This window comes from Streptomyces sp. 8N616, assembly GCF_052246385.1.
GTDB lineage: Bacteria > Actinomycetota > Actinomycetes > Streptomycetales > Streptomycetaceae > Streptomyces.
In genome coordinates this window covers 1-57,671 of the sequence record NZ_JBQQBY010000005.1, presented here as the reverse complement: position 1 = coordinate 57,671, position 57,671 = coordinate 1, and the positions used below count along the sequence as shown (strand labels likewise).

Sequence of the window (57,671 nt, the reverse complement as noted above, 5' to 3'; positions counted from 1 at the left end):
CCGAAATGATGTGCCAGTCGGGCGGGGGGCCGCCAGACCGTTCAACGCCCACTATCCGCTCATTACCGGCTCACTGCGTGTCCGCGCTCACTCAGCGGCGGACGCCAATGCCGCCGCCGTTAGTCCTTTCGCGATGCCCCCGGGGCAATGGCTGCCTCGGGAGTACTGGGTGTACGGCACCCAGGAACGCCGCGCATCACCAGAGACGGGAACGGAACCCATGGATTACCTGGCTCTGGCGGGCGGCCCGTCATGGGGCTCCGTCGAGCCCCGGGGGCGAGCGTCGTCAGTCCCCTGCCCGATGACCCGTGACCTTCTCCCATTCCTCACGGGAGGGCCCGTTGGAGTAAGGGGCGAAATCCGGGTGTCTACGTAGCCAGTGTTCGACGCGGGCTTGTACCTCGGGCGTACCGAACACTTCGGCGGGCGTACGCAGCAAGTGGCGCGCCTGAGCCCAGGCCCGCATGACCACCGGGTCTTCAAGGCCGCAGGGGAAGCGGGCCGCCGCCAGAGCCGCTGAGGAAGAGGGGGCGTCCGGCGCGAGGGCGAGGCGCTCCGCACCCGCCCGGTCGGCCTCGACCTGCTGGTCGAACCAGGGCTTGAGGGTTCGTACAGCCCACTCATGATGGCCCTGGGCGAAGGCGACGCGGTCACCGGCCTGATGCGCTGTCTGCGCGATGCGCTGAGCCGTGAGCAGTCCCAGGGCGATGCCCTGAGTGAGTGTCGGATTGGTGACGACGGCCGCGTCTCCGACCGCGACGATGCCCGTGGCCACGGGGCCGAGGCTGTCGACGAGCGCGGTCCATCGGTTGTCGAGGCCTGCCATGATCACGACGTCGGTGAGCGGATCCGGGTCGAGGGCGAGCCAGGGACCGGTGGAGGGGAAGCAGCGGGCGAGTTCGTCGAAGACCAGGGGATCGCGCAGGGCCGGCAGAGTCGGATCTGAGACTGACGCCGCTATGGCCACGGCGAGCGTGGCATTGTCCGAGGGAAAGGCGATGCTGAGGGCATAGGGACTGCTCGCCGTGTAGGGCACGCGGCCCGGGTCGGTGGCGCCGGCGGTCTTCATCCGGTACCAGCGGCAGAAGTAGGAGAGGCCCACGCGGTGCCTTTCGACCACCGGCGCACGGCATCCAGCAGCCACAAGGCGGCCTGCCAGACGGGAACGCCGTCCGCCGGCGTCGATGACGAGGTCCGCGTGATAAGCGCCCATCGCGGTACGGACGCCCAGCACGTGCGGGACACGGGCGCCATGGTCGATGATGACGTCCTGCACGCGCTCGCCGGTCCGCAAGGCGATCCCTCTCTCGCACCGCACCGCCTGCGCCAGGGCGTGTTCCATGACGATGCGGCGCGTCCGGATGAGCACCAGTTCCTCGTCGCCGTCCCTGTACGGGGGATGCTCAGTGAACCAGTCGAACTCGTGCTGCTCCCACGCCCCCAGATCGAGCATGGACCGGTACACGTCACCAGCTTCGGCGTTGAGCACCTTCCGGACCGGGCTGAGGAGCCCGTGAGGCTGGATGGCTTGAGGGATATGGGGGCGGTGCCAGTCGAGGAAGTCCTTCTCAAGGTCACCGCTCGCCCCCTGAGAGTCTTGCTCCAGCACTGTGACCCGGTGGCCACGACGGCTCAGAAACAAAGCCGTGGACAGCCCGGCGATGCCGGCTCCGCTCACCAGGATGTGAGCCATGCTCCACCACCCCTTGGCTTCACGTCCTCTGCGCGTACACGGAAGCGGCACGGCCCGCCACGGTCCTGGTCGGGGCGGCTCGCCAGGAGCGTCCGCCCTGGACATCTCGTCTCCGACGCCGCGCGGCGTTCGGGGCGGGCGCCGTGGCGGCGGCCTGGGCCGGGAGAGACCAGGCGGCAAGGGGGCCAGGAGAGTGCCGGTGAGCACGGTGCTCGCCGCAACTGTCGCATGGGGGTCTCGCTCTTCCGACGGTAGGGGTTCGGAGCGCTTCGCCTGGACGACTCTTCCTGCCGGAGCGGAACGTCCGCATCGGCAAGTCCTGCCTAGGCGCAGAGCTCTCACGGACCGGCGTCGCCCAGGGCGCTGGAGCCGGGTCACCAGGGCACGCAAAGCGTCGAGGAGGGAGCCGCAGTGATCACCGCCGCGGCCACCGCCGGCCCGGACGCGCCCACCGGCGCCTTCCTCGGAGCCTCGGGACCCGTGCCGCGGTGATGACGGGGACGGGCCGTTCAGGAGCCGTAGCGGCACGAGCGGCCGGTGATGGTCAAGCTCCCTTGGGGGCGGGCTGGTCGCCTTCCCGGTAGAGCACCAGGTGCTCGTGGAAGAGAACGCCGTCCCGGACGTCGCCGGTGGCGGTGAAACCGGTGTCGTCGCGGTAGTCGATGTGATTGCCGGTGACCGTGTAGCTGCCGGTGTAGGCGCTCTTGCGGTTGCCGCGGGCCTCGTCGTAGCGGCCGTTGGCAAGCAGTTCCTGGCGGATGAATCCGTCCGCCGTCACCCACATCCCGACATACGGATGCGGGTCGCAGGGCATGTCATTGCTCGTCATGGCCCCAGGGTCGGCCCCGTGGCGAGGAGCAACCAGGCCGCCTTCTCCCCAGGTGTGAGCTTCCTGGGTGCCGCACACCCAGCCTCCTGGGGCCCGTCGGCCTCATGCGGGCCGTCTTCCCCGCGCGGGCCGTCCGCGCTGTGCGACCCGGCCGCCCCGGGCGGGCCGTCCGCCGGGCGCGGGTGGCGCGCAGGGCGCGGCGGTGCCTGTGCCGCGCAACAGGGCCAGGACCGGGTCGTCCGCGCGGTGCGCGTCCTCCAGCCGGGCCAGGACGATCGCCGCGCCGCCCTCTCCGGGAACGAAGCCGTCGGCCGCGGCGCTGAACGCCCGGCAGCGCCCGGTGGGCGACAGCACCCCCGCCTCCTCCAGCAGCCGGTGACCGGTCGGGACGAGCGCGAGGTTGACCCCGCCGACGACCGCGAGGTCGCATTCGCCGGTCTGGAGGCTGCGGCGCGCCAGGTGCTGTGCGACCAGCGCCGAGGAGCACGCGGTGTCGACGGCGAGGGCCGGGCCGGTCAGGTCCAGACTCTGTGCCACCCGGGCGGCGACGAGGTTGGGCAGGTTGCCGACCAGCGCGGCGGCGGGCAGTCCGCCCCCCGGGCCGGCGGCTCGGGCCAGCAGTGATGAGCCCCGCGGCCAGCGCCCCCAGAACAGCGACTGTCGGCGACGCCCAGCGCTTCGTCCCGCAGCTGCGCGAAGGTTCCAGTCCTGGCCGGCAACGCGCAGCCCACGTTGGACAGTGATATCGCCGTGTGGTCAGCGGCCGATCGTCAGCGCGGACCACAGAAAGTGCGCTTTCTGCCCCTGCGGGCTTGCCGCCGACGTGTCGGTTCTTGTCGCCCAGGCGCTTTGAAGCGCGGTGACATGGCAGCTGCCTGGCTGAAGCCGAGCGTGAGGGGACGGGGCAGGGGCCGGGTGGCAGCGTGGCGCAGGACTGACCAGCCTGTCAGTCGAAAGTGATCGCCGAGTCACGCGCGATCGGGGCTGCGCTCAGGGAGCCGAGCAGTGTCAGCGCGTCGGCGGACGGGCTGCCGGGTTCGGCTTGGTAGACGACGAGTTGCTGGCCGGGGGCGCTGTTGAGGGTGAACGCTTCGTAGTGCAGGTCCAGGTCGCCGACCGCGGGGTGGTGGAAGAGTTTCGCCTCACGGGTCTTGCCGCGTACATCGTGGCGCGCCCACAGGGTGCGGAAGTCGTCGCTCTTCATGGACAGTTCCCCGACGAGCTCGATGAGCCGCGGATCGTCCGGATCGATACCGGCAGCCTGCCGCAGGCTGGCGACACACGATGCGGCGGCGTGGTCCCAGTCGCGGTAGAAGTCGTGCGCGGCAGGGTCCAGGAACGTCATGCGCAGCAGATTGTCGGGGTACGCGAATCCCGCGTGCAAGGTGGTGGCGAGCTGATTGCGGGCCAGCACGTCCAGGGCATGGCCCAGGACGAAGGCAGGTGTGTCGCTCCAGTTGTCGATCAGTCGGTGCAGTTGCGGGCTGACGCGTTCCTCCCGGGGCGAGCGGCGCATGCGGCGTGCTGTCGGCGTGGCGATCCGGTGCAGGTGCGCCATCGCGTCTTCGTCCAGGCGCAGGGCCTTCGCCACGGCTTCGAGCACCTGCTGCGAGGGGTTCCGTTCCCGGCCCTGTTCCAGGCGCATGTAGTAGTCCGTGCTCACCCCGGCGAGGGTGGCGACCTCCTCACGGCGTAGACCTGGCACCCTGCGCCGGCCGGACGTGGCGAGACCGGCGTCCTCGGGGCGTAGCTGAGCGCGCCGGGCTCGGAGGAAACCTCCCAGCACGTTCTCGACGGCGGGGTGCTTGTCGTTGTCCATGGCTTCGAGGCTAAGGCGGGATGCGGCCCCACGGGTGAGGCGAGCGTGGGTGCGCTGCACCCAGGAATCACACCCCCTGAAACCCGCGGCCCGGTACCCGGCGGGCCACTGACCACACCGAGATCCGCAGCCTGGGTGTGGTTCTCCCAGGAAACTCTTGGCCTTCCTGTTACTCGGCGCCGTGGACAGACTCGAATTCACCGGCGGACGGACCGCCGGCAATGCGAAAGAGCAATCTCAGGAAAGAGGCCATTCATGGCTACGTGGTTGGTAACCGGTGTGATCGCCGACCCCGATCACCTCGGTGGCCAAGCCGCAGGGGGCCCGGCCGGCCCCGATCCGCCGTGGACGGCGGGCCGGGGCCGGTGCCGGTACGCGGCGTCAGGCCGCGCTGGCGGTGGGCCGGACGATGATCTCGCTGACGTCGACGTCGGCGGGCTGGTCGATGGAGAACGCGATGGCCGCGGAGACCGACGAGGCCGGGAGGGCCACGCGACGGTAGGTGCGCATCTCTTCACGGCCCACGGGGTCCGAGATGGACTCGGCGAGTTCGGACTCGGTGACTCCGGGAGAGATGGTCGTGACCCGGATGTCGCCGCCGACCTCCTGGCGCAGTCCTTCGGAGATGGCCCAGGCGGCGAACTTGGTGGCGCAGTAGACCGCGGCCGTGGGGGACACGGCGTGGGCGCCGATCGAAGCGACATTGATGATCTGGCCGTGGTGCTGAGTCTGCATGATCGGCAGGGCCGCGGCGATGCCGTGCAGGACACCGCGGATGTTCACGTCGATCATGCGGTTCCACTCATCGAGCTTGAGAGCCTCCAGCTTCGACAGCGGCATCACGCCCGCGTTGTTGATCAGCACATCGATACGGCCATGCTTGCTGTAGGCGGCGTCGGCGAAGGCCCGTACCTGTTCGGCGTCGGTCACATCCAGAGGGTGGTACTCGGCACTGTGGCCGTCTGTATGGAGGTCCTCGGTGAGCTCCTTGAGCCGCTCGGTGCGGCGGGCGCCCAACACGACATGGTGACCTCGCGCGGCGAGCAGCCGGGCGGTTGCCTCCCCGATACCGCTGCTGGCGCCGCTGATGAGAACGATTTTCCGAGCGGTTGATATGGCCATGAATGAGACTCCTTGAAGCGGAAGCGGAAGCGGAAGCGGCGACGCGCCGGGACGGCTCGTCCTGCGTCTACGGTCGCCTCACTGGCGCGAGGTAACCAGGCCGCCGTTCGTCCAGGTGCCGCGGTCCTGGGTGCCCCGCACCTCTCCTCATGGCAGGAGGGGACCCGGCCGCCACGCGGCACGTCCGCCGCCACCCCGGCAAAGGCGGCGGCCTCCCGATGGCACCTATCGGGCCCGATCGTGGGGTGCGGGAGTGATCGTGGGTGCGCTCCGCCAGGCCGAGGACCGCGCGATGGACGAGGTCGCCGCCCGCCTTCAGCGCAAGGCGGGTGTGCGCGGCGGCTGGACGCCCTGGTCTTCACCGACCCGGCCGGAGCCGACACCGAGCCGGACGCCGCCGGCCTCAAGAAGATTCGCGGACCTGTGCGCCGTCCGGTCCGCTTCACTCCGCGCGGAGCGGATCAGCGTCGTGACCTGGTGGGATGTCGGCGGTTCGATCCGCTCGACGCGCATGTGCCCCAGGAGTTCGGCGCGGATCGGCTCCCCGCGCCGTTCGTCGTGCCAGATCTCATCGACGAGCCACGAGCTCAGCTTCACCAGGCCGGTGCCGGTTCACTCGCGCCGACCGGTCAGATCACGGATCTCGCTGCGGTGCCGCTTGGCCGTCCGGGATCGGCCCAACGAGCCGCGTATGCCGCGGCAATGGCTGAGCCGGGGTGGCTGCGGCGGGCCGCGCGGCGGGCTCGGCACACCATGAGGGCATGGACGAGACGCGCGAACTGCTCACCGAGACGAAGTGAGGCAGGGTTCCGCTGTCCGAAACTCAAGGCTCCGGGCAGCGGCCGGGATCAGCGTGCCTGGGCGGTTGCTTCGGCTTCCGAGTTCTCGATGCCGAGGTTGGCATACGCGACGGGGTTGGCGTACTCCCACACCTTGACGATCTTGTCGTCCTCGATGTCGACCCGGAAGATGTACACGTTGCGGTAGACCAGCTGCTCCGCCGTGGAGAGGATATCTCCGTTGGCCTGCAGGAATACCGACTTGGCGTCCTCGCTCACCGTGTAGACCTTGTCGAGGAAGGCGATGCGGTCGAACTTCGCCACGACCGAGTCGATGTACCCCATGACGTGCTCCCGGCCGTCGAAGACGTACCAGGGCTCGGGCGTGCCCTCGATGGACAGCGGGATGGTGATGTTGGCATGGGGCGCGAGCACGTCGAGTACGCCGTCGCGGTCGCGTCCCTCGAAGGCGGTGAAAAATCGCTTGGCGACGTCGAGAGCGGTGTCGTGGGCCGTGGTCATGCTGTCTCTCCCTGCGCGAGGCGGCCCGGAGGGCCGAATGGGGCTGATGAGGTGGTGCCGGGTGGCCGGCGGTGCAGCGGCTGCCGGGAAGCTCACCAGGGCACGGGTCCCGAGGCTCCGAGGAAGGTGCCGGTAGGCGCGTCCGGACCGGCGGTGGCCGCAGCGGTGATCACCGCGGCTCCCTCCTCGACGCTTTGCGTGCCCTGGTGACCGTTGAGGTCTGTTGCGGTGAACCCGGGATCGACGGCAGTAAGCCGGATTTGAGTGTATTTCTGCGCATACAGCACGGTCAACATGTTCAGGGCCGCTTTGGAGGAGTTGTAGGCGAGAAGCGGGGCCCAGGCCGGAAGGATGGCGGTGTAGGCGGCCGGATCGGCGTTGATGGCGAGCGATCCGAGGCCACTGCTGACATTGACGATGGCCGGGCTGTTCGCGACCTCGAGCAGGGGCAGGAAGGCGCGAACGGTACGCACTGCTCCGAAGACGTTGGTGTCGTACACCTGCTGAAGATCTGCGGCCGTCAGTTCGCCGGTCGGCGAGGCCGGACCGGCGATGCCGGCGTTGTTGATCAGAACGTCGACGTGTCCGGCCTCGGCCCGCACGGCTTCGGCCGCCGCGGTGACGGACTGGTCATCGGTGATGTCAATCAGCAGCGGGCGGGCCCCCAGGGCCCTCGCGGCCTCCTCCCCCCGGCGGGCGTCACGCGCGCCCACGTATACGGTGTGTCCCTGCTCGATGAGCCGACGGGCGGTCTCAAAACCGAGCCCTTTGTTCGCTCCGGTGATTACGGTGACTGTCATGTCCTTCAGCGTGCGCGCCGTACACGTGGACAGACAGAGCCCCGACCAGCGGGGGGTCCGGCAGTACCAGGCTATGGCGGGACGCCGGGCGGATAATGGCATGGTGAGCGAAGACCACGCGGCCCTGGGCATAGCACTGCGCCAATGGCGCGACCGGACCAGTCCCCAGGACATCGGACTCCCGACGGGCGGTGTCCGGCGAGCGCCCGGACTGCGGCGAGAAGAGCTGGCCCAGCTGGCCGGCCTCTCCGTCGACTACGTCGTCCGTCTGGAGCGAGGCCGCGCCACCTCGCCCTCCGCCCAGGTCCTCGCCTCCCTCTCCCGCGCCCTGCGCCTCTCGGAGCCCGAGCGCGACCACCTCTTCCGGCTCGCCGGTCAGGCCCCGCCTGCCGCCGGAGACATCTCCCCGTACATCCCGCCCAGCGTCCAGCGGCTGCTCGACCAACTGCGGCACACCCCGCTCAGCGTCCACGACGCCTCCTGGAACCTCATCTCCTGGAACCCCCTGTGGGCCGCCCTCGTCGGCGACCCGTCCGCCTGGCGAGGAAGGGAACGGAACATCGCCTGGCGGCACTTCACCGGCCTGCCCAGCCGCGCCACACACACCCACGAGCAGCAGGTCCGGTTCGAAATAGCTCTCGTCTCCGATCTCCGCTCCTCCACCGCCCGCTACCCGCAGGACAAGCCACTGCGATCACTGATCGCCGACCTGCGACGCGAAAGCGACCGCTTCAGCGAGCTGTGGGCCTCCCACACCGTGGGCTTCCACACCACTGACAGCAAGATCGTCCACCACCCGGATCTCGGAGCCGTCACCGTGGACTGCGACACCCTCACTGTGCCCGGCAGCGACCTGCGCATCGCCGCCTACTCGGCACCGCCAGGCACCGCGACGTCGGAGCAGTTCGCGCTCCTGACGACCATCGGCATCCAGGCCATGCCACAACCCGCCGACGATTCCAGCCGGGGACGGTAACGGAGAACGACGGCCGGCCGCGCCTCCAAGTCAACGCACGCTGTCCCCGGGAGCGAGCAGGCTGGTGCGCTCGGCGCGGCCTCGGCGACGCCGTGCCGGACTGGGTCGCGTACTTCGACGCCGCTGAGGACGCCGGCGCCCGTGCCGTCTCCGCCATCCCGTCATTCGCTGATCGCGGCGCCCGGCCGCGGTCCCGATCGCCTAGCCTGAAGCCATGAGCGACGCATCGCCATTGGGCCAGTTCCTCAGAGCGCGGCGCGAAGCCCTCAGCCCGGAGGATGTGGGGCTGCCCGCGGGCGGTCGCCGCCGTGTGCGAGGGCTGCGACGGGAGGAGGTGGCCCTGCGGGCCGGCGTGAGTTCGGACTACTACATGCGGCTCGAGCAGGGCCGGGAGGCCAGCCCCTCGTCACAGGTCCTCGACGCCCTTGCCCAGGCGCTGCAACTGGACGAGGAAGCCGCCGACCACCTGCGCAGGCTCACCCTCGGCGGTTCATGGCGGCGCCGCCACGGCCAGGCGGACGTCAGTCCCCAGCTTCTGCGGCTCATGGACGGCTGGTCCCAGACCCCGGCCTTCGCCCTTGGCCCCGCCCTGGATGTTCTGGCGTGCAATGCCCTCGCCATCGCGCTGCACAGCGGCTTCGAGCGATTCGACAATCTCGCCCGTATGGTGTTCGTCGACCCGGCGGGCCGCGATTTCTACCCGGACTGGGACCGGGCCGCACACTCCTGCGTCGCGGAACTCCGCGCGGCGTACGGATATGATCCCGAGTCCCCCCGGATCGTTGAGGTCGTGGAGACCCTGTCAGAGCAGAGCGGCGAGTTCGCTGAGCTGTGGGCCAGGCACGAGGTGAAGAGCAAGGCCCAGGAGGGCAAGAACCTCAGGCACCCTCAGGTGGGGGACCTGGAGATCCAGTTCTCCGCCTTCACCGTCAACGGCGCCCCCCACCAGCAACTCGTCGTCTACCAGGCGGAACCGGCCAGCCCGACCGCCGAGGCGTTCACACTGCTGCGCTCGTCGGCGGGAGAGCTCACGCCGTCGGACGAGGACGTGGCCCGACAGAACCTCGCACCGACGGAGAAGTTGGCTGCGTCCTTACAAGGGCCGGGATGAGGCGCGCCTCCGGTGGGCGTCCTGGCGTCAGTTTCCGGCGCATCGGCAGTGGCAGCCAGGCCGCCGTTCACCCGGGTGTGCCGCACCCCCCGGGAGCCGGAGGCCCGCCGTGCGGCGGTCCTGTGCCGCCCCAGCGCCGGCCGAGCGGCAGGAGCGGTGTTGTAGACCATCGGGACTGGCCGGACGGCCGTCATGTGGCAGGCTGCCCTCGCTTTCCCATGAGCTCCCAAAACTGCCTCAGGTCCGTTACATCCGTCTTTCTCTGCCACATCGCCCTGCGAGCGAACAGAGATCGTGACAGCTGTGTTGCCTGCGCCCGGCAGAAGGCCGCGTTCAATTCCACCCGGTGGCCCTCGAGGCCGGCGGGGGGATAGGGACATAGCTCGAAGGAGCAGTCGTCCCTGCAGTTCGACCCCGGTTGCGAGGTAGCTGTGCTGACCACCGTCCGGCTTGGGGCCAGAGGGCTGCGATCATGAGTGAGGCACGGTGGCAGATCCGGGCGGTCCGTGTGGTGCAGGCGCCGGAGCCGGTCTTTGGGCCAATCACCTCTCTCAGCGAGGTTGAGTAGCAGGAGCACGTCAGCCAGGAGCTGCCGGGCGCTCGGATGCAACGCGCTCCACCCCGTGGACGGCGGGATCCACAAGTGGTGTTTCCGTGATTCGCCCTGTGGGGCCGTCTCAGAGCCGACGTGAGCGACGACGCCACTCTCATCGATCCACATGAACCGTTCGGGCCGTCGGGTTTCAAGGGTCCAGACCGAGAGCTCGGCGGCCGCCTCGACAAAGGGGTGCTGTCGCTCCCCGTCCGGGAGTGCGAGCCATTGCCGTACCTGTTCCGCCGGATCCGAACCGTGCCCACGCTCGGGTGGTGGCACGTGAGGACCGTCCGGCAGCGCCCAAAGGGTCAGGGCATGCAGGAGCGTGAGCCGGGAGAACCAGAACCGCGTGCGCTTGAGCATTTCCCATGCCTGCTCGGCGAGGTACTCCCGTGCCGCCGGACGGGCGTGCGGGTGGCGATGCCGTCGGTTGGCCGCGAACTTGAAACCCTGTGCGAGGGCCACTTCCACGGTCAGGTCCAGGCTCCCCCCATGGTTCTCTCCGCCTGCGCCCACTCGTTGCACCCAGCTTTCGAGGAACGCGAATGGCGTGTCGTGGTGACGTTTGGTGGTGACCGAGCCCACGAGCAGGGGGATGAGCCAGGCACAGAGGATATTGTTGCGGAATGTCCGCTCCTCGGCGTCGCGCTCTTCACACTCACGTTTGAGGTCTTCGTCCCGCTTCTTCTCCTGTTCCTTCAGCTCCCTCTTCTGGCGCACGATCCTTCCCTCCGCCCGGGAAGGCTCTTCGCTGCGCATCTCTGCCTCGATGTCCTGCTGCTGCTCTTCCCAGAGCGTCCCTTGCCAGTCCTTCTCGCGCTTCACCGGCTGATCGTCGGCTTCCTCAGGCCCGCGGAGGCAGGGATGCAGCGCGGCGAAGGCGACGTCACCGCCGGCTCCGATCTCCTGTGCGATGGCCACCCGGATCGCGTACGACGGTTCAAGGCTGGCGATCGTGAAGAGCTCCTTATAGGCGGGATTGCTGTTTCCCCTTCGGGCGAGACCGCGCAGCGCGTCCCCGAAACGTCTCACCAACAGCGCTTTGGCCGTCTGCAAGGTGTGTGTATCCCGAGCTCGCAGGTCCGGCCAGCACTCGAGTAGCTCCCATGCGATCGCCTTTTGCTTCGACTGCACGTCCACGCTGTCGATCTCGAGCGCAGCCGTGTACAGCTCAAGAGCCTTGGTGTGGTGACCCTGGCTTAGGCGGAGTGGGTTGTCGGAGCCGTGCGGTTCTTGCCCATCCGTCTGCCGTTTCCCCGCCTTCCGCGCCTGGCCGGCGGCGTTGACGAGAATGTCCCGTGCACCGGAGACCGGGCACCACGCTTCCCCACCGCCGAGTGTCCCTTCGCCCGTGGGTGTCTGCTCGTGGGTGCACGACCCATTGAGGGTTCGGGAGTAGAGAACCATGGCGATCAACAGTTCACGCCCCGGGTCCTCGAGCGCTCCCGGGAAGTACGTGCCGCGCTCTGCCCTTTCCGGCACATTCTGGTGGATCACGGCATTCATGAACCGCGCTCCGAGGTGTGCCTGCATGATGCTGTGCTGGAAGCGGACACGGTCACCGCGGATCTCCACCAGCCCCATCTGGGCGCCCCAGGTCGCGGCGAGGCGAATGTCGAGCTTGCTTCCTTTGAGCCTGCTTTTGAGTTCTCGGCAGATCTCCGCGTAGGGCGGCTTCTTAGGCTCGTCGGATTCCGTCGGCTGCGTTGGCTTCTTCGACGGCCTGTATCCATCCACGAGGTCGGCGAACTTGACCTCCGACGCGTCGTTTGCGAGTCCGACACACGCCAATGCCGAGAGGTATTCGATCGTCACCCGCCGTTCCTCCTGGCTCAGCGTGAGCTCCGGGTGGAAGCGGCCGATGATGAGTGCTTTGATCCAGGTGTCGAGCAGGTTGAATCTCAGCGCTGCCTGATCGCCACCACGTGTCTCCACCGCCTCGTCCGCAGACCCGGGCAAGGCGTGTTCCAGTAGCCTTTCTCGATGGAGGTCGCTGGCGATCTGTAGATACATGGGTGCCTCGGCGATGCCGGCCGTCTCGACGATCCAGTCAAGTCGCTGCCGGTCCTCCCAGCCGACGCCGTATGCGATGTAGCTGAGCGCCGCCTCTTCGCTCAGCGGTTCGAGATCGGTGACAGACGCTTCCATCCCCCTGAGGGAATCGTGCGGCCGTGATGCAATGATCAGCGGGAGCTCTTCATCGTTGGCCCGGCGGATGGCAAGCCGGATGACGGTGGCGCGTTCCTCAGCCAGGTCTCCGTCGGTCATTGCCTCCTCGAGACCATCGGCCAGCACGACAATCCGCCCTTGCTGGCATAGTCGCCGCCACACCTTCTCTCCTTCGCTACTCGAGCGCAGGTCGGCCTGCACCTCTCTGCAGAAGCGGTCGAAGGCCAGTTGATGGAAGTCAAGATCTGTTCCGGCATCGCGCAAGCGGAGTGGAATGGGAACGGCGTGTTGCGCGGCGAGCTTCTCCGTGAGTAGGACCATCAATGCCGTCTTGCCAGTGCCGACTCCGCCGACGACCACGTGTGTCCGCCGGAACTGGCGATCCCGCAGATCCTCCATGAGGACAGAACACAGTTGGTCGCGACCGACCACGTTCCCGAAGATGCTGCCCGCTGTCTCTACGAGTTCGTGCGGCTTCCGATGCGCCTTGCGCAGATAGGACTTTCGCACCCGAGTGAAGCGAAAGACCAGATACGTGACGGTGGCCAGTGCGAGGGTGAGCAGCGGCATAAAGATCGTTGAGAGAATTCCACAGGACAGGCCGTGGTTTTGACATCGATCCTCCGCATCGGAAAGGATCGACCAGAGTCCCGTCTCGGGTTCGTCAATGACCGTGACCAGGGCCAGGCCTGCCAGGGCAAGTAGAATGACGGCACCGCAGATCGTCAGGACGACGGCGGGGACGCGCAAGCCTCTCTTGGGTACCCGCCACTTTCGCGACTGGTCGAAGCCTTTCCCCATCACCCGACGGGTGTGGAGGTCCCTGCGGATACGGGTCAGCCACCGCAGGAGACGTGGCTTACCAGCGGCACCAGAATATTCGGAAGCGGCCATGCCGACGATCACCTGGGGTCTTCGATGAATTTTAGCGGCGCTCTGGAGACCTCCTGTCACTGCTTCCTCAACGTCGCATCCCTTACTTCAAACCTCTTGCCATTCACTCCGAAGATTGACCCCGAATGGCCCACCTTGGGCACAAGGAGTCGGCACGGTTGCCGGATCCGCAGGCCCGAATGAGCCCGAGGGCACCGGTGGAGGAGAGATGAGGGATGTCTCATGGGGGCCATACGGCCATGCGGCGGCCTCGGTGTGGCCAGCGGCCTGTAGTGGAACTGCACGTCCAGATGCACCAGCGCGACGACCACCACAAGATCATGGCGAACATGCGCGCGCTCGCCGAGGCGCCGGGGAACTGCACGTCGGAACGGGCTACTTCATCAACCCGCCCCGCAAGGGCCTCGCCCAGCGGGCGGAAGCCGGGGCCGCCGATCGCGTCGAAGATCACCTCGGCACCGCGGCCGCCGGTGAGCCGCCTGGCCTCCCTCGCCACGTCTTCCCCCTCCGAGACGATGACGTGGGCAGCCCCGAGGTCCAGCAGTTCCCGCTTCTTCGCCCCCGTGCGCGTCGTGGCCAGAGGAACCGCGCCGATACGCCGGGCCACTTGGATCGCCGCCGTACCCACCCGCTGGACGCGCCCGTGATCAGTACGTGGTCACCGGGCCGGAGGCCGGCCGTCTCCAGCAGAGCCCCGTACGCCGTCGTGTACGTGAGCCAGGCCGCGGCACCCGCGACCGCGTCCACCGACTCGGGGCGCGATACGACGGCGGTCTCGGGCAGCACGACCCGCTCCGCCTACACGCCCTGTGCGCTCATCTCGATGCCGGGCCCGGTCATCACCGGATTGCCCGCGGCGAACTCCGTCACCTCCTCGCCGACCGACCCGACGACGCCCGCGGCCTCGTAGCCGAGTCGCAGTGCTGCAGGGGTCCGCGTGGCTGATCCCTTCTGGGGGCGCCGAGCCGGTCGCGCTCGGCCCCGGCGACGTGGTGTTCCTCGCGCACGGGCGCGGGCACGCGCTGGCCAGCGAACCGGGCGTAGCGCTGGAGGAGTTCGCTCTGGAGCCGGACGGTTCCTGGCCCCCGCTGCCGACTCCGCCGCAACCGGACGGCGACCGGCCGACGGCGGTGTTGCTGTGCGGTGCCTACCAGCTCGACCGGGCCCGCGCACACCCGCTGCTGCTGAAGCTGCCCGAGGTGGTGCACGTGCCCGCGCGGGTCGGCTCGCACCGCTCGCTGCGCGCGGCCGTCGAGCTGCTCGGCATGGAGCTGGAGGAGCCGCAGCCCGGCTCCGACACGATCGTGACGTCGCTGATCGACACGCTGCTGCTGTACATCCTGCGCGCCTGGTGGCTGCGCGAGCGGCTCGGCGGCGGCCCTCCTACGGGCTGGTCGGCGGCACTGTCGGACCCGGCGGTCGGCGCGCGCTGCGCGCGATCCACGGCGATCCGGAGCACCCGTGGACGGTTCAGTCGCTGGGGGCGCGCGGCGGCCTGTCGCGGGCGCCGTTCGCCCGGCGGTTCACCGCACTGGTGGGCCGCTCCCCGCTCGCGTACCTGACGTGGTGGCGCATGACGATCGCGGGCCGCCTGCTGCGCGAGGAGGACCTGCCGATGCGCGCGGTCGCCCAACGTGCCGGCTACACTTCCGAGTTCGCTTTCGCCAAGGCGTTCAAAAGGGAATACGGAGTGGCCCCGGGGCAGTACCGGCGCCGGGCCAGGTAGGGCTTCTCGTCAAGGGTGAGGTCGTTCGCCCGAAGGGCGGGCCGCGCGGGGTCTGGTGCGTGCGACCGCGACGCGGGCGCCGGAATGTCCTCGTACGTGGCTACGAGGACATTCAGCAAGCGGCATGGGGGTGCGTACCAGGCATCGCCCGCAGGCCGCACGTTTGACGACAGGCCCTAACCCTGCCCTAACCCTTGAGCTGCCGCACCAGTTCGGCGATCCGCTCCGGGCCCACGCGGCAGCAGCCGCCGATGAGGCGGGCGCCCGCGGCTCGCCAGTCCCGTGCCCGGGACGGGTCGTAGGTGGGCCCGCCCCGCCAGCAACGGGCCCGCTCGTCCCACGTCTCCCCGCTGTTGGGGTAGACGACGACCGGCTTGCCGGTGATCTCCGCGGCGATCTCCACCGCGCGGTCCGCGTCGCGCGGGTCGCAGCAGTTGACGCCCGCCGCGATCACCTGGTCGTGGTCCGCGGCGTGTGCGAGGGCCTGGTCCAGCGGCTGTCCCGCGCGGGTGGCCTCGCCCGCGATGGTGTACGACAGCCAGACCGGCACCCCGGTTCCCTCGACCGCGCGCAGCAGCGCCTCCGCCTCGTCCGCGTCCGGCACGGTCTCCAGGGCGAGCACATCCGGCTCCGCGCCGCAGAGCGCCTCGATCCGCGGGCGGTGGAAGCGCTCCAGCTCGCGCACGCTCAGCCCGTAACGGCCGCGGTACTCGCTGCCGTCGGCGAGCATCGCGCCGTAGGGGCCGACTGAGGCCGCCACCCATACGTCGTCCGGTACGGCCTCCGCGGCCTGCCGGGCCAGCTCGACGCTGCGCCGCAGCAGCGCGGAGGTCTGCTCCCGCCCCAGTCCCCGCCGGGCGAAGCCCTCGTACGTCGCCTGGTAACCGGCCGTGATGAGCACCCGCGCGCCCGCCCGCACATACGCCGTGTGCGCCGCCTCGATCTGCTCGGGGGCGTCGGCCAGCAGCCGTGCCGACCAGAGCGCGTCGGACAGGTCGCACCCCTGGTCGGCAAGCTGGTTGGACAGCCCGCCGTCCAGCACGACCGGCCCTTCGGCGAGGGCGGAGGCCAGCGGTACGGCGGGGGTGTGGACGGGCATCTCAGTGCTCCTCAGCCACGTTCCAGGTGCTCCTCGGGTTCCTCTCCGCAGACGAACCGGTGCGTCGGGCGAGTTCTCCGCGGTGCGTCAGCCGAGCTGGGTCTGCACCTGGGAGGAGATCAGCTCCAGGTGATCCAGGTCGTCGAGGTCCAGGACCTGGAGGTAGATCCGGGAGGAGCCGGTCCCGGCGTAGCGGCCGATCTTGTCGACGACCTCCGCCGGTGAGCCCGCGAGCCCGTGCTCCTTCAGCTCGTCCACGTCGCGGCCGATGGCTGCGGCCCTGCGTGCGACTTCGGCGTCGTCCTTGCCGACGCAGACGACCAGCGCGTTGGAGTACACGAGGTCATCCCCGCTGCGGCCGATCGCCTCGGCGGCGGCCCGCACCCGCCCGAACTGCTGCTCACTGTCCTCCACGGACGCAAACGGCATGTTGAACTCGTCCGCGTACCGCGCGGTCAGCCGCGGCGTACGGGTCGCGCCCTGCCCGCCTATCAGCACCGGCACCTTGGACTGCGCGGGCTTCGGCAGCGCCGGGGAGTTCTCGAGCTGGTAGTACTCGCCGTCGAAGGTGAAGGTCTTGCCCACCTCCGTCTCCCACAGACCGGTGACGATCGCCAGCTGCTCCTCCAGCCGCGCGAACTTCTCCTTGGGGAAGGGAATGCCGTACGCACGGTGCTCCTCCTGGAACCAACCCGCGCCCAGGCCCAGTTCGACCCGGCCTCCCGACATCTGGTCGACCTGGGCGACCTGGATGGCCAGGACGCCGGGCAGCCGGAAGGTCGCCGCGGTCATCAGCGTGCCGAGCCGGATCCGGCGCGTCTCCCGGGCGAGCCCGGCCAGCGTGATCCAGGCGTCGGTGGGCCCCGGGAGACCCTCGGCCGATCCCATGTGCAGGTAGTGATCGGAGCGGAAGAAGGCGTCGAACCCGAGGTCCTCGGTGGCCTTGGCGACCGCGAGCAGGGTGTCGTAGCCCGCCCCTTGCTGGGGCTCGGTGAAGATTCGAAGATCCATGGCTCCATCCTGCACCTCCTCACGACGACTCCGCCGCGGAGTCCGGCTGCAGGCGCTCGCGGGCCGCCAGCTGCCGCAGCAGCCCGCGCACCCGGTCGCTGGACTCGTCGGCGGCGTCGATGGCCTCGATGCACTGCCAGTAGAGCGTCTCCTCGTCCGCCGCGCAGGCCACCCCGACCAGCGCTATGCCCACTTCTCCGAGCAGCCCGCCGAGCACGATCAGCACGCTCCGCGGATCCTGCACCGCGGACAGCTGCGCCGCCCGCGCGCGGTCGGACCCGTGCCGGTGCAGCGCCCCGCACGCCCGGCCACCCGCCTCGCTCAGCCCGCGCGCCTCCGACCGCAGCTCGAGTGGGCCGTTGGCCGCGAGGTGGCTGCCCACGGCCTGGGCAAGCGCCTGTGCCTGCCACGCCTCGGCCACGATCTCCTCGGCCGCCAGCGACTGGGCCAGGGCATGCCGAGTGGCCCCGATCAACCGAACCGCATCCATCCGCGCGTCCCCCTTACGCTCTGTGCGGCTACCGGCCGGGAGCTGTCACCCGACCACTACCCAGCGTGATGGACAACGGCCAGAAAAGCTAGGGGGATTCCGAATTTTGTGGACAACTGTGCCCCGGTCCACGCCTCGCTCACTCCAAAGAGTGACGACCAGGGCGCTTACTCTCCGGAATCGGAAAGCGCCGCTCGTTCCGGTCGATCTTCTCCGCCAGGGCCGCGAGCGCGTCGACCCCCAACACCTCGCAGAACTGCAGCAGATACGCCAGTACGTCCGCGACCTCGTCGGTCACCCGGTGCGCCGTCCCCGGATCCTCCATCACCCGCGCCGACTCCTCGGGCGTCAGCCACTGGAAGATCTCCACCAGTTCCGACGCCTCGACGCTCAGCGCCGCGGCCAGGTTCTTCGGGGTGTGGTACGGCTGCCAGTCGCGCGCCGCCGCGAACGCGGACAGCCTGCGCTGCAGCGACGGCACGTCATCGGGTCCTGTCTCATGGACCGGCTCACAGGCCGTCTCATGGGCGGTCTCGCGGACGGCCTCACGGGAGGAGTCGGCGGAGCCGGCGGAGCCGGACGAATCAGCGGAGTCAGCGGAATCAGGGGAGTCAGCGGCCTCGTTCACACCCAAGGTCTACCACCGACACCCCCTCCACCCCCGCGGCGCTGCCCCCGTCCTGCACCGCCCCGACCAGCCGCACATGCCCCCGCTCCCCCATCTGTACGGCCAGCGTGAGCAGTTCCCGCACCTGCCGCCGGTCCAGGCAGCGGTCCAGGCCGTCCGCGAGGACCGTGAGCGCCTGCCGGGCGGGCAGCACCTCGGCGGCCGGGTCCATCTCCAGTACACCGGGCCCGGTCAGCAGCACCAGCGCCAGGGCCAGATACCGCAACTCCCCGTCCCCCAGCCGCCCGACGGGCGTGACACCGAGCGCTCCCCGGTCCAGCACAGCTCGTACGGTCCCGTCGCCCAGTTCCTCGGCCGCCAGGTCCTCCACCGCTCCCGCGCACCCCGTATGGCACGCCGCGACCAGGGCGGCGTGCCGGGTCGTGCACTCCGCGCGGGTCCGCCGCAGCACCTCCGCCAGATTGCCGCAGCCGGCCTGCAGCCTCCCCTCCCCCACCGGGACAGGCGCTCGCATCCGGTCCGGCCGCGGGTCGCAGACGAAGGCCGAGCGGAGCGCCACGACGGCCTGTTCCGCGGCGTCCAGCACCATGCGCTGGCCGGCGGTCTTGCCCGCGACCCGCAGCGGCAGCAGCGCCGTACCCAGCCGGTCGTCCGGCAGCGGCGCCCGCGTCACCGGAACGGAGCCCGCGGTGTGCCAGGCGGCCTGCACGGTACGCCGCCCGGGGTCGCGCAGCGCGGTGGACAGCAGCACCTGCCCGTTGCCCGTCAACCGCTCGCCCACCACACGGAGTTCGGGCTCGACCTGCACGGCGACATCGAGACGTACCTCGCCCGCAGGCCCTTCCACCGTGCAGCCGATCCGGATCCCGCGCCGTCCCTGGGCGTCCGGCCGCGCCCGCTCGGGCACGCAGGCCGCGGCGTCCGGGAACACCTCGCCGAGGGACGCGCCGCCGCCGAGCCGCGAGAGTGCCGCGTACGCCTCCAGCGCGCTGGACTTGCCACTGCCGCTGGGCCCGGCGAGGACGGTCAGCGGGGTGAGCGGGAAGGCGGCGCCACGGTGCGACTTGTAGGAGGAGAGCCGCAGTTCGGTCACCGCAGGGCGGTCGGCCGCGACCGCGGCGGTTCCGGGAACGGCGACCGCGGGAGTTCCCCGAACGGCGACCGCGGGGGTTCCGGGAACAGCAACCGCGGCGGTTCCGGGAACGGCGGGCGTGGCGAAGGTGGTGGTAGTGGTGCAGGCGGCGGGGGCGGTGGCCGTCCCTGCGCCCAGGCGGGTTGCGTCCATGAGCGGACCGTACGCAGCCGCCGGTCAGCCGAACCGTTCCACCGCCCCGGTCTTCCTACGATCGGGCTACCCGATCAGTCGACAGCCCCCGCCGCCGCCCCCAGCCGGGGCTGCTCGACCTCGGTACCGGCCGGGGTCAGCAGGAAGACGTTCCTGTCGACACGGTGCATCCGCGCGCTCAGGCCGAAGGTGACACCGCTGGAGAAGTCCAGGACGCGCTTGGCGACGTCCGCCTCCGCGCCCGTGAGGTCCAGCAGCACCGGCACCTGCCCCATCAGATACTCGGCGACCTGCCGGGCGTCGGAAAAGCACTGAACTCGGAGAACGACGAAGCGCCGTGCATCCCGCTCGTTCCCCTCGTCCGGCCGCCCCCGGCCGGGGAGCGTGGGCTCGCCCGGCCAGGACGGCCAGGCGTCGCCGCCGCGCAGCGGTACGACATCGGCAAGCCCCTCCCACTGCTCATCGGTGACGTCATGCCTGCTCACCAGACCTCCCCGCGGATGAGCTCGCTAAGTATCCCCATCCACCCAACCCTAGTGACAACCACCCGGAGATCGGGCGGAGCGACACAAGTCGCGCACCCTGGTGTGACATTGGCCATCCAGCGGCGGTGGGGGCGGGCGGCGTGGCCGTCCCGCCCCCACATACGAGGTCCTTCTCCGGTGCCTACTCCTCGCAGTTGGTGAGGGACTTGGCCTTGACCTGTACCTTGCCCGACTCGGCCTTCTTGAGTTCGAGCTCGACGTCCTCGATGTCGACGTCCTCGATGTCGATGGCGTTGTTCACCGCTATCTGGCCGAAGGCCGCCTGAAGGTTCTCCAGGCCCCCCGAGCCGCCGAGGAGCGCGGCCAGGCCCTCGCCTGCCGAGGCCAGCTGCGAGTTGAACGGCTGGAGGTCGACGTTCGGGTTGGCCTTCGCCCATGCCTCGGGCGTCTTCCCGTCGAGCGACTTGAGCGTGACCTTCGGCGCCTCGTCACCGCCCAACTCGATGTCCTCGATCCCCACCGCGGCCTTGTCGGACGGGAGCGCGCGCAGGGCGTCGTCGAGGTTCTGCAGACTGTCCGGCTCAGCCCCGACCAGTGCCATCAGCCCGGCCAACTGCCCGTCCAGCTGTGCGGGGTCGACGACGCCGCCCTGCTGCGCCTTCGCGGCCACCTCGGACGACTTCGGGTCCAGGGACGAGCATGCGCCGGCTTCGCCGTCCTCCCCCGCCATGGCCGCACCCGTCGCCACGGCCCCCGTGATGAGGGCCGCACCCGCCAGTCCGACTCCCAGAAAACGACGCTTGTTGGTCCGCCTTGCTCGAGACATGCGTACACCTCGCAGATGAAGGAAAACAGGACGCGGGAGCCGTCCTTCGGCCAGCGGGCCACGGCCGTTGCGCGCCGAGGCATCCCGCTGTCCCCCACAAGATGACCTCACCCGTCCGTCGGTCTCTCCCGGTTGCGATACCGAGCGGCCTCGGGACCCTGGAGGATGCTCGCCGCGGTGTCGCGCCGGTAAGTACGGACCTGACGCGGTTTTGACTCAGCGCCGTCGCACTCGTCCGCAAAGATGTCGCTTTTCCGTCAGGTCGTCGGTGGCGGCAGGTCCACGCCGTAGTCCCGGTAGCTCTACCGCAGGCTGAGTTCCCGGCTGTCGAGGAAGCGGAGGAAGCCTGCGCGGAACTCCTCGAGGTCCTCGCCGGACAGGGTGCGCTCGGGGTGGGCCAGCCAGTAGCGGAACGTGTAGCTGCCGATCCCCGGTTCCAGCCCCTTGCCCTTGTAGCTCAGCAGGAACTCGCGCCGCTGCACGAGCGGGTGGCTGAACTCGTCCAGGGTCCGCTCCAGACCGGCGTACGTCCCGGCCACCGGCCAGAGCACGGAGAAGTCCTGGCGGGAATCCGGGTACACCGAGAACGGCCGGTACTGCTCCGTGGCGTAGAGCGGCCCGGTCAGCCGGTCGATGTCGAGCTCGAACCAGACGGCCTGCCGCTGCGGGGTCACCGTGTCCAGGATCGGGCCGTACAGCACACCGGCCGTACCGACCGGCCCGGAGTCGTCGCTGAGCACCGCGGTGAGGTCCGGCACCCGCCAGGGGGCCTCGCCCTCGCCCACCTTGTCCGGCTCGGCGCGCAGCGTGCCCCGGCCGATGGTGCGCACCACCGCCTCCAGCGCTCCCTTGACCTCGCGGTAGTGGTCCTCCAGCGCCACGCCCCGGCTCGGCCGCACGCTGACCCCGGCGAGCCGGCTGACCTCCTCGTGCCGCCCGTCCCCGACCAGGATCACCCGGCCGATCTCGAACACGGCGTACTCGTCGCTGTTGCCGAGGTTGTCCTGGGCGACCTTGAACAGATTGGGCAGCAGGGTGGTGCGCAGCCGGGCCTTCTCGGGTGCGATCGGGTTGCGCAGCCGCAGCACCTCGCCCGGATCGAAGCCGATCCGGCTCAGCCAGTCGTCATCGGTCCACAGATACGTCTGCATCTCGGCGAAGCCGTGGGCGCCGGCGAGGATACGCCGTGCCTTGTGTTCCCGCCGGATGGCCGGGTTGGGGTCGACCGGCTCCAGCCGTGCCTCCGGCAGCCGTGGCTCGATCTCGCCGTAGCCGTACACCCGGAGCACCTCCTCGACGACATCGGCCGGGATCGCGATGTCCTGCTCGCCGCGGAACGCCGGTACGCCGACGACCAGCCGGCCGTCCTTCCTGCTCGTGGTGAAGTCGAGCGCGGTGAGGATCGCGTCGACCTGGGCGTCGGAGATGTCCGCCCCTGCGCAGCGCTGTACGTGCCCGGCGTCCATCTCGACGGTGCGGACGCGGTCCCGCAGGTCCCCGCGGACCGTGAACCGGCTCGTCGCTTCCGGGCGGGCGCCCGCCTCGTCGAGCAGTCGCACGATCCGGCCGGTCGCCAGGCGGGTCACGGACGGCGGCTGGTTCTTCTCGAAGCGCTGGCCGGCGTCGGTGCGCAGGCCGAGACGCATCGACGTACGCCGCACCCGGGCAGCCCGGAAGTTGGCGCTTTCGAGAAGGACCCGCCGGGTGCCGGGGCTGACGCCGGAGTCCAGGCCGCCCATGATCCCGGCGAGGCCCACCGGACCCGCATCACCCCAGATGAGCAGGTCATCCGCGACCAGGCTGCGCTCCTGGTCGTCCAGGGTCCGGAAGGCGGCGGCCCCGTGGGCCGGTGCGACACGCAGCGAGCCGACCCGGTCCCGGTCGTACGCGTGGGTGGGCTGGCCCAGTTCCAGCATCACGTAGTTGGTGAGGTCGACCAGCACGTTGAAGGTGCGCTGCCCGAGCACGTGCAGCCGGGCCTGGATTTCCAGCGGGGACGCGGCGTTGTCGGCCACGTCCACCGCGAACGCCGTGACGACGGGGCAGTCCTCGCCGCCCTCGTTGGTGACCGGGAACTCCGGGAGCGCGTCGTAGGCGGCCAGGTCCGTGACGTCGAGCCGGCGCAGCGGCTGGTGCAGGATCGCGGCCAGTTCCCGGGCGAAGCCGTAGTGGCCCCACAGGTCGGGCCGGTGGGTGAGGCTCTTGTTGTCGATCTCCACGAGCACGTCGCGCAGCGGGATCCACTTCGACAGCGGCGTGCCGGGCTCGCTGCCCGGCGGGCACCGGAGCACGGTGTCTGACGCGGTGCCCAGGCCGATGTCGGAGGGCGAGCAGAGCATCCCCTCGCTCGTACGGCCGCCGACCCGGGCGGCTTCGAGGCGTCCGGCGGGCAGTTCTGCGCCCACCGGCGCGTAGGCGGCGAGCATGCCCTCGGCGACGTCGACGGCCGAAGTGACCGTGGTGTGCCGGCCGGTGCCGGTGCCGGTGTCGACGGTGACGGCACGCAGACCCGGCGAGTCGTCAGTGGCGGGTGCGATCTGCTCCACGGCGGTGATGCGGGCGACCACGGCGCTGTCGGCCCGGTTCGTCACCACGTCGAAACCCTCGACCTCCGCCGTGGCGAGGGTGAGCCGGTCGGCGACGGCCTCGGGCGTCAGCCCGCCCAGGTCGACGTAGTCGGAGAGCCAGTTCAGGGAGATCTTCATGCGTCCGGTTCACTCGTCTCGGTTCGGCGCGGTGGAGCAGGCGGCTGGTCAGACGGTCGCGGGGAACTGCTCGTAGAAGCGGATGTCGCCCGCCCCGAACAGCCGGATGTCCGGGATGCCGAACTTCATCATCGCCAGTCGGGTGAGCCCGAGGCCGAACGCGAAACCGCTGTGCACCTCGGGATCGATCCCGCCGGCCTTCAGCACGTTGGGGTGCACCATGCCGCAGGGCATCAGCTCCACCCAGCCGGTGCGCTTGCAGACGCGGCAGCCGGAGCCTTCACAGATCAGGCAGCCGAGGTCCAGCTCGAAGCCGGGCTCCACGAACGGGAAGTAACCGGGCCTCAGCCGCACGGTCACGTCCCGCTCGAACACCTTGGCCAGCAGCGCCTTCATGACGCCGAGCACCGTCGCCACCGTCACATCGGTGTCCACCATGAGTCCTTCGCACTGGTGGAACGTGGTCTCGTGGGAGGCGTCGGTGGACTCGTACCGGAAACAGCGTCCGGGGAAGATCGCCCGGAGCGGCGCGCCGTAGCGGCGCATCGAACGCACCTGGGTCGCCGAGGTGTGGGTGCGCAGCAGCGACCCGTTGTCCAGCCAGAACGTGTCGTGCATGTCCCGGGCCGGGTGGTCGGCGGGGGTGTTCAGCGCGTCGAAGTTGTAGAACTCCTCCTCGACTTCGTAGCCCGCCTCGACCATGAATCCCATGCCGCGGAAGATGTCCTCGAGGAACATCTGGATGAACGCCACCGGGTGGACGCTGCCGGTGCGGTCGGTGGTGCCCGGCATGGTGAGGTCGACCAGACCACGGCGGCGCTCGCGGGCGGCCTGCGTCTCGGCGCGTTTGCGCGCGGCGCTGATCTCCGCTTCCGCGAACGACTTCAGACTGCCGATGGTCTGCCCCACCGAGCGCCGCTCCTCGGCGGACAGGGCGCTGAAGTCGGTTCCCCGCATGACGCCGGTGATCAGGCCCTTCTGCCCGAGGTACTTGACCCGGACGTCCTCGACCTGCGGCGGGGAGCCTGCGGATGCCAGGTCATCGACTAATTCACGCCGCAGCGCGTCCGCATCTACAGTCATCGGCCCTTCCCGATCGAGCAGCGCTGTTCATGTGTGAGGACTTCATGCTCTCGCAACGAGGCGAAGCCGACGCATACTTTACCGGCGGCCCCGGAGCGCCACCGAGCGACCCCGGTCCGTGTCGGTCCGGGTCGCTGGTCGCCGATGCGGCGTCAGTCCGCCTCGGCATACGTCCGGTTGGTCTCCGCCGCACCTTCCGCCGCGGCGTCGTCCTGCTGCGGGGTCTTCCGCAGAACGGCGAGGGTGACCGGGATCGCGAGGACGACGAGGGCCGCGGCGACCAGGTGGGCGAGGTGATAGCCCGAGTTGAGTGCCGCGTCGGCCGATTCGCCCGCGGCGGTACGGCCGGAGGTGCGCCCGGTGGCGATGCTGGTCAGCACCGCGAGGCCGACCGCTCCGCCCACCTGGTAGCTCGTGGCGAGCAGCCCCGAGGTCAGGCCCGCGTCGCTCTCGGTCGCATCGGACATGGCCATGGCCATCAGACTGGGGAAGCCCAGGCCGCCGCCGAGCCCGAACAGGATCATGGCGGGCAGGACGTCGACCGCGTAGCTGCCGTCCGCCGGGGTCCGGGCGTAGAGCAGCAGGCAGAGGGTGATCAGGCCGAGGCTCGTCACGAGCGTGGTGCGCAGGCCGAAGCGCAGGGAGAACGGGCCGGACAGCCGCAGCGCGGTCACCCCCATGGTGAGGGCCGCGGGCAGGAAGCCGAGGCCGACCTGGAACGGGTCGAATTCCAGGACCTGTTGCAGGTAGAGGGCGCCGAAGAAGAACACCCCGAACATCCCGGCCACCAGCAGCAGCTCGATGATGTTCGCCCCGCTGACGTGCCGGGAGCGGAAAAGCCGCAGCGGCATCAGCGGGTTGGCGATGAGCCGCTGGCGGACCAGGAATCCGGTCACCAGGGCGATGGCCGCTGCGCCCAGACCCAGCGTCCGCGCCGACAGCCAGCCCCACGTGCCGACCTCGAGGATGGTGTAGACGCCGAGCATCAGGCCGGCGGTGAGCAGCGCGGCACCGAGGACGTCGGCGCGCTGCCCCCGGCCGATGCCCTCGGGGTCGGCGACATGGCGCACGGCCAGCGCCGCGGTCGCCACGCCGACCGGCAGGTTGATCAGGAAGACCCAGTGCCAGTTCATTGCGGAGGTCAGGGAACCACCGGCGAGCAGGCCGATGGAACCGCCCGAGGCGGTGATGAACCCGTAGACGCCGATCGCCTTGGCCTGTTCCCGGGGCTCGGGGAACAGCGTCACGATCATGCCGAGGATCACCGCGGAGGTCAGCGCACCGCCCACGCCCTGGGCGAACCGGGAGACGATCAGCATGAGCTGGTTCTGCGCGACGGCGCACAGCAGCGACGCGACCGTGAAGACGGTCAGCCCGGTGAGGAAGATGCGCCGTTTGCCGATCAGGTCACCGAGCCGGCCCGCCAGCAGCAGCAGGCCGCCGAAGGCGATCAGGTACGCGTTGACGATCCAGGCGAGGTCGCTCTGGGAGAAGTCCAGGTCCTGCCGGATCGAGGGCAGCGCGACGTTCACGATCGTCGCGTCGAGCAGGATCATGAGCTCGCCCACGCAGAGCACGTACAGCGCGGTCCAGCGTGAACGGTCGGTTCCAGCCTGGTCGGTCATGCAGATGTCTCCTAGGTGTACGCGGAGCGTGTCGCATGCGGCGGGCTGCTCCCGTGACCCGCGAGGGGCGGGCCGGGGGAGAGCCGCCGCACACGCGCTAGCCCTCGGTGCCGAAGCCGACTTCCTCGAGGGCCAGCAGCAGTTCGTCCTGGTCGATGTCGGCCACGTCGGCGTCCGCGTCACCGGTCAGCAGTTGGCGCAGGGTGGTCTCACAGCGGTCGAGCCAGCGTTCGACGTCCGCCGTCGCGTGCACCTCGGACGAGTATTTGACGGCGAATTCCAGCTGCCCGCCGCTCACCTGTGCCGCGATGTCGATCAGGTAGTGACGCTCCGCGTCCGGGCTCTGTTCCGCCCCGAGCGAGCCGGGCACGGTCGTCAGCAGCGCATTCGTCTCCTCGGAACTGTCGAAAACCCCGAGGTAGTTGAAGCTCACCTGCCTCTCCGGCAGCGACCGCAACGGGTGGCCGGGCGGGCAGGCGTCCAGGTAGCGCAGCATGCCCCATTCCAGGTCGCGCCCGCGCAGCTCGTTCGTCGCCCGGCGTACGCGCTGCAGCGCCTCGGCGGGAGCGGCGCAGCCGGCCATGTCCAGGCACAGCGGGGCGATCGAGGTGAACCAGCCGACCGTACGGGAGAGGTCGACCGGCATGTCCCGCTGCAGCCGTCCGTGCCCTTCCACGTCGAGCGTCACCGCGTCGGCGCCCATCCACTCGGCGAGACTCCAGCCGACCGCCGTCAGCAGCACCTCGTTCACGCTGGCGTCGGCCAGTCGGGCGAGGGTGTCGGACGGCACCGTGCGGTTCAGAATCACCGTATCCGCCTCGCGCAGCGGCTCGGCCGGTGCCGGTGTGCCGGGCAGCGTGCCCGAGGAGCGGTCCAGCCGGGCGAGCCAGGCGTCGGCCAGGGCACGGCCGTCGACCTGCTGGGCCCGCCGGGCCACCCTGCGGGCCCAGTCCATGAACCCAAGGGTCCTGGCCGGCAGTGTCGTTCCGGCGTCATCGGACGCACCTCGCTGTGCGTCGAGCAGGAGGCGCAGGTCCTCCTCGATGATCCGCCAGGACACCCCGTCGACGGCCGCGTGGTGGATCACCACCACCAGGTGTGCGTACGGCCGGTCGGTCAAGCGCAGGAGGGCCGCGCGCACCACAGGCCCATCGCCGGGGTTCACCCCGCGGTGCAGCCCGCTCTCGATCTCGTCGGCCCGCAGGCCTTCCTTGTCGCTGTCGGCGCTCAGGTCGTGGACTTCGAACCGCAGGCTGTCCGCGGCCGCCTCACCGGTGGTCAGCCGCAGGCCCTCCGGCTCCTCGACCAGGCGCAGCCGCAGCGCGTCGTGGTGCTCGACCAGCGCGGCCAACGCGGCTTCCACCTGGGCCGGTTCGAGGCCGCCGTCCAGCCGGTAGCGCATGCTCATGGTGAGGTGGTCGCGTACCGCGGGCTGCTCGGCCTTCTCCAGCCACCAGGCGAAGATCGGCGGCAGCGGGACCGGCGTCGTCGTGTCCCCGGCCTCGTCGTCCAGCGGGACCTCGTCCAGCCGGTCGTGGTCGGCGAGGTGCGTGAGCAGGGCGCCGACCGTCTTGTGCTCGAACAGGTCGAGGGGGCTGAACGTGAAGCCGCGCTCGGCGGCGCGGGCGACCACCTGGATGGCCCGGATGGAATCGCCGCCGCTGGCGAAGAAGTTGTCCTCCTCGCTCAGTTCCGGGCGCACCAGCACATCGCGGAAGACCGCCAGCAGCGACGCGGTGTGCGATGCGGGGACGGCGGAGGTACGGCGGGCGGCGGTGCGTACGCAGCGCACGCTCGCCGGGGCCAGGTCGAGCAGCTCCGCGACCTCCGCGGGGTCGTCCACGCCGTCGGCCTCCACCGCGTACCGGACGGTGCCGAAGGGCAGCAGCCCGGCCACCGCGTCGCCCGCGGCCGACAGACCGATCAGCGTGCGCTGTTCCTCGGAGTCGAGGGCCAGGTGCAGCGAGGCCAGGCCCTGTGCGGGCGTCAGGGCGGCGAAGCCCCGCCGCTCGGCGAGCTCGACCAGGGTGGACGGGGCGCCGGCCGCCATGCCCACCTGCTTCCACATGCTCCAGTCGAGGCAGATGTTCTCGCGGCCGCCGCGCCGGCCGCTCCACGCCGAATGTGCCGCCTGATACGCGCAGGCACCGGCGTAGTCGGTGAATCCGGCACCGCCGAAGAAGCCGTTGACCGAACTGAACATCACCAGCGAGGTGCTGCGGTCCCGCAGGACCGCGTCCAGCGTGTGGCACAGCCGGATCCGGTCGGCCGCACGGCGGCGCAGCCCGTCCGAATCCGCCTGTCCCGGCGAGGTCAGCGCATCGAGCTGCTCCGCCACCGAGCCCTCACCGACCAGGTTGAACACCGCGTCGAGCGGGCCGCCCCACTCCTTCTCCGCGGCCTCCACCGCGGCACGCAGCGCATCCGGATCCGTGGCGTCGAGTGCCTCGTAACGGATCTCGCTCCCCCCGCCGGACCCGGCCTGATCGGACAGGTAGGCCAGGGTCTGCGTCCGCGGGTCGCCGTCCTCGGCCGGGCTGCGCCCGACCACCAGCAGCCTGGCGCCGAACTGCCGCAGCAGGTGCCGGCACAGGTGGGCACCGACGCCACCGAGACCGCCGACCACCAAGTACGACCCGCCCTCGCGCAGCACGCGGCGCGGCGTGGCCGGGATCGACGGTGCGGGCAGCGGCCGAAGGGCGCGGACGAGGCGAACGCCGTCGCGGTAGGCGACCTGGGTGTGGCCCCGTACGGCGCTCTCGGTGAGCAGCGCGTCGTCCGGCGCACCGTCCACCAGCGCGATCCGCAGCTGCGGATGGGACTGGCCCAGGCTTTCCGCCACGCCCGGCAGCGCGGCGTACGCGATGCTCGGCTCGGTGCCGGTGACCACGGCCGCGGCGCGGGTGGCGAGGGTGATGGCGGGTGGTGCGGGCAGTTGGGCCGCGGCCCGGCAGAGCGCGTCCCATGCGGTGTGGGCCTCGGACAGCGCGCGGACGGCGGTGTCCGCGTCCTCGCCGGTCGCCGCCGTACGCCAACTCGCCTCGATCACCGCGTCAAGACCGCCCACCCGCTCCGTTGCGGCGGCCAGCAGGGCGGCCGTATCGCCGTCGTGACCGGCCCGGTAGCGGGCGCGGCCGCCGGCGTCGAAGCCGTCGAACGGGGCACCGCTGGTGGCGGCCAGGGCCGCCCCGGCGGGAGCCTGTTCGCCCAGCCACAGCACGCGCGCGGCGCCGGCCGGTGCCGCCGCGGCGGGCTCCCAGTGCGGTACGAAGTGCCAGGCGGGCACCGTCACCCGCTCGCCCAGGCCGCTGTCACGGCGCAGGGCGATCCGCTCGGCGAACTCCCCCGCCAGGAAGCCCTGGGCCAGCGGCTGACGGCGGATCTTGCCGATCGCGGTCCGCGGCCACTGCTCCGGGTCCAGCTCGACCAGCGCCACCGGACGGAGGTTGTGCTCGGAGATCAGCGCCGCTTCGACTGCGGCGGCGTCGGTGCTCGCACCCGCGGCCGAGCTGTAGAAGACGACCAGGTCGTCGGTGACCGCGTCGGTCGGTCGGACCGCGACCGCCGCGCAGCACCCCTGGCGGATGCCGGGAACGGCCTCGATGGTGTTCTCCAGCGCCCGCGCCGCGTAGTTCAGGCCGTTGACGATGATGACGTCCTTCTCGCGGCCCGTCACCACGAGGCTGCCGTCCACCATGAAGCCGCAGTCGCCCATGCGCAGCCAGCCGTCGTCGGTGAACGTCTCGGCGTCGGCCTTCGGGTTGCGGTAGTAGCCGTCCATGATCTGCGGTCCGCGGACCTCGATCCGGCCGCTCACACCCTCCGGGCAGACCCGGCCGCCGGCGTCCACGACGCGCATCGAGATCCCGGCCATGGGCCCGCCGACCTCCGCGAACGGGCTGCCCTCGCCCGGCAGGGCACGCTCCACCGGGGAGTCCAGCGCGGTGTCGCTCAGCCAGTGCACGTAGTCCTGCCGTCCGGCGACCAGGTTGTGGGCGCCGATGATGGCCGAACTGGTCTCCGTCATGCCGAACACCGGCTTGATGACGTCCGGGCGCAGGCCGTGCGGCGCCAGCAGCGCCAGGAAGCGCTGGTTGCCCTCGTGGGTGACCGCCTCGCCGCCGTTCTCCCACACCTTGATCGTGCTCAGGTCCCAGCTCCCCTGCGCGATCTTCTCGGCCTGCTCGTTGATGAGGTTGAAGCCGAAGTTGGCCATCCAGGTGATGGTGACCCGGTGCTTGTCGCACAGGTCGAGCAGACGGGTCGGCTCGGCCAGCGCGTAGCCGGTGTCCACGTGAATCTGGTCGTGGGCGAGGCAGAGGTCCCGCATGTGGTGCTGCACCAGGCCGCCGACGTGGTCGACCGCCAGCCAGTTCAGTGAGGTCTCGCCGTCGAGGCCGAACTCGCCCCGGATCGCCTCGGCCAGGGATACGAGATTGCGGTGCGAGAGCGCGACGCCCTTGGGGGCTCCGGTGCTTCCGGAGGTCAGCAGCATGAGCGCGGGCGGGCGCGGGGTCCAGTCCGCCGCGGGCAGCGGATCGTACGCCTGCGCGGCCTCCAGCGTCAGCATTCCGGCGCTCAGCCCGCGCTTGTCCAATACCGGTGCGGTGGCGTCCCGTTGGGCCTCGGTCGTGAGGATGGCCCGGCCGGTCAGCATCGTCTCAGGTCCGAGCAGGTGCCACAGGGGGTTGCTCGCGGCGTCGTACGGGGTCGCCGGAGTGAGCGGCACCGGCAGCACGCCCAGCAGGATGCAGGCCCAGATACCGGTGAACAGGTCCGCGGGGCGCGGGCAGTGGACGATCAGCTCGCTGCCCGGTGCGACGCCCTGCTCGCGCAGGTACGCGGCGACCCGGGCCGCCCCGGTCAGCAGTGCGCGGTACGACAGCGGCTGCTCGTCGCCCTCGGCGTCGATCAGCAGCAGGCCGCGGCCGGTCCCGGCCGCCCGCTGCAGCCGGGCGATGAGGTCGCCGGGCGGGGGCGCGAGTTCGGGACCCGTCGCTTCGGCGAGCCGGGTGCCCGGGTAATGGCCGCCGCCTGCGGCGAACCCGTCCGGCAGCGGCAGGCCGTCGGTCTCGGCCCGGACCGGTACGGCGCGCAGGCGTACGGGGGTGTCGCGGTCACCGGTCAGGGCGCGCTCGGTGTGCGCGAGCAGCCAGTCGTCCGGCGGCGCCACGGCGGAAAGGCGGGCCAGATCCACCTCGCCGTCGGCGTCGCGCGGCAGTGCGGGCAGGGTGGTCACGCCGAGCGGCGCGGCCCAGGCGGGCAGCGCGGCGGTGAGCCGTTCGACCGTGTCGGGGCCGGTGGCGCTGCCAGGGGCGCTGCCCGCGGCGCACAGCACCAGGCGGGCACGGTCGCTGTCCGGATCGCGGGCCAGGAGTGCGGCGTTGGTGAGGCCCGCCGTGGCCAGCAGGCGTGCGACCGGCGCCGGTGCCAGGCGGCGGCCGGCGAAGCGGAGCGGGTCCAGCTCGCGCAGGTCGAACTCGATGCTGCCGTCACTGCGCTTACGGGCACGGTAGTCGGTCACCCAGGTCCGCTCACCCGGTTCGGTCCGCACCGCCTCGGCAACGGAGTCCACCGTGTCGCCGATGACCGGCAGCCGGCCGGCCAGGGCCAGCCGGCCCCAGGCGTTGGCCGGCAGCGGCCGCCCGGCCGGGTTGCAGACGCGGTGCCGTCCGTACACCCTTCCGCGCACGCTGCGTTCGCCGCCGGACGGCTGCGGGCGGGTGGTGGCGAGCACGAGGTGGTCGCCGAAGCCGTGGTGGTGCTGCTCGGCCGGTGGCAGCCGGTCCGGGCAGCCGCTGCCCCAGCTCAGCCAGGCGGCGTAGGCGCCGGGCTCGGTCAGCGCCGGGGCACCGGTGAACCGTACGGCCGGGCAGGCCAGCAGGGCGCTGGGATCGGCGGCGGCTGTGGTGTCCGCCGCGCGCAGCGAGAGGCGGTCCACCCCTGCCAGCCAGGCGCCCACGACCAGCGGCAGCCAGGTGTCCACCCGCCAGTCGGCGAGGACCTGCACCGCGGCCGGTGCCTCGGCCGGCAGTTCCAGCCGGCCGAGGCCGCCGAGCGGATGGGCCACGCAGCCCACCAGCGTCTCCGAGACCACGAGCGCGGTGTCCACGCAGGTCGCCTCGTACGGATGCACCCGCACACTGCCGTGCGCCGCGAGCAGTTCACAACGTGCGGGCGCATCAGCAGGACCCACCCACGGCGTCGCCCCGGCCAGCCAGGCGGCCAGGCAGCCGATCACGGTGTGGACGGGCTCCGCGGCAGCCACCGTGACCAGTTCGCCCGGCCGGACCTCGCGGTCCCCCAAGTCCTCGGCGAGACCGGCGATCCGGTCGGCCAGCGCGTCACCGCTGTGCTCGTCGACGACCGGGGCGTCACCACGGGTACGCAACCGGGCCAGGACTCGTCCGGCCAGTTCAGCGGCGTCGGTGACCTCTTCGAACGGGTTGGGCTGCACGGCAGTGCACACTCCTCGGATCAGACCTGCGACGGTGCGGCGGTGGCTGACGCGGCGTGGCCGCGGCCCGCGCGCTTGCGCTCGGCGGCGAGCTGCAGCCACGCGGCGAAGAACGCCCGGTTGTTGGCGCGCCAGCGGTTCACCGGGCGGTCGGGGTCGTAGTTGACCGGCACGGGCGGTGAATCGCCCCGCTTCAGGGCGCTGTGGTACTCCTGCGCCAGCCGTTCGGTCGGGTAGTCCTGATGTCCTTGCAGCATCAGGTGCGCGCCGTCCGCGGACACGACGGTGGTGTGGCCGCTCTCCCGGCACCAGTCGAGCGGAATCAGCCGGCCCTCTTTCACCGCCTCGGCGAAGGGCTCCGGCTCCAGCTGGGCGTACCGGCTCTGCGGCAGCCAGTAGCGGTCGTCGAGACCGCGCATGAGCGGGTGCTCGGGGGCCAGGTTCGTCATCTCGAAGACCCCGGACACCTTGGCCGGGAAGTGGAGCTTCTCGATGCCGTAGAACACCTTCCCCACCACCTGCGCGCCCCAGCAGACACCGGCCAGCGAGCCGACCCGGCCGTCGGCGTCGCGCAGGGTCTCCACGACCTCGTCCCAGTAGGTGGCCGCGGTGAAGTCCGGGTTGAGGTCCATCGCCGCGCCGGTGAGCAGGAGCGCGTCGCAGTCGTCGAGGTCGGTCTCGTCGTAGAAGCGGTGAGTGGCCTCCAGGATCTCCTGGTTGCTGCTGCGGTACGGGTGGTTGCGGACGCGGATCCACCGCACGTCCGTGCCGGGCGGCAGCACACCGGCCATGTAGTCGAGGTAGATCTCGGCCTGCGGCATCAGGTTGATCACCGCGAGGCGGGGGCTGGAGGTCGTGCTCATGCGGTCACCTCGGGCTGCGACGGGACAGTCGGATCGGTCGGATCGGTCGGGTCGGTCGGGTCAGTTGGGTCGGTCGGGGCGATGGGGTTGGTGGGGTCGAGCGCGGCGAGCAGGCGGTCGGCCACGTCCCGCGGATGTTCACGGACGAAGTAGTGGTCGCCGGTGAGCACCACGAGTTCGTGCCGCGGGGCGAGCAGGCCCCAGTTCCGCCAGCCGTCCGCGTAGTCCTCGGTGAGCGGGTCGCTGTCGCCGATCAGGCAGGTCAGCGGGGTGCGCAGCCGGTCGTCCGGCCGGGCGAGCGCCTGCCGGAAGTAGCGCCGCGCCTCGCCGCCGTCGTGCCGCAGCAGCCGGCCGATGACGCGCGCCTCGCCCTCGCTCAGGTCGCTGAAGCCGCCCAGCCGGGCGAAGCTCTCGGCCAGTTCCACATCGCTCTGCGCGGCGAACGGGTCCTCGTCGAGCTCCGCGACGCCTCCCGGCGGGTAGGAGGCGGCCACGACGAGACCGCGCAGGTCCAGGCCCTCCCCCTCCAGCCGGCGGGCGATCTCGGTGGCCAGCGCGACGCCACCGCAGTGCCCGTACACCAGCAGCGGACGGTCCTTCAGCTCGCGCGCCGAGCCGACCACCGCCTCCGCGACCGCCTCGATCGGCTGCGGCTCCTCCTCGGTCCCGTCGTGCTCATGGCCGGGCAGCCGCACGGCGTACACCGCGAGCCGGTCCTCCAGGACGTCGGCCAGCGGCTGGTACACGCCCGCGTGCCCGCCGCCGTACGGCACACAGATGACCGCGGGCGCCGGATCGGTCGTGCTGAGCCGGACCAGCGCCTCCCGGTCGCGCTGCCCCTGGCCGAGGTGCTCGGCCAGGGCCCGCACGCTGCGGTACTGGTAGAGCGCGGTGATGGGAACGGCGTGGCCGGGCACGCGGCAGGCGCGCAGCGCCTTGAGCGAGTTGCCGCCCATCTCGAAGAAGCTGGTCTCCACGTCGAGTTCGGCGGCGTCGATGCCCAGCACTCCGGCCCAGTGCCCGGCCAGCGCGGTCTCCAGCTCGGTGGCCGGCGCGGCGCGGTCCTTCGTCGTGGCCGCGAACTGCGGGGCGGGAAGTTCGCGGCGGTTCACCTTGCCGTTCGAGCTGAGCGGCAGCCGTTCCAGCCGGACGAACGCCTCGGGGACGAGGTGCTCGGGCACCCGCCCGCGCAGCCAGGTGCGCAGCTCCGCCTGCAGCGCGTCGTCCGCGCCCTGCCCGTCGGCCACCACGTAGGCGGCCAGCCTGCGGTCGCCCGACGGGTCGGTCGGCGCGGCCACCAGGCAGGTGTCCACCCGCGGGTGCTCGCGCAGCACCGCCTCGATCTCGCCCAGCTCGATACGGATACCGCGGATCTTCACCTGGAAGTCGATCCGGCCCAGCAGTTCGATCGTGCCGTCCGGACCGAACCGGGCCAGGTCACCGGTGCGGTAGAGCCGTTCGCCCGGCCGCGTGGGCCACGGGTGCGGCACGAACTTCTCGGCCGTCAGCTCCGGCCTGCGCAGGTACCCGGCGGCCATGCCGACGCCGCCGAGGTGGAGCTCGCCGGGCACGCCGACCGGTGCCGGCTCCATCCGGCTGTCCAGGATGTACGCCGTCTGGTTCGCCATCGGCGTGCCGTACGGGATGCTGCGCCAGGCCGGGTCGACCGCGCCGACCGGATACGTCACCGAGTCCACCGACAGCTCGGTGGCCCCGCCCGCGCTGACGAACTGCACCGAGGGGAAGGCGGCGCGGACCCGGTCGGGCTGGGTCAGCGGAATCCAGTCGCCGTCCAGCACCGCCAGCCGCAAGGTGTCCCGCTGGTAAGGGAGTTCCGCGGTGACGTCGAGCAGCGCGTCCATCAGCGCGGGGGCCGAGTGCCACAGGGTGATGGACTCCCGGCCGATCAGCTCCAGCCAGTGCTCGGGGTCCTTGTCCCGGCCGGCGTCGGGGAACACCAGGCAGCCGCCCGCGTTGAGGCTGCAGAACAGGTCGCACACCGAGATGTCGAAGCTGAGGGAGGACACGCACAGCGTGCGGTCCTCAGGCCCCATGCCGAAGCGCCTGCAGTAGTCCTCGACGTTGTTGATCCGCCCGCGGTGGTCGAGCATCACTCCCTTCGGCTGCCCTGAGGAGCCGGAGGTGTAGATGACGTACGCGAACGCGTCCGGGGACACGGTCAGGTCGAGCGGTGTGGTGGACTGCGCGGCGATGGCGGGCCAGTCGGTGTCCAGCGCGAGCAGCGGCAGTGCGAGCTCGCTCGCCACTCCGCTCGCCACCTCGGCGCCGCGCCCCCAGGTCAGCAGGGCGCGCAGCTGCGAGTCCTCGACCATGTAGCCGATGCGGCCCGCCGGATAGGACGGGTCCAGCGGTACGTACGCGGCCCCGGCCTTCATCACGCCGAGCATGCCGACCACGGTGGCGGTGGACTTCTCGGTGCACAGGCCGACCCGGTCGCCCGGCCGCACCCCCAGCTCGACGAGCTGCCGGGCCAGCTGGTTGGCGCGCGCGTCCAGTTCGGCGTACGTGAGGCGGCCGTCCCCTGCGATCACCGCAGGCTGGTCGGGCCGGATCGCGGCCTGCCGCTCGGCGAGCCCGTGCAGCGTGCGGTCGAGGTCGAACGGCTGGGCGGTCGCGTTCCACTCCTGCAGAATCCGTTCGGCGTGCGGACCGGCGACCGTCTCGATCTCCCACAGGAACCGGTCGGGTTCGCTGCCGAGGCGCTCCAGCAGCAGCCGGAGCTGGTCAAGCATCGCGCGGGCGATCTCGTCGTCCAGCCGGTGCTGGTAGTAGGTGAGCACCAGCATCACCTGGTCGCCGGGGAAGGCCCGTACCGCGACGGGGTAGTTGGTCGGGCCGCTCCAGTCGTAGTCGGTCAGCCGGATGCCGCCCCAGCTCTCGGTGTGGCCGTCGTCGAGCGGGTAGTTCTGGAAGCTCAGCAGGGTCTCGAACAGCGGCTTGCCGCGCTCGATCCCGGACAGCTCCTGCACTCGGGCCAGTCCGGTGAACTGGTGCGACTGCAGGCGGAACAGGTCGCGCTGGATCTCGGTCAGCCAGTCCGACACCCGGCGCCGCGGGTCGATGCGCACCCGCAGCGGCACCGCGTTGATGAACAGGCCGACCATCTGCTCCACGCCGGTCAGCTCCGGCGGGCGGCCGGCGGTGGTGGAGCCGAACAGCACCTCCTCCTCACCGCTGTACGCACCGAGCAGCCGGGCCCAGGCGGCGTGCGCCAGCGCGCTGAGCGAGACGCCCAGGCGCGAGCACTGTTCCTGTACGGTCGCGCTGGTCTCCCGGTCGAGCGTGACCGACAGGGTGACCTCGTTGCCGCTGCCGCCCTCGTGGACGCCCTGACCGCGGTCCACCGTGAGCCGGGTCGGTGCGGAGAAGCCGCGCAGATAGTCCTGCCAGAACCGCTCGTCGGCTTCTTTGTCGCGCTCGCCCAGGTAGCGGATGAAGTCGCCGAAGGGGCGCGCCGGTTCGAGCGTGAGCGGCCTGCCGTCGCGCACCAGCGAGGCGTAGCACTCCAGCGCCTCGTGCAGCACCAGGCCGAAACTCCACCCGTCGAGCAGGATGTGGTGGTGGCTCCAGACGAATTGGTGGGTCTCGTCGTCGACCTGGCGCGCGATCAGCCGCATCAGCGGCGCCCGCGCCATGTCGAAGCCGCGCTGCTGGTCGTCGAGGAGGAGCTGCCGCCAGTCGCTCTCGGGGTCCGGCCGGCCGCGCCAGTCCGCCCAGTCCAGCGGTACGTGGACCGACCGGCCGACGACCTGGACCGGTTCCTTCAGCTGCTTCCAGGCAAAGGCGGTGCGCAGTACGGGGTGGCGTGCCACGACCCAGTTCCAGGCCTGCTCGAAGGCAGCCCGGTCGAGCGGACCCTTGATACGGCACCGGATCTGCTCGAAGTAGGTCGGCTCGCCGGGCCGGCTCAGCGTGTGGAACAGCAGGCCCTGCTGCAAGGGGGAAAGCGGATAGGCCGCTTCGACGTTCTTCGCCATGCCCAGCTCCTTCAGCGGTCCTCGGTCTGCGGTGCCGTGGCGTACGGCAGCGGGAAGCCGCGGCAGAGTTCCCGTACGGCGGTCGTCACCTTCTCGCGTACGCCGTCGGGCAGTTCGAAGCCGCCGTCGGGCAGGGCACGGGTGTTGGTGAGCACTGTGTCGATCAGTTCGGCGCACCGCGCCATTTCGGCCGGGCCCATCCGGCGCAGCGCGACGGTGTTGCTGCCCAGGCGCACGCCGCTGGCGGTCGTGGCCCCGCGGGTGTCGCCGGGGATCTTGTTCTTGTTGACGAGGATGTCGCAGGCCTCCAGCGCCCGTTCCGCGACGACGCCGTTGAGCCCGGACGGCACCCGGAACAGCACGATGTGGTTGTCGGTGCCGCCGCCTATCACCTCGTAGCCGCGCTGTATCAGCCCGTCGGCGAGCGCGTCGGCATTGGTGCGGATGCGCTGGGCCAGCTCGCGGAAGCCCGGTTCCAGCAGCCGGCCGAGGGCACGCGCCTTGGCGGCGATGGTGTGGACCTCGGGGGATCCCTGCATCATCGGGAACACCGCGCTCTGAATGCGCTGCGACAGCGTGCGGGTGCCGTCGTCGCTCAGCGCGTCGGCGTCGCGGCCCATCATGATCAGCCCGCCGCGCGGACCGTAGAGCTGCTTGAAGGTGCAGGTGGTGGTGGTGTGCGCGTGGTCGATCGAGCTCGGGTGCAGACCGGCGGCGATCAGTCCCGCGATATGGGTGACGTCGGCCAGCACGTACGCGTCCACCTCATCGGCGATGGCGCGGATGCGCTCGAAGTCGATCACCCGGGTGTAGGAGGTGGTGCCGCAGACGATCAGCCGCGGGCGGTGCGCGTGCGCGAGCTCGCTCAGCTGGCGGTAGTCGATCAGGCCCTGGTCGTCGAGCCCGTAGCTGTGCACCTTGAACAGCTTGCCGCTCAGGTTGACCGGGGAGCCGTGGGTCAGATGGCCGCCCTGGTCCAGCGCCATGCCCAGGATGGTTTCGCCGGGCTGGAGCAGGGACTGCATCACCGTGTGGTTGGCGAAACTGGCGCAGTGCGGCTGCACGTTGACGTAGCGGGCCCCGAAGACCCGCTTGGCCCGGTCGATCGCCAGCTGCTCGGCCTGGTCGACGTAGTGGCAGCCGGCGTGGTAGCGCTTGCCCGGATAGCCCTCGGCCGTGACGTTGACGATGCTCGATCCGGCCACCGCCATCACCGAGGAGTCGGTGCCGCCACTGGACGCGACGAGCGACAACGACTCGGTCTGCCGCTGGTGTTCGCGCTCGAGCAGCTCGAACATCTCCGGGTCATCGCGGCGCAGCGTATCGATGCCCTGGCTCAGATAGTGCCCGATCGTGCTGGATTGCATGGCTGTCTCCTTGCGGTCCCGGCTCACCATGCGTCGTCGTCATGGAGGAGGGTGTGGATGGATTCGTGGGGGTTGGTGAGACCGGCCTCGACCAGGGCCGTCCAGTCCTGACAGAAGCTGCGGATCGTGGCTTCCTCGAACAGCGCGGTGCGGTAGGCGAAGATCCCGGAAAGGCCGCCGTCGCCGGTTTCCCAGAGGACGGCCGACAGGTCGAACCAGGACACCGAGCCCTCGGTCTGGAACGGCCGCAGGGGTGTCCCGGCCAGCCGGCGTTCGGCGTTCTGCCCCGGACCGCCGCCCTGCAGGGACAGCAGGGTCTGCACCAGCGGGGGCCGGGAGGCGTCTCCCGCGGCGCCGAGCTGTTCCACCATCAGGTCGAACGGGTAGCGCTGGTGGGCGAAGGCACCGGACAGCGCCGCCCGCACCCGCTCGAACAGGGTGCTGAAACCGGGGTCGCCGCTCGCGTCGATGTGCACCGGCAGGGTGTTGATGAAGCACCCCGGCAGTTGCTCGGCCTCGGCGTGGTGGCGGCCGGCCACCGGCACGCCGATCAGGAAGTCCTCGGCCTGGCTCACCCGTGCCAGCCAGGCGGCGTAGCCGGTCAGCAGCCAGGTGAAGAGCGTGCCGCCCGCGCCACGGGCGGCCTCGCGCACCCGCGTCACCAGCTCGGCCGGCATGCTCAGCGTGAGCCAGGCGCCGCGGTAGTCCTGCTGCGCCCCGTGCGGGAAGTCGGTGGGCAGCGGCAGTTCCGTCGCCACTCCGGCGAGCCTTTCCTGCCAGTAGCGGGCGTCCTCCGCATGAGCGGGGCTCTCGTCGAGCCGGCGCTCCCAGGCGGCCCAGTCGGTGAACTGCAGGGCCGGCGCGGGGACCGGTGACGCCTCGCCTCGGCTCAGCGCTTCGTAGTCCCGGGTCAGTTCGGTCAGCAGCAGGTTCATCGACCACTCGTCACAGATGGCGTGGTGCAGGACGAGCTGGAACCAGCCGCGAGCGGGGTCGGTGCGGTCGGTCAGCAGGAGTGCGCGCGCGGCCCCGGCCTCGGCCAGGTCGAACGGCTCGGCCGCGTGCTCCCGCAGGTGCGCTGCGACGTCCTCCTGTGCGCTGTCCACGGCTGTCGCGGTGAAGTCGAAGGTGCCGGCCGGTTCGACGCGCTGGGTCAGCTCGCCGTCCTCCAGCACCAGCCGGGTGCGCAGGATGCCGTGCCGCGCCACCAGCCCGTCCAGTGCCTGCCGCAGCGCCCCGGCGTCGACGGGCCCGTCCAGGACGAAGGTGTTGCCGACGTTGTAGGCACCGGCCTTCGGGTCGAGTTGCTGCAGCAGCCACATGCGGCGCTGGGAGTGGGTGGCCGGGGCGCGGGTGCGCGACGGATCGGCCTCCGGCCCCACGTCGGGCTTCGGCCCCGCGTCCGCCTCCCGCGCCGGCGCCAGCGATTCCAGGTGCGCGGCCAGCTGGTGCAGGCGCGGATAGTCGTAGACCGCCTCGAACTGCAGCGTGACACCGAAGTCCCGCTCGACGGCGTTGTCCATCTGGGTCTGCATCAGCGAGTCGCCGCCGAGGTCGAAGAAGTCGTCCTCCCGGCTGACGGTCTCGGTGTCGAGCAGGGCGCACCAGATCGCCGCGAGCTTGCGTTCGGCCTCGGTGCCACCGCCCTCCGTCAGCCGGTTGACCTGCTCCGGCTCCGCTTCGGGCGACTCCACAGGTGTGCTCGGCGGCCGGCCTCCCGCGTACGGCTGCTCGACCCAGCAGCGGGTCGGTTCGAACAGCGCGGTCGGCACCCAGGTGCGGCGGCCGTACCCGCCGAGGAACCGGACGCAGCGCGCCCAGTCGACCGTCACACCGGCACGGTGCAGCGCGGCCAGAAGGTCCAGCAGCTGTTCACGCGGGTCCCCCTGCGCGGTCGTACCGGGTTCGATGAGTACGCCCCGGTAGCGCGGCGCCAGTTCACCGGCCAGCTTCGACAGCTGTCCCGGCCAGGGCGTGACGAACACCGGGTCGCCCTGCGCGCTGATGGTGGCGAAGGCGGCCTCGGTACGCGCGGCGTCCGGTGGCGCCACGGTGCCGAGCCCGGCCCGCGCGCCCGCGGCCGTGCGCAGGTCCGACTCCCCGCGCAGGACGTCCACCAGCAGGTTGCCGCTGCCGTGGCCGATCAGGATGCGGTCGGAGAGGCCCGCTTCGAGCAGCGCCTGGACCAACGTGAGCTTGGCGAGGAGGAGTTCGACGCCTGCCTTCTCGGCCGGTGTGGCGTCCGCGAGGGACGTACGGTGCCGCTCCTGCCAGGTCTTCAGCGCCGGGAAGGCGTCCAGCCAGGCCCGCACCGCCTCCGCGCCGGGCTCGCCCTCGTGCGGCAGCAGCAGGATCGGTGCGGTGGAGTCCGGTGCGTGGGTGACCCCTTCACCGCCCCCGGCCAGCTGCTCCAGCGCCTCGATCGCCTCTTGGGCGTTCCCTGCCGGTACGGCGGCGCGCCACCGCTCGTGGTCGCGCCCGGCCGCCTGCACCCAGGCCAGGTCGGCCAGCGCCGAAGGATCTGCACGCCTCCGAAGGTGCGCGGCCAGCCGTCCCGCGTGCCGGCGCAGCGCGCTCTCGCTGCGTGCGGACACCGGCACCAGCACCGTACGGCCCGGCTCCGGAGCGCTGTCCCGGCGGCCCTGCGGTGCCTGCTCCACGACCAGGTGCACGTTGGTGCCGGTGAGGCCGAACGCGCTGACCCCCGCGCGGCGCTGCGCGGGCGCGTCCCACGGCTCGGTGCGCGAGGACAGGCGCAGCGCGGACTTCTCCGTCTCCAGCAGCGGGTTGGGCTCGGTGAAGTGGGCCGAGGCGTACCGCCGCCCGGTCTTGACCGCCACCACCGCCTTGAGCAGGCCTGCAGCGCCGGCCGCCGAGTCGAGATGGCCGAGGTTGGACTTGACCGAACTCAGCACGCAGAACTGCGTGCGGTCGGTCCGCCGGGCGAAGGCGGACGACAGCGCCTGGAACTCGATGGGGTCACCCAGCCGGGTTCCGGTGCCGTGCGCCTCGATCAGGCCCAGGGAGTTCGGGTGCACGCCCGCGGTGCGCCAGGCCTCGAGCAGCAGCTCCTCCTGCGCCTGGGCGCTGGGCGCGGCGAAGCCGTTGCTGCGGCCGCCGTCGTGGTTGCTCGCCCCGCCCAGGATCACCGCGTGGATCGGGTCGTCGTCCTCCTGCGCCCTGGCCAGGGGCTTGAGCAGGAACACGGCGCCGCCCTCGCCGAGCCCCGTGCCGTCGGCCGCGGCGTCGAAGCTGCGGGCCCGCCCGCCCGGGGACACGATGGACTCGTTGCCGGGCACCACGGCGGTCGGCGGACTGGACATCAGCCGTACGCCACCGGCCACGGCCCAGTCGGCGTCCCCCGCGGCGAGCCTGCGGCAGGCCTCGAGGACGGCGGCCAGCGAGGACGAGCACGCGGTGTCGACGGTCAGCGCCGGTCCGCGCAGGTCCAGCGTGTGCGCGACGCGGCCGGCCTGCGCGGCCGGCAGCAGTCCGGTGACCAGGGGTGCGGCGGCCGGATCGAGCAGCGCCGAATAGCTTTCGCTCGCGGCGCCGAAGACCACCGCGGTACGGCTGCCCTTCAGCTGCTCGAGCGCGTAACCGGAGTCCCAGATCGCCTGGCAGCTCAGCTGGAGCAGCAGGCGCTGCTGCGGGTCCATCTGCCGCGCCTCGCGCAGGGACAGGCCGAAGAAGGCGTGGTCGAAGGTGTCGATGCGGTCCAGCAGCGCGCATTCCGACAGCGGGACCTCGGCGTCGAGCCCGGCGTCGCGCCTGCGTGCGTCCGGCACCGGGCCGACCAGGTCGCGACCGGTGTCGAGCAGCTCGGCGAAGCCGGCCAGGTCGTCGCCGCTGCCCGGCAGCGCGGCCGCGATGCCGACGATGGCGATGGGTTGGGCTGGGGAACTGTGCATGGGGCGGCCTCTACAGTCGGAAGCTGAGGTCGGTGGCGGGTGCCTGCGTGACGGCTCCGGTGTCCTCCAGGGCGGTGGCGATGGCGGCCACGGTGTTCAGGCGGAACAGGTCGACCAGCTTGAGCGCGCCGGAGTAGCGGGCGTCGAGCCGCTCGTACAGCCGGGTCAGGGTCAGCGAGGTGCCGCCGATGGCGAAGAAGCTGTCCTTGCGCCCGACGTCGGCGTGGGGCAGCAACTCCCGCCAGATCGCGGCGACCTCCTGCTCCAGCGGTCCGCGCGGCGGCTCGGTCACCCGGTCCGGTGGCCGGCGGTCCGCCGCCCGCCGGGCGAACGCCTTGCGGTCGAGCTTTCCGTTGCCGTTGAGCGGAAAGCTGTCGAGGCGCTCCAGCCAGGCGGGCACCATGTAGCCCGGCAGCCGGGCGGCGAGCGCGTCGCGCAGCGCCGCCGGGTCGATGCCCGCGGGCCCTGCGACGAAGCCGATCAGGTGCTGGTCCCCGCCGCTGCCGGACACCACGACGGCGGCGTCGGCGATCCGCGGGTCGAGTCCGGCCAGCACCCGCTCGATCTCGCCCAGTTCGATGCGGATACCGCGCAGCTTGATCTGGTCGTCGATGCGGCCGAGGAACTCGATCTCCCCTGCGGCGGTCAGCCGGGCCAGATCGCCGGTGCGGTACAGCCGTTCGCCCGGTGTCGTGGCGTACGGGTGCGGTACGAACGTCGAGGCGGTCAGCTCGGGACGGTCCAGGTAGCCGCGGGCCAGGCCCTGTCCGCCCAGGTACAGCTCGCCGGGGACGCCCGGCGGCAGCACGTTCATCCCGGCGTCCAGGACGTAGGCCTGCGCCCCGGGGAAGGCCGTGCCGATGCTGGGCGCCTGTCCGGCGGGCAGGCCTTCGCAGTCCTGGATGCTGGAGCAGACGGTGGCCTCGCTCGGGCCGTACGCGTTCCACAGGTGGACCTGACGTCCCACGCGGTGCACCAGCTCGGCCGGCAGGGCCTCACCGGCCAGGACCAGGTGCCGCAGGCTGCCGGGCAGCGCGTCCAGCATCGCGAGGTTGGACGGCGGCATGGTCAGGTGCGTGATGCCGCGTTCCTTCAGCGTGCCGGCCAGCGGGGCGCCGGGCAGCAGCGCGTCGGGGTGGGTCAGGTGCAGACAGGCCCCGGACAGCAGGCCCATCACGCACTCCCACACCGAGGCGTCGAACGAGTACGGCGCGTACTGCAGCACCTGCGCACCCGGGCCGACCGCGAAGCGGTCGCGGTGCAGGGCCTGGAGCTGCGCCAGGCCCCGGTGCGCCAGCAGCACTCCCTTCGGCCTGCCGGTCGAACCGGAGGTGTAGATCACGTAGGCCAGGTGCTCGGGCGTGAGACCCGCGGGCGGCAGCGCACCCTCGGCGTCCGCCGCTGTGTCCACGGACTCGTCGACCCGCAGGGCCGGTACGACGGCGGGGTCGAGCCGGCCGGCGAGGCGTGCGTCGGTCAGCTGCAACCGCACCCCGGCGTCCCGGGCGATCCAGATCATGCGCTCAGCGGGCAGCCCGGGGTCGAGGCAGAGGAAGGCGCCACCGGCCTTGGCGACCGCCAGCATCGCGATCACCGAAGCCCGGGACCGCGGCAGGACGATGGCCACCCGGTCGTCCGGGCGTACGCCGTGCGCGAGCAGGCGCCGGGCCAGCCGGCCGGCCGCGGAGTCCAGCTCCCGGTAGCTCAGGGCCCCCTCGTCGTCGCGCAGCGCGGGCGCGTCCGGGTGGGCGGCGACCTGCGCGGCGAACAGGTCGGGCAGGGTGGCCGGTACGGGCGTCGCCTCGGGGCGTGCCTGCGCCAGCAGAGCCTGTTCCCGCGCGGCATCGCACAGCGGCAGGTGCCCCAGCGGCCGTTCGGGATGGCCGGCGGCCTGCGCGAGCAGCGCGTCGAAGCAGCCGGCGTAGCGCGCGACGGTGTCCTGCTCGAACAGGTCGGTGCGGTAGTCCCAGGTGGCGTGCCAGCCGTGCTCGTCGCGGCCGACCATGAGCGTCAGGTCGTACTGGGTGGCGACGGGCGGTACGTCGAGCGGGGTGCAGGTGAGCCCGCGCGGGTGGACCTGGGAGTCCTCCGCGTCGTCGAGCACGAACATGGTCTGGAACACCGGGGTGTGCTCGACGGTGCGCTCCGCCTCCAGTGCGGACACCACGAGTTCGAACGGCGTCTGCTGGTGGTCGAACGCCTCCAGGCAGCGCTGCCGGGTCTGCACGAGCAGCTCGCCGAACGACGGCTCCCCGCTCAGGTCGGCGCGCAGCGCCAGCGTGTTGAGCAGGCAGCCGACCAGCCCTTCCGTGCCTGACTGGTCGCGGCCCGCGATGGGCGTGCCCACCACGATGTCGTCCTGTCCCGACAGTCGTGCCATCAGGCCCTGATAGAGCGTCAGCATGGTGCTGAACGCGGTGGCTCCCGCCGTGCGGCCGACGGCGAGCAGCGCGTCCACCGCCTCGTCGGGCAGCCGCCGCATGAGCCGCGCGCCGCGGAACGACACGGCCTCTGCCGGGGGGTGGTCGAAGCCCAGTTGCAGCCGGCCCGGCAGTGCGGCCAGGCGGTCCTGCCAGTAGGCGAGGTCGCGCCGGATGGTCGCCGAGTGGTCCAGATGGTCGCGCTGCCACTCGCCGTAGTCGAGCACCGACAGGCTCGGTGCAGTGGAGACCGGGGAGCGGTCGAGCGCGGCCGCGTAGTCGGCGAACAGCTCGTTGAACAGCAACCGCAGCGACCAGGCGTCGGCCACGACGTGGTGGATCACCAACCCCAGTACCGAGCACGGCTTTCCGTCCGCGGTGGACGGTTCCTCGACCAGCAGCCAGCGCGCGGGCGGCTCGGTGGCCAGGTCGAAGGGGGCGGCGGCGGCGTCGCGCAGGACTCGCGTGGTGGTGGCCTCGTCGGTGGAGGTGAGTTCGTGCAGAAGCACCGGCTGGTTCGCCGCGGCCTGCTGGACGAGCCGGCCGTCGGGCCCGCGGTCGATACGCAGCCGCAGCGCGTCGTGCCGGTCGGTCAGCGCCTGCAGCGCGCGGCGCAGCGCGTCCCGGGAGAGCTCGCCCTCGGTACGGACCGCCACGCCGATGTTCAGCATCGCGCTGCCCGGACGCAGTTGCTCGACCAGCCACATGCGTTCCTGGGCGAAGGCGAGCGGTGCCGGTCCCGTACTCCTGCGGCGGCGCAGCGGCGGCAGTGCCGTCTGGTGTGCCAGCACCTGGTCGATCCGCGCCGCAAGCGCCCGCACCGAGCGGTTGTTGAAGATGTCGGACAGCGTGATCTCCGCGCCGAGCCGGTCCCGTACGGCCAGCATCAGCTGCATCGCCAGCAGCGAGTGCCCGCCCAGGGCGAAGAAGTCGGCGTCGGCGCCGAGCGGGCCGCTCTTGGTGAGCTGGGCCATCAGGCCGGCCAGTCCGCGCTCGGTCCCCGTGGTCAGTGCCGTCTCGCCGCCGGTGTCGCGGGCCGGCTCCGGCAGCGCGGCGCGGTCGGTCTTCCCGTTGGCGTTCAGCGGGAATTCGGGCAGCGGCATCCAGTACCGCGGCACCATGTAGTCGGGCAGCTCGGCCGCCAGTGCGGTGCGCAGCGCCTCGGCCTCGGCACCGCCGGTCCAGTAGCAGACCAGATGGGGGGTGTCGGCGACCGTCCGCAGGGTCACCACCGCGTGCGTGACTCCGGGGACGGCCCGCGCGCGGCTCTCGATCTCTCCGGTCTCGATACGGAAGCCGCGCAGCTTGATCTGGTGGTCGTACCGGCCCAGGTAGCGCAGCTCGCCGGTCTCGGTCAGCCGTACGCGGTCGCCGGTGCGGTACATGCGCGCGCCGGGCCGGTCCGTGAACGGGTCGGGCAGGAAGCGTTCCGCCGTCAGGTCCGGCCGGTCCAGATAGCCCTGCGCCACGCCCAGCCCGCCGAGGAACAGCTCGCCGTCGACGCCGACCGGTACCGGCATCAGCCGGTCGTCCAGCACGTACGCGTTGCTGCCCTCGATCGGCCCGCCGATGGACGGCTCCTCAGGCCGACCGCGGGGCACCTCGCACCAGGTGGAGTAGGTGGTGTCCTCGGAGGGGCCGTACAGGTTGTGCACGCGGACCGTCTCCGACTGCGCGTGCACGGAGTCGACCAGGGCGCGGGTGAGTGCCTCGCCCGCGAGGTTGACCACGCGGGTGGCCGCCGGCAGGGCACCGGCCCGCAGCAGCTCGGTCATCGCCGAGGGCACGGTGTTGATCAGGGTGGGCGGCGTGCCGGGCTGTTCGGTCAGCTGCAGGGCGTTGTCCACCAGCCGCAGCGAGCCGCCGACCGACAGCGGCAGGAACAGTTCGAACACCGACAGGTCGAAGCAGACCGAGGTGCCGGCCAGCACGACCGCCAGGTCCTCGGGGGCGAAGGAGCCGCGGGCCCAGCCGAGGAACGCGTGGAACGCGCGGTGCGGGATCGCCACGCCCTTCGGCCGACCGGTGGAGCCGGAGGTGTAGATCAGGTACGCGATCCGCTCGGGCGCCGAGGGCACGGCGGGCGGCAGTTCTGCGGTGGCGGGCACGGTCCGTACGTCCAGCGTGGGGCCCGCGTCCGCGGGAAGGACGTCCTGGGTGTCCGGCTCGGTGAGGACGAGCTTGCAGCGCGCGTCCTGGGCGATGAACAGCAGCCGGTCGCGCGGGTACGTCGCGTCCAGGGGTACGTACGCGGCGCCGCAGCGCAGGATCGCCTGCAGGGCGGCCACCAGGTCCGGTGTGCGGCGCAGGCAGACCCCGACGAAGTCGCCGGGCCGGACACCGGCCTGCTGCAGCGCGGTCTGGATCGCTCCGGTCCGTGCCGCCAGCGCGCCGTAGCCGGTCGCCTGCTCGCCCGACCAGACGGCCGGTGCGTCCGGTTGCGCGACGGCCAGCTCCTGGAAGGCGGTCAGGGGGTCGAGCGAGGGCGGGGCCGCCCCGAACCGGCGGTGCTGCTGGCGCAGTTCGCGTTCGGCCGGAGTGTGCAGGTCGAGGTCGGCCACCCGCCCGGTGGGCGCCTCGGCCATGGCCGTGAGAATCTGCTGCCAGTGGGCCAGCATGCGCGAGGCCCGCGACTCCCGGAGGCTCTCGGCCCGGAATTCCAGCGCGGCGAAGCAGCCGTGCTCCGGCTCGTCCGCGCCGGGCCGCAGGGCGTACGCCTTGTCGATCTGCAACAGCAGGTCGAACTTGGTGTGGTGGTGCTCCACGAACCACCGCGCCGCTTCCACGCCCGGGAGTTCCGGCAGTGGCTCCTCGTCCGGCTGGACGACCAGCATGGCCTGCAACGGCATTCCGCCCAGCCGCGCGGCCAGCTGGTCCAGCGGCACGTCGGCGTAGGTGTAGGCCTCCAGCGCGGCGTCCCGGACGCGGGCGATCAGGTCGGCCCAGCTGTCCTCGCGCGCCGTCCGGATGCGCAGCGGCAGCGTGTTGACGAACAGGCCGTACGTACTTCTCGCCGACGGGAGTTCGCGGCCGGCCGCTGGCAGTCCGATGACCAGGTCGTCCTGGCCGGTGTAGCGGGAGAGCAGCACCGCGTACGCCGCGGCGTAGAGCATGAAGGGCGTGGCGCCGTGTTCGACCGCGCGGCTCTCCAGCCGGGTGACGAGGGAAGCCGGGAGGGGTACGCGGAGGGTGCCGGCCGGCGCTGGTTCCGTTGCGGACGCACCGTCGGTCGGCAGGTCGAGGGCGAAGGACGCGCCGTCCAGCGGGGCGGCCGCCGAGTCGAGCTTGGCGGCGAAGCCGGGCGCATCGAGCCGCTTCCGCTCCTCGGCCACCGCCTCGCGGTAGTCCGCGGGCACGGTCTCCCAGTGCAGGGCGGTCCCGTCGCACTCCGCGCGGTACGCGGTGCCGAGGTCGGCGAAGAACAGCCCGGCGGACCAGCCGTCGGTCACGATGTGGTGGGCGCAGAACGCCAGCACTCGTTCGTTCTCGCCCAGTTCCAGCAGGGTGATGCGGTGGACGGGACCCTGCGCCAGGTCGAAGCCGCGGGCTGTCTCCTCGGCGAACCAGCGGGGGAGGTCGGCGCGGGCCACGGTCTGCCGGGCCAGCCGGAACGGCTGGGCGCCGGCCGGCGGGATGCGCTGCACCAGCCCGTCGTCGCGGTAGTCGAAGACAGCGCGCAGCTGGTCGTGCCGCTCGATCAGCGCGGCGAGCGCCCGCTCCAGCGCGTCGGCGTCGACCGGGCCGCGCAGCCAGATCGCCTCGGTTTCTGTGTAGGCGCGGCTGTCCGGATGCCGGTGCTGCAGGAACCACAGTCGCTGCTGTGCCGACGAGGCGGGAAAGGCGTCGCTGGGAGCGGGCTGGTTCTGTTCAGGATTCATCGCGCTACGTCCTCGAGTGGCTGGCGAGTCGGCTTCGGTCAGGACGCCGCGTTCAGTGCGTCGAGCATCAGGTCGGCGCGCACCGCACGGCAGATACGGGCGCGTTCGGAGTGGATGACGAAGTGGCCGCCGTCGTAGATGCGCACCTCGGTGTCGTCCGTGCCGCCCAGCTGGGCCCAGGCGGACAGATCCTCGGTGGACACGAACTGGTCGCGGCTCGCGCCGAACAAGGTCAGCGGGCAGTGCACGCGTTCCCTGATCGGCTGGTAGGTCTCCACCACCTTGAAGTCGGCGCGCAGGATCGGCAGATACATCGACATCAGATCCGGGCTGGCGAGCACCTCGGGGGCGGTGCCGTTCAGCGCACCCAGTTCCGCGACCAGCTCCGCATCCGCCATCAGATGGCGGATGGGCTCCAGCCGCGGCAGGAACGGGGCCCGGGATCCGCCGACGAACAGCCGGCGCGGAGTCCGCCCGCGCTGCTGCAGGCGCAGGGTCAGCGCATAGGCCGCGGTGGAACCGAAGCTGTAGCCGAGCACGGCGAAGGGGTCTTCCGACAGGTCCTCGCACTGCTCGGCCAGTTCGGCGACCAGCGTCGGCATGTCCTCGATCAGCCGCTGGCCGAAGCGCGCACCCCGGCCCGGCAGCTCCGCGACGCGGACGTCGGCAGTCGGGGCGAGGGCTTCCTTCCAGCCCGCGAACACCTCGGTGCCGCCGCCCGCGTACGGAATGCAGAACAGGATCACGGCCGGTGACCGTCCGCCTCGGCGGAGACGGCCTGCTCGCGCAGGCTGCGCGGCCGCATGTCCGTCCAGTGTTCCCGGATGTGGTCGAGGCAGGCCTGCTTGCCGGTGGCCGGGGTACGGGCCTGCCAGCCCGCCGGGAGCTCCCGGTACGCCGGCCAGATCGAGTACTGCTCCTCGTCGTTGGTGACCACCAGGTACAACACGTCGTTCGTTTCCTGACTCATGTGCGCCGCGCCTTAGGAGTCGGAGCCGTTGGGGCTGGTGATGACGGGCCATTGCCAGTCGTCGGGTGCCGGGTCGATGCCGTGCTGGATGTCGAGCAGGCGCCGGCGCAGATCCGCCGCCGTCGACTGCGACGGCAGCTTCAGGCGCAGACCGGACTCGTCGCCGAGGAGCTCGACCGGCGCGACCACCGCGCCGGTGCCGCAGCCGAACAGCTCGATGTCCTCGCCGGAGCGGATGGCGTCGAGTAGCGCCTCGATCTCGATCTGCCGCTCCTCCATCGCGAGGCCGAAGGGCTTGGCGAGCTGGAGCAGGCTGTCGCGGGTGATCCCGGCCAGGATGGTGTCCGAGAGCGGCGGGGTCACCAGCTTGTCGCCCCAGCGCACGAAGACGTTCATCGCGGTGAACTCTTCGAGGTGGGTGTGGTTCACCGCGTCCAGCCACAGCAGTTGCTGGAATCCGTGCTCGCGCAGCGGTGCGGCGGCCGCGAAGCTCGCCGCGTAGTTGCCGGCCGCCTTCACGCAGCCGGTACCGCCCGCTCCGGCCCGGCTGTAGTGGCGTTCGATCCATGCCGAGATGGGCGCGGTGAAGAACGCGTCCGACGGCGTGGCCAGAATCAGGAAGCAGAATTCGGTGGACGGTACGACCGACAGGTCTGCCGTGGCCCCGAACATGGTGGGGCGCAGGTAGAGCGACTGCCCGTGCCGGTCGGGCACCAGCGTGTCCAGGGTTCCCACCAGCTGTTCGAGCGCGCCGACGAACAGGCTCTCGTCGATCTCCGGCATGCCGAGGCGCAGCGCGGAGCGGTTGAACCGCCTGGCGTGCTCGTACGGCCGGAACAGCAGCGTGTTGCTGCCGGGGAAGGACGGGCCCAGGTTCCGGTAGGCCTTCATGCCCTCGAAGATGGCCTGCCCGTAGTGCAGTGCCTGGGTGTGCGGGGCCAGGTCCAGCGGGTCCAGGCCGGTCAGGCGCGGGGTTTCCCAAGCGCCGTCGCGGTAGTAGGCGATGGCCATGACCGGCGCCATCAGCCGCCCGAATCCCAGTGGGTCCGGCAGCTCCGTCCCCTTCAGCCGGTCCGCCAGTTCGGGCGGGAGCGCGGCGGACGGAGTGGATTGAGCCGGAAGGTTGGTTGCCGTTGACATTTCCTCAACTCCAGCAGCGCAGCGGCTGATCGGTTCCCGAATTACCCACGAATCCGGAAACGGTCATGCGGCGGCCACGCGTGATCTTGCGCACCGCGTGGGCGCACATGGTGTTGACCATGACCAGATCGCCGACCTCCGGCGAAATCAGCAGTGACTCCTCGGGCAGCATGCTGCGCGGATAGCCGTAGCTGCCCTCGTACTCGTCACGCAGGTCCTCATAGGCCTCGTCCGTGATGACGTGGTCCCAGGTTTCCAGCTCACCGCCTTCATCCGCGGTGTCCAGGTAAATGTTGACGCCGAGCTGGCTCACCAGGCGTACGGTGTCGTCTTCCTCCCCGGTTTCGCGGTGCAGCACATCCTGGTGCGGCAGGGCTTCACTTCCGGTCCGCCACAACCGGGTGATGCCGAAAGGCATTTTGCGGCCCGACATCGTCATCAGGCCCGCACCACCGGGCCAGGCTTCGTCCAGGGCCAGCCGCAGCAGATCGACCGGGGAGGGATAGGGCGCACTGAGGCGGCGCAGGCGCTGTTGCAGCGGCAGTGCCACATTGAAGTAGCGCTCCCGGCGTTCCTCGTCCTTCATGACGTTCCAGAAGGAGTCGATGTTGCTCTCGTAGATGCCGCCGCCGGCGGAGTCGTCGATCTCCTGGTACAGCAGTCCCGACAGGGACTTGGAATACATCGGGTCGTAGAAGCCCGGTACCCGGACGGCGATGTACTTGAGGTCGAAGAGATCTGCCAGGACCTGTTGGTCGAGGGATTCCACGGTGGCGAGTTTGTTGCTCAGAGACATGCGGAGACCTTCTGTCAAGATCGTTGCTGATTGATCGAGCGACCGGTGCCGTGACCGATGAAAAGGGCAGCGCACATTCGCGGTTCCGTGCTGGGAAGTACTGGGAGGCACTAGGAGGCACTGGGAAGTACGCTGATCACCTTCAGCCGGGGGCCCCGGCGGGTGTCACCGGTCGATCAGGGCCCACTTGCTGCCGTTGCTGGACACCGTTCCGGAGAGCGCGATGAGCTCGGGCTTGAACAGCGGCGCCGTGTCCATCGCCGGCTCCCAGGTGGCCAGCTCCTCGTCCTGCTCCACCTCGATCCGGCGGTCGTTCGCCAGATCGTTCACCACGCGCAGCAGCAGGTGCACGCCAAGCGGAGCGAGGTGTTCGCGCCAGAGGCTTTCGGGCGTGGAACCCGGCGGAACCAGAATGTGTTCCTGGGCGGCGATAGGGCCGCCGTCCGTGCGTTCGGTCAGGTGATAGACGGTTCCGCCGGTCACCTTGTCGCCGTCCCGGATAGTCCAGCGGATTGCGTCCCGGCCGCGGTGCAGCGGCAGGAGGCTGGGGTGATAGCCGATGGCGGCCACGCCGGCGCGCGCTCGCGTCCGGCGGCCGATAAAGGCGTGGGAATGGGCCGCGACAATGATGTCGACCTTGTCGGGTATGTGATTCGCCCGCAGCTCCGCCGCTTCCGTCCAGGGAATGCTGCGTGGGAATGACCACGACCGGAGGCGGTCCCATGACATGGGCTGGCTGTCGTCCGTGTGCCCTTTACGCAGTCCGGGAGATGCCGCGCCCAGGATGCGATGCCCGTCTTCTTGGAGAGCCTCCGCCACCTGCACCGCGAAGGCGCCGCGTCCGGAGATGTAGATGTTCACACGTTCTCCAACTTGCCGTTGACTGGTCACTTTCGGCGTCGTTTCGTGCGGGTGTTTTCCGGCGCACGTGAGTCGACCCCACTCACTGCCGGCTTCACCATTCCGCTGGTGAGCCGTGATCAGGCTTCGAAGCCGGTCAGTTACCGGAAGCCGATGAGAGCGAGACGCGTGTGAACAGGGCCCAACTTCCCATTTAATCCCCCGTGCATAGTCGGACGGCAGCGCAGGAGCCCTCACAGGATTTCGGTCATGGGCCGGTCCTGGAGTCGCGGCGACCTGCGCGTGCAATCGGTGGGCCAAAATCGGCCAGCACCAGGCAAGCATGGGCGCTTCTCGCCGAGCAAGGCTTTGTCATAAAGCTGACAGCACACTGCGCGCGCCTGCTTGCCAAGCCCGCGATCCAGGCCCGACCAAAGGTGAACGGGGGCGCCAACAGCCCTCCTTGGGCCAGCTGGTGACGTGTGGTCATGTGGGCAAAAACTCCGGTCAGTCGAGTCCGGGTCGCAGTAGTACTTGACGCAGAGCGCACCCCCGCTCGTAACATCTGGCCCATGCGAACGCCTCAGCACGGGACGCGGTGTTCGAGGGCGTGGGCCGCGGGTACGCCACTCACTCCGGGCAGACCGGACGGGTGGCCGCGCTCGGCTGAACTCACCGGCGTCGACGCTTCCGCGGGCGCCGCCTCTCCTCGCTGGGGTACCGTCGATCGTGTGACCGACGCACGTTCTTAGTTCCAAATTCAACGGAATTCAGAAACAGCCAAACAACTGCTCAACGGGGGAACTGTGCCTGAGCGGGAGAACGCGCAATACCTGCTGTCTGAGGATGACCGTCAACTTCTCGTCCTGTTAGTGGCGTGCGCCAACGACGAGCCGATCGCCCGTCACCTCAACGTCAGCGTCCGGACGGTGCGCCGCCGGATCGCCAGAATCATGGACCTTCTCGATGTCCGCAGCCGCTTCGCCGCCGGCGTGGCCGCCGCCTCGCTCGGCTGGGTCACCTATTCTCCCCCGTCACCGCCCCGGGCTCCCGACCGCCGCGACATGATGGTTCCCATCCCCGCGCAGCGTTCGTTACGAGGTACCGCCACTCTGCGAGCCCCGATCCGCGAGCAGCACGCCACCGCCCATCACGGTGCGGGGGTCCGGGACGGACATCCCGCCGGAGACCGCGACCACGTCGACCGCGTGAGCTGAACTCGGGCTCTCGGGGCGCGGCGACACAAGCGGACGGGCTCGGGGCCTGACGTGCCGTGAGACCGGGAACAGCGCTTCGACGCTCAGCCTTCGCTCAGCCTTCGTTGCTGAAACGGCAACGAAGATTGCCATCCCAGCCTGCGGGCGCGCAGCGTGTCGGCATGACTGAGATGGATGACAAGCGGGACGTCGCTGATCTGGATGTCGTGGTGGTCGGAGGCGGCGCGGCCGGGCTGTCGGCCGCGCTGACTCTGGCCCGGGCCCGGCGTTCGGTGCTGGTGGTCGACTCCGGGGAGCCGCGCAACGCTCCCGCTTCCGGGGTTCACGGGTTCCTGTCCCGGGACGGCCTCGCGCCGGGCGAGCTGTTGCGGTCCGGCAGGGAGGAGGTCGCCGGTTACGGCGGGCGGATCGTGCCGGACTTCGTCACCAGCGCCCGCCGCACCGGCGAACGCTTCGTCGTGGACACCGCCAGCGGCCGGAGCTACGGCGCGCGGCGCCTGCTGGTGACCACGGGGCTGGTCGACGAACTCCCCGAGGTTCCGGGTGTACGTGACCGGTGGGGCCGTGACGTACTGCACTGCCCGTACTGCCACGGCTGGGAGGTGCGCGACGCGCCGATCGGTGTGCTGGCGACCGGCCCGGGGGCGGTGCACCAGGCGCTGCTGTTCCGGCAGTGGTCGCCGGACGTGACCGTGTTCCTGCACACCGCGGGCGTCCTGACCGAGGAACAGCGGGAGCAACTGGCCGCACGCGGCATCGCCCTGGTCGCCGGAGAAGTGGTCGGTCTCGACATCGACGACGACCACCTCTCGGGCGTACGGCTGGCGTCGGGTGCGCGTGTCCCGGTGCGAGCGCTGGCCGTCGGACCGCGCTTCGAAGCGCGCGGTGAGGTGCTCTCGGGTCTCGGCCTGACGACCGTCGAACACCCCCTGGGCGTGGGCAGTTACGTGGAGGCGGACGCGAGCGGGTTCACCGGAGTCGCGGGGGTGTGGGTGGCGGGCAACGTCACCGACCTCATGGCCGGCGTCGCGGTGGCCGCCGCCTCCGGAGTACAGGCCGCGGTAGCGATCAACGCCGACCTCGTGGCCGCCGACACCGCGGCGGCGGTGGCCCGCCGCGCGGCTGCCCAGGCCCAGCAGGCCTTCGGCCCGGCCGCGGAGGCCGCCAACTGCGAGCGCGTCGTCGCCGAACGCCGCCACGGCATCGAGACCGTGCTCCACCCCGGGCACCGCTCGGCCGACTGACCCGGCGCGCGCTCGCCGTTTCAACGGGACGAAGTCAGCCCGTAACGGGGGTGGTTCGCATGATCACTGACCTGTCTGAACACCAGCGTGGTGACGGTGCTGGCACAGCCTCCTCCAACTCCGCGTAGGGCGTATCGGCCAACGGCCCGCTGACGGGTGCGGTGATGTAGTCGCCGAGTCGGATGGTGCGCATAAAGGGTCCCTTCGGGGTCGGTGGCCGGTCCTCGGGGCGACTAGCATCGGCGGTCACCCGCCCCGAGGAACGGAGAGTTCATCCGTGCGTCACCCGGCGTTGGCGTTGCCATCCTGACCATGGGCAACCGGCCTGTTGAACTGCGGGACTTGCTCGATTCGGTCGCCAAGCAGGACACACTTGCGGCGCGGGTGGTAGTCGTCGGCAACGGCTCGCCGCTGCCGTCCCTACCCGACGGGGTGACGGGCGGGCGTGCTCGATGGCCTGTCCGGCATCCCGAGCAGGTGGCTGATCGAGGCCCACGGCGCATCCTTCGCCACCCGCGTCGGCGCACTCACCTGACATTCCCGCGGCTGACGCCAAGCCGTGGTCGTCCCACGTTCCAAGGCCTTCACTTCCAGTGGTTCTCCAGCGCTGCGACGAGTTCCTCGGCTCGTTCGTCCACATAGAACAGACGACCGCCGGGCACCTCGACGATGTCGGTAGCCCCCGGGATCAGGCGCCGCAGCCAACGCGCCCACTCGAGCTTGAAGAAGAAGTCACCGGTGCCCCACACGAGCAGCGTAGGGACCTCGCACGCGCTGAGCTGTTCTCGGATATCGGAGAGCTGGTCCGGCGCCATGGACGTCAGCAGCCGCTCCATGAACAGGGTCCCCGCACGGTTGCCGAAGATCGGCCGGACGTAGTCGGTGACCACGTCGTCCGGGAGGGACATGGGCTTCTGGTAACCGGTGCGGTAGAGCTGCTTGGCAAGGAACGGGACCCGTGCGACCGGACCCGCTGCCCGCAGCAGCCGGACCTTGGCCGCCCACACGGCCGGTTTGAACATCGGCGGTGGGAAGTTGCCCTCGGTGTCGCAGTTAGTCAGTGTGAAGGACGCGAACCGGTCGACGTTTCGCGCGAGCACCACCTGCGCGACCGCACCGCCGGTGTCGTTGCCGACCAGGTGGACCTCGCGCAGGTCCAGCTCCCGGATCACCGTGTCCACTGCGTCCGCGAGCCCCCACACCGACGGCTCCCCCATCGGCGGTGTGTGCCCGTGGCCGGGGAGGTCGACACAGATGCAGCGGCGGTGGCCGGAGAGCAGGCGGACGGCGTTGCGCCACAGCCGCCCGTTGGTGAAGACGCCGTGCACGAACAGCGTCACCGGCCCCTCGCCCACGTCGGTGAGGCTGATGCCGCCCACGGTGTGGCGGTGGGATGCGTACTCGTCGGGCACGCGTGCGTCCTCTCCTGGATGTCAATCGGTGAAGCCGTGGCGAGCGTGCCAGCGCCGCAGGGGCGCCGGGGCGCACCAGTTGACCATGCCAGCGAGTCCGGTCCACATACAAGATCGCATCCAGGAGGATGCGCAGGTCGTGCTCGGGCGGACGGCCGATGTCCGGCCCGCGGCCGCGGCGCTCGGCGCGCCAGGCGGAGAGGACGGGGCCGGGTTATTCGGCTGTGGCGAGGATGCCCGCCAGCGCGGCGACGGCCTGGTCTGCGTCGGGGCCTTCGGCGCGGACAGTCACGGTGGCGCCGGCGGTTGCGCCCAGGCCCATCACGGAGAGGACGCCGGTGGGGTTGACGGTCCGGCCCGCGTATTCCAGCTGTATCGCGCTGGTGTATCCGGCTGCCGCGCGGGCGAGTTGGCCTGCCGGGCGGGCGTGCAGGTTGGCGGGCAGGATGACGGCGATTTCGTGGTTCACCGTGACGTCGTGGTTCACCGTGGTCGTGGTCGTGGCGCTGGACTCAGAGCTTGAGGACATTGCGGGCCTCCTTGGCGGCTTTGGCGACGATGTTCAGGTCGGCGCCGGATGCGGCGGTGACGACGGCCGCGACGGCTCCTTCGACGAAGGGCGCGTCGATGATGGTGACGTCGGTGCGGGGATGGTCTTCCAGGACGGTGCGGGCGGTCAGCACGGAGCTGCCGAGGTCGGGAAGGACGACGACGCCGGCTCCGCGGTCGGCGTGCCCGATCGCGGCGAGGACGAGGTCGTAGCTGGTGCCGATCCGGCCGTCGTCGGTTCCTCCGGCGGTGGCGAGGGGGACTGTGTCGGAGCCGATCTGCTCCACCAGCAGGCGAAGGCCTGCGGCGAGCTCGGCGCTGTGGGACACGAGTACGA

Annotated in this window: 38 protein-coding genes and 4 pseudogenes; 7 read left to right on the top strand and 35 right to left on the bottom strand. The window is 70.9% G+C overall.

Annotation, left to right across the window (positions count from 1 at the left end; all coding sequences use genetic code 11):
- Positions 1 to 286: 286 nt before the first annotated feature.
- From ACTWQC_RS06080 to ACTWQC_RS06045, 8 genes and pseudogenes are all read right to left on the bottom strand, one after another.
- Positions 287 to 1,693, bottom strand: coding sequence for an NAD(P)/FAD-dependent oxidoreductase (locus tag ACTWQC_RS06080; protein WP_443314493.1), 1,407 nt, complete (start codon positions 1,691 to 1,693; stop codon positions 287 to 289).
- A 544-nt stretch (positions 1,694 to 2,237) separates the two neighbouring features.
- Complete coding sequence (locus ACTWQC_RS06075; RefSeq protein ID WP_443314492.1) at positions 2,238 to 2,522, bottom strand: Atu4866 domain-containing protein; 285 nt, start codon at positions 2,520 to 2,522, stop codon at positions 2,238 to 2,240.
- A gap of 105 nt (positions 2,523 to 2,627) precedes the next feature.
- Positions 2,628 to 3,143, bottom strand: a pseudogene (locus ACTWQC_RS06070) (polyketide synthase); the annotation flags it as partial.
- A gap of 325 nt (positions 3,144 to 3,468) precedes the next feature.
- Positions 3,469 to 4,341 (bottom strand): helix-turn-helix transcriptional regulator, encoded by an 873-nt coding sequence (locus ACTWQC_RS06065; RefSeq protein ID WP_443314491.1) that lies wholly within the window; start codon positions 4,339 to 4,341, stop codon positions 3,469 to 3,471.
- A 381-nt stretch (positions 4,342 to 4,722) separates the two neighbouring features.
- Positions 4,723 to 5,463 (bottom strand): SDR family oxidoreductase, encoded by a 741-nt coding sequence (locus tag ACTWQC_RS06060; RefSeq protein ID WP_443314490.1) that lies wholly within the window; start codon positions 5,461 to 5,463, stop codon positions 4,723 to 4,725.
- 315 nt (positions 5,464 to 5,778) lie between these two features.
- Positions 5,779 to 6,060: a hypothetical protein gene (locus tag ACTWQC_RS06055; protein WP_443314489.1), complete on the bottom strand. Its 282-nt coding sequence runs from the start codon at positions 6,058 to 6,060 to the stop codon at positions 5,779 to 5,781.
- A 251-nt stretch (positions 6,061 to 6,311) separates the two neighbouring features.
- Positions 6,312 to 6,764 carry a nuclear transport factor 2 family protein gene (locus ACTWQC_RS06050; RefSeq protein WP_443314488.1) on the bottom strand — a complete coding sequence of 151 codons (453 nt, stop codon included), beginning with the start codon at positions 6,762 to 6,764 and terminating at the stop codon, positions 6,312 to 6,314.
- A 92-nt stretch (positions 6,765 to 6,856) separates the two neighbouring features.
- A complete protein-coding gene (locus ACTWQC_RS06045; protein WP_443314487.1) occupies positions 6,857 to 7,564 on the bottom strand; it encodes an SDR family NAD(P)-dependent oxidoreductase in 708 nt (235 codons plus the stop codon).
- 100 nt (positions 7,565 to 7,664) lie between these two features.
- Between ACTWQC_RS06045 and ACTWQC_RS06040 the strand changes: the two genes are divergently transcribed.
- Both ACTWQC_RS06040 and ACTWQC_RS06035 read left to right on the top strand, forming a co-directional pair.
- Positions 7,665 to 8,540, top strand: a complete 876-nt coding sequence (locus tag ACTWQC_RS06040) for a helix-turn-helix transcriptional regulator (protein WP_443314486.1) — start codon at positions 7,665 to 7,667, stop codon at positions 8,538 to 8,540.
- Positions 8,541 to 8,754: 214 nt separating this feature from the next.
- On the top strand, positions 8,755 to 9,651 hold the full coding sequence (locus tag ACTWQC_RS06035; protein ID WP_443314485.1) for a helix-turn-helix transcriptional regulator: 897 nt from the start codon (positions 8,755 to 8,757) through the stop codon (positions 9,649 to 9,651).
- Between the two features lie 190 nt (positions 9,652 to 9,841).
- Here ACTWQC_RS06035 and ACTWQC_RS06030 read toward each other — a convergent pair whose 3' ends face one another.
- Together ACTWQC_RS06030 and ACTWQC_RS06025 are read right to left on the bottom strand one after the other, a co-directional pair.
- On the bottom strand, positions 9,842 to 13,309 hold the full coding sequence (locus ACTWQC_RS06030) for an NACHT domain-containing protein (RefSeq protein WP_443314484.1): 3,468 nt from the start codon (positions 13,307 to 13,309) through the stop codon (positions 9,842 to 9,844).
- 220 nt (positions 13,310 to 13,529) lie between these two features.
- Positions 13,530 to 13,916 (bottom strand): zinc-binding dehydrogenase, encoded by a 387-nt coding sequence (locus ACTWQC_RS06025; RefSeq protein WP_443314483.1) that lies wholly within the window; start codon positions 13,914 to 13,916, stop codon positions 13,530 to 13,532.
- Between ACTWQC_RS06025 and ACTWQC_RS06020 the strand changes: the two genes are divergently transcribed.
- Complete coding sequence (locus tag ACTWQC_RS06020; protein WP_443314482.1) at positions 13,917 to 14,219, top strand: hypothetical protein; 303 nt, start codon at positions 13,917 to 13,919, stop codon at positions 14,217 to 14,219. It begins immediately after the preceding gene.
- A 10-nt stretch (positions 14,220 to 14,229) separates the two neighbouring features.
- Positions 14,230 to 15,035: pseudogene (locus ACTWQC_RS06015) on the top strand (AraC family transcriptional regulator); the annotation flags it as partial.
- Positions 15,036 to 15,222: 187 nt separating this feature from the next.
- On the opposite strand, the gene mmuM reads toward ACTWQC_RS06015, so the two are convergent.
- From mmuM to ACTWQC_RS05910, 21 genes are all read right to left on the bottom strand, one after another.
- Complete coding sequence (gene mmuM, locus ACTWQC_RS06010; protein WP_443314481.1) at positions 15,223 to 16,134, bottom strand: homocysteine S-methyltransferase; 912 nt, start codon at positions 16,132 to 16,134, stop codon at positions 15,223 to 15,225.
- An 87-nt stretch (positions 16,135 to 16,221) separates the two neighbouring features.
- A complete protein-coding gene (locus ACTWQC_RS06005) occupies positions 16,222 to 17,145 on the bottom strand; it encodes an LLM class F420-dependent oxidoreductase (RefSeq protein ID WP_443314480.1) in 924 nt (307 codons plus the stop codon).
- A gap of 19 nt (positions 17,146 to 17,164) precedes the next feature.
- Positions 17,165 to 17,635 (bottom strand): DUF6099 family protein, encoded by a 471-nt coding sequence (locus tag ACTWQC_RS06000; RefSeq protein WP_443314479.1) that lies wholly within the window; start codon positions 17,633 to 17,635, stop codon positions 17,165 to 17,167.
- A gap of 139 nt (positions 17,636 to 17,774) precedes the next feature.
- A complete protein-coding gene (locus ACTWQC_RS05995; RefSeq protein WP_443314654.1) occupies positions 17,775 to 18,116 on the bottom strand; it encodes a nucleotide pyrophosphohydrolase in 342 nt (113 codons plus the stop codon).
- Between the two features lie 130 nt (positions 18,117 to 18,246).
- Positions 18,247 to 19,548, bottom strand: coding sequence for an AAA family ATPase (locus ACTWQC_RS05990; RefSeq protein WP_443314478.1), 1,302 nt, complete (start codon positions 19,546 to 19,548; stop codon positions 18,247 to 18,249).
- A 74-nt stretch (positions 19,549 to 19,622) separates the two neighbouring features.
- Positions 19,623 to 20,033: a cell division protein SepF gene (locus ACTWQC_RS05985; RefSeq protein WP_443314477.1), complete on the bottom strand. Its 411-nt coding sequence runs from the start codon at positions 20,031 to 20,033 to the stop codon at positions 19,623 to 19,625.
- Positions 20,034 to 20,214: 181 nt separating this feature from the next.
- Positions 20,215 to 20,859 (bottom strand): hypothetical protein, encoded by a 645-nt coding sequence (locus ACTWQC_RS05980; protein ID WP_443314476.1) that lies wholly within the window; start codon positions 20,857 to 20,859, stop codon positions 20,215 to 20,217.
- Between the two features lie 302 nt (positions 20,860 to 21,161).
- Positions 21,162 to 23,564 (bottom strand): phenylalanine--tRNA ligase subunit beta, encoded by a 2,403-nt coding sequence (gene pheT / locus ACTWQC_RS05975; RefSeq protein WP_443314475.1) that lies wholly within the window; start codon positions 23,562 to 23,564, stop codon positions 21,162 to 21,164.
- 48 nt (positions 23,565 to 23,612) lie between these two features.
- Positions 23,613 to 24,647: a phenylalanine--tRNA ligase subunit alpha gene (gene pheS, locus ACTWQC_RS05970; protein ID WP_443314474.1), complete on the bottom strand. Its 1,035-nt coding sequence runs from the start codon at positions 24,645 to 24,647 to the stop codon at positions 23,613 to 23,615.
- A 152-nt stretch (positions 24,648 to 24,799) separates the two neighbouring features.
- Positions 24,800 to 26,272, bottom strand: a complete 1,473-nt coding sequence (locus tag ACTWQC_RS05965; RefSeq protein WP_443314473.1) for an MFS transporter — start codon at positions 26,270 to 26,272, stop codon at positions 24,800 to 24,802.
- Positions 26,273 to 26,369: 97 nt separating this feature from the next.
- The gene (locus ACTWQC_RS05960) at positions 26,370 to 32,729 is read right to left on the bottom strand and encodes an SDR family NAD(P)-dependent oxidoreductase (protein WP_443314472.1); all 6,360 of its coding nucleotides are present in this window, start codon (positions 32,727 to 32,729) and stop codon (positions 26,370 to 26,372) included.
- Between the two features lie 20 nt (positions 32,730 to 32,749).
- Positions 32,750 to 33,592: a homoserine O-acetyltransferase/O-succinyltransferase family protein gene (locus ACTWQC_RS05955; RefSeq protein ID WP_443314471.1), complete on the bottom strand. Its 843-nt coding sequence runs from the start codon at positions 33,590 to 33,592 to the stop codon at positions 32,750 to 32,752.
- Positions 33,589 to 37,590, bottom strand: a complete 4,002-nt coding sequence (locus ACTWQC_RS05950) for a non-ribosomal peptide synthetase (protein WP_443314470.1) — start codon at positions 37,588 to 37,590, stop codon at positions 33,589 to 33,591. The genes ACTWQC_RS05955 and ACTWQC_RS05950 overlap by 4 nt, the downstream gene beginning before the upstream one ends.
- A gap of 11 nt (positions 37,591 to 37,601) precedes the next feature.
- Positions 37,602 to 38,957: a serine hydroxymethyltransferase gene (gene glyA, locus ACTWQC_RS05945; RefSeq protein WP_443314469.1), complete on the bottom strand. Its 1,356-nt coding sequence runs from the start codon at positions 38,955 to 38,957 to the stop codon at positions 37,602 to 37,604.
- 23 nt (positions 38,958 to 38,980) lie between these two features.
- Positions 38,981 to 42,868 (bottom strand): condensation domain-containing protein, encoded by a 3,888-nt coding sequence (locus tag ACTWQC_RS05940; protein WP_443314468.1) that lies wholly within the window; start codon positions 42,866 to 42,868, stop codon positions 38,981 to 38,983.
- Between the two features lie 10 nt (positions 42,869 to 42,878).
- Positions 42,879 to 49,166, bottom strand: a complete 6,288-nt coding sequence (locus tag ACTWQC_RS05935; RefSeq protein WP_443314467.1) for an amino acid adenylation domain-containing protein — start codon at positions 49,164 to 49,166, stop codon at positions 42,879 to 42,881.
- Positions 49,167 to 49,204: 38 nt separating this feature from the next.
- Entirely contained in the window at positions 49,205 to 49,912 is a 708-nt protein-coding gene (locus ACTWQC_RS05930; protein WP_443314466.1) for a thioesterase II family protein, read from the bottom strand.
- The gene (locus ACTWQC_RS05925; protein WP_443314465.1) at positions 49,909 to 50,136 is read right to left on the bottom strand and encodes an MbtH family protein; all 228 of its coding nucleotides are present in this window, start codon (positions 50,134 to 50,136) and stop codon (positions 49,909 to 49,911) included. Before ACTWQC_RS05925 ends, ACTWQC_RS05930 begins: the two co-directional genes overlap by 4 nt.
- 12 nt (positions 50,137 to 50,148) lie before the next feature.
- Positions 50,149 to 51,276: a branched-chain amino acid aminotransferase gene (locus tag ACTWQC_RS05920; RefSeq protein WP_443314464.1), complete on the bottom strand. Its 1,128-nt coding sequence runs from the start codon at positions 51,274 to 51,276 to the stop codon at positions 50,149 to 50,151.
- A 4-nt stretch (positions 51,277 to 51,280) separates the two neighbouring features.
- Positions 51,281 to 52,045 carry a 2OG-Fe(II) oxygenase gene (locus ACTWQC_RS05915; protein WP_443314463.1) on the bottom strand — a complete coding sequence of 255 codons (765 nt, stop codon included), beginning with the start codon at positions 52,043 to 52,045 and terminating at the stop codon, positions 51,281 to 51,283.
- Between the two features lie 192 nt (positions 52,046 to 52,237).
- Positions 52,238 to 52,933 (bottom strand): formyltransferase family protein, encoded by a 696-nt coding sequence (locus ACTWQC_RS05910; RefSeq protein ID WP_443314462.1) that lies wholly within the window; start codon positions 52,931 to 52,933, stop codon positions 52,238 to 52,240.
- Positions 52,934 to 53,784: 851 nt separating this feature from the next.
- On the opposite strand from ACTWQC_RS05910, the gene ACTWQC_RS05905 reads away from it, so the two are divergent.
- From ACTWQC_RS05905 to ACTWQC_RS05895, 3 genes and pseudogenes are all read left to right on the top strand, one after another.
- Complete coding sequence (locus tag ACTWQC_RS05905; protein WP_443314461.1) at positions 53,785 to 54,129, top strand: hypothetical protein; 345 nt, start codon at positions 53,785 to 53,787, stop codon at positions 54,127 to 54,129.
- Positions 54,130 to 54,299: 170 nt separating this feature from the next.
- Positions 54,300 to 55,373: an NAD(P)/FAD-dependent oxidoreductase gene (locus ACTWQC_RS05900; RefSeq protein ID WP_443314653.1), complete on the top strand. Its 1,074-nt coding sequence runs from the start codon at positions 54,300 to 54,302 to the stop codon at positions 55,371 to 55,373.
- 312 nt (positions 55,374 to 55,685) lie between these two features.
- Positions 55,686 to 55,871, top strand: a pseudogene (locus ACTWQC_RS05895) (glycosyltransferase family 2 protein); the annotation flags it as partial.
- 86 nt (positions 55,872 to 55,957) lie between these two features.
- Here the strand turns inward: ACTWQC_RS05895 and ACTWQC_RS05890 are convergent.
- The 4 genes and pseudogenes from ACTWQC_RS05890 to dhaM all read right to left on the bottom strand — a co-directional run.
- A complete protein-coding gene (locus ACTWQC_RS05890) occupies positions 55,958 to 56,785 on the bottom strand; it encodes an alpha/beta fold hydrolase (RefSeq protein ID WP_443314460.1) in 828 nt (275 codons plus the stop codon).
- A gap of 94 nt (positions 56,786 to 56,879) precedes the next feature.
- A pseudogene (locus ACTWQC_RS05885) lies at positions 56,880 to 56,993 on the bottom strand (IS5 family transposase); the annotation flags it as partial.
- A gap of 6 nt (positions 56,994 to 56,999) precedes the next feature.
- Complete coding sequence (locus ACTWQC_RS05880; protein ID WP_443314459.1) at positions 57,000 to 57,314, bottom strand: HPr family phosphocarrier protein; 315 nt, start codon at positions 57,312 to 57,314, stop codon at positions 57,000 to 57,002.
- The coding region (dhaM, locus tag ACTWQC_RS05875; RefSeq protein ID WP_443314458.1) for a dihydroxyacetone kinase phosphoryl donor subunit DhaM at positions 57,298 to 57,671 on the bottom strand (374 nt) is incomplete at its 5' end. The genes dhaM and ACTWQC_RS05880, both read right to left, overlap by 17 nt.

Bases quoted from the DNA above. Each gene is read 5' to 3' on its own strand.
- ACTWQC_RS06080 (WP_443314493.1), bottom strand. From the start codon at position 1,693: ATGGCTCACATCCTGGTGAGCGGAGCCGGCATCGCCGGGCTGTCCACG.
- ACTWQC_RS06075 (WP_443314492.1), bottom strand. From the start codon at position 2,522: ATGACGAGCAATGACATGCCCTGCGACCCGCATCCGTATGTCGGGATG.
- ACTWQC_RS06065 (WP_443314491.1), bottom strand. From the start codon at position 4,341: ATGGACAACGACAAGCACCCCGCCGTCGAGAACGTGCTGGGAGGTTTC.
- ACTWQC_RS06060 (WP_443314490.1), bottom strand. From the start codon at position 5,463: ATGGCCATATCAACCGCTCGGAAAATCGTTCTCATCAGCGGCGCCAGC.
- ACTWQC_RS06050 (WP_443314488.1), bottom strand. From the start codon at position 6,764: ATGACCACGGCCCACGACACCGCTCTCGACGTCGCCAAGCGATTTTTC.
- ACTWQC_RS06045 (WP_443314487.1), bottom strand. From the start codon at position 7,564: ATGACAGTCACCGTAATCACCGGAGCGAACAAAGGGCTCGGTTTTGAG.
- ACTWQC_RS06040 (WP_443314486.1), top strand. From the start codon at position 7,665: ATGGTGAGCGAAGACCACGCGGCCCTGGGCATAGCACTGCGCCAATGG.
- ACTWQC_RS06035 (WP_443314485.1), top strand. From the start codon at position 8,755: ATGAGCGACGCATCGCCATTGGGCCAGTTCCTCAGAGCGCGGCGCGAA.
- ACTWQC_RS06030 (WP_443314484.1), bottom strand. From the start codon at position 13,309: ATGGCCGCTTCCGAATATTCTGGTGCCGCTGGTAAGCCACGTCTCCTG.
- mmuM (WP_443314481.1), bottom strand. From the start codon at position 16,134: ATGCCCGTCCACACCCCCGCCGTACCGCTGGCCTCCGCCCTCGCCGAA.
- ACTWQC_RS06005 (WP_443314480.1), bottom strand. From the start codon at position 17,145: ATGGATCTTCGAATCTTCACCGAGCCCCAGCAAGGGGCGGGCTACGAC.
- ACTWQC_RS06000 (WP_443314479.1), bottom strand. From the start codon at position 17,635: ATGGATGCGGTTCGGTTGATCGGGGCCACTCGGCATGCCCTGGCCCAG.
- ACTWQC_RS05990 (WP_443314478.1), bottom strand. From the start codon at position 19,548: ATGGACGCAACCCGCCTGGGCGCAGGGACGGCCACCGCCCCCGCCGCC.
- ACTWQC_RS05980 (WP_443314476.1), bottom strand. From the start codon at position 20,859: ATGTCTCGAGCAAGGCGGACCAACAAGCGTCGTTTTCTGGGAGTCGGA.
- pheT (WP_443314475.1), bottom strand. From the start codon at position 23,564: ATGAAGATCTCCCTGAACTGGCTCTCCGACTACGTCGACCTGGGCGGG.
- pheS (WP_443314474.1), bottom strand. From the start codon at position 24,647: ATGACTGTAGATGCGGACGCGCTGCGGCGTGAATTAGTCGATGACCTG.
- ACTWQC_RS05965 (WP_443314473.1), bottom strand. From the start codon at position 26,272: ATGACCGACCAGGCTGGAACCGACCGTTCACGCTGGACCGCGCTGTAC.
- ACTWQC_RS05955 (WP_443314471.1), bottom strand. From the start codon at position 33,592: ATGAGCACGACCTCCAGCCCCCGCCTCGCGGTGATCAACCTGATGCCG.
- ACTWQC_RS05950 (WP_443314470.1), bottom strand. From the start codon at position 37,590: ATGGCGAAGAACGTCGAAGCGGCCTATCCGCTTTCCCCCTTGCAGCAG.
- glyA (WP_443314469.1), bottom strand. From the start codon at position 38,957: ATGCAATCCAGCACGATCGGGCACTATCTGAGCCAGGGCATCGATACG.
- ACTWQC_RS05940 (WP_443314468.1), bottom strand. From the start codon at position 42,868: ATGCACAGTTCCCCAGCCCAACCCATCGCCATCGTCGGCATCGCGGCC.
- ACTWQC_RS05935 (WP_443314467.1), bottom strand. From the start codon at position 49,166: ATGAATCCTGAACAGAACCAGCCCGCTCCCAGCGACGCCTTTCCCGCC.
- ACTWQC_RS05925 (WP_443314465.1), bottom strand. From the start codon at position 50,136: ATGAGTCAGGAAACGAACGACGTGTTGTACCTGGTGGTCACCAACGAC.
- ACTWQC_RS05920 (WP_443314464.1), bottom strand. From the start codon at position 51,276: ATGTCAACGGCAACCAACCTTCCGGCTCAATCCACTCCGTCCGCCGCG.
- ACTWQC_RS05900 (WP_443314653.1), top strand. From the start codon at position 54,300: ATGGATGACAAGCGGGACGTCGCTGATCTGGATGTCGTGGTGGTCGGA.
- ACTWQC_RS05880 (WP_443314459.1), bottom strand. From the start codon at position 57,314: ATGTCCTCAAGCTCTGAGTCCAGCGCCACGACCACGACCACGGTGAAC.